General features: G+C 71.4%; 56 protein-coding genes and 4 tRNA genes (2 of these 60 cut by a window edge). 28 read left to right on the plus strand and 32 right to left on the minus strand.

All coding sequences use genetic code 11. From position 1 onward, the window contains the following. Positions 1-311: the 5' portion of a hypothetical protein gene (locus ACFYS8_RS14095; RefSeq protein ID WP_387640334.1), read on the minus strand. It extends 514 nt beyond the left edge of the window; only the first 311 of its 825 coding nucleotides appear in the window; the start codon lies at positions 309-311; its stop codon lies off the left edge, out of view. A gap of 230 nt (positions 312-541) precedes the next feature. On the opposite strand from ACFYS8_RS14095, the gene ACFYS8_RS14100 reads away from it, so the two are divergent. The 3 genes from ACFYS8_RS14100 (at position 542) to ACFYS8_RS14110 (ending at position 2,019) form a co-directional block, all read left to right on the plus strand. Then, positions 542-1,186, plus strand: a complete 645-nt coding sequence (locus ACFYS8_RS14100) for an ATP-binding protein (RefSeq protein ID WP_387640336.1) — start codon at positions 542-544, stop codon at positions 1,184-1,186. 160 nt (positions 1,187-1,346) lie between these two features. Beyond that, the gene (locus ACFYS8_RS14105) at positions 1,347-1,736 is read left to right on the plus strand and encodes a YciI family protein (protein WP_387640727.1); all 390 of its coding nucleotides are present in this window, start codon (positions 1,347-1,349) and stop codon (positions 1,734-1,736) included. Positions 1,737-1,785: 49 nt separating this feature from the next. Continuing rightward, on the plus strand, positions 1,786-2,019 hold the full coding sequence (locus ACFYS8_RS14110; protein ID WP_387640339.1) for a hypothetical protein: 234 nt from the start codon (positions 1,786-1,788) through the stop codon (positions 2,017-2,019). 73 nt (positions 2,020-2,092) lie between these two features. On the opposite strand, the gene ACFYS8_RS14115 is transcribed toward ACFYS8_RS14110, so the two are convergent. Both ACFYS8_RS14115 and ACFYS8_RS14120 read right to left on the minus strand, forming a co-directional pair. After that, a complete protein-coding gene (locus ACFYS8_RS14115; protein WP_387640342.1) occupies positions 2,093-2,335 on the minus strand; it encodes a DUF5302 domain-containing protein in 243 nt (80 codons plus the stop codon). 87 nt (positions 2,336-2,422) lie between these two features. Further along, positions 2,423-2,557: a hypothetical protein gene (locus tag ACFYS8_RS14120; RefSeq protein WP_387640344.1), complete on the minus strand. Its 135-nt coding sequence runs from the start codon at positions 2,555-2,557 to the stop codon at positions 2,423-2,425. A 136-nt stretch (positions 2,558-2,693) separates the two neighbouring features. Here ACFYS8_RS14120 and ACFYS8_RS14125 point away from each other — a divergent pair, with 136 nt between their 5' ends. After that, entirely contained in the window at positions 2,694-3,515 is an 822-nt protein-coding gene (locus ACFYS8_RS14125; protein ID WP_387640347.1) for an integrase, read from the plus strand. A gap of 61 nt (positions 3,516-3,576) precedes the next feature. Here ACFYS8_RS14125 and ACFYS8_RS14130 read toward each other — a convergent pair whose 3' ends face one another. Further along, a complete protein-coding gene (locus ACFYS8_RS14130; protein WP_387640350.1) occupies positions 3,577-4,122 on the minus strand; it encodes a 1,4-alpha-glucan branching protein in 546 nt (181 codons plus the stop codon). Between the two features lie 238 nt (positions 4,123-4,360). On the opposite strand from ACFYS8_RS14130, the gene ACFYS8_RS14135 reads away from it, so the two are divergent. Beyond that, positions 4,361-4,840 (plus strand): ricin-type beta-trefoil lectin domain protein, encoded by a 480-nt coding sequence (locus ACFYS8_RS14135; RefSeq protein WP_387640353.1) that lies wholly within the window; start codon positions 4,361-4,363, stop codon positions 4,838-4,840. A 148-nt stretch (positions 4,841-4,988) separates the two neighbouring features. Here the strand turns inward: ACFYS8_RS14135 and ACFYS8_RS14140 are convergent, their stop codons facing one another. After that, entirely contained in the window at positions 4,989-5,948 is a 960-nt protein-coding gene (locus ACFYS8_RS14140) for a pirin family protein (RefSeq protein WP_387640356.1), read from the minus strand. A 124-nt stretch (positions 5,949-6,072) separates the two neighbouring features. Further along, positions 6,073-6,561, minus strand: coding sequence for an SseB family protein (locus ACFYS8_RS14145; RefSeq protein ID WP_387640359.1), 489 nt, complete (start codon positions 6,559-6,561; stop codon positions 6,073-6,075). A gap of 211 nt (positions 6,562-6,772) precedes the next feature. On the opposite strand from ACFYS8_RS14145, the gene ACFYS8_RS14150 reads away from it, so the two are divergent. Both ACFYS8_RS14150 and ACFYS8_RS14155 read left to right on the plus strand, forming a co-directional pair. Further along, positions 6,773-8,602, plus strand: a complete 1,830-nt coding sequence (locus ACFYS8_RS14150) for an acyl-CoA dehydrogenase (RefSeq protein ID WP_387640362.1) — start codon at positions 6,773-6,775, stop codon at positions 8,600-8,602. 215 nt (positions 8,603-8,817) lie between these two features. After that, complete coding sequence (locus tag ACFYS8_RS14155; protein ID WP_387640365.1) at positions 8,818-10,119, plus strand: M18 family aminopeptidase; 1,302 nt, start codon at positions 8,818-8,820, stop codon at positions 10,117-10,119. 154 nt (positions 10,120-10,273) lie between these two features. Here ACFYS8_RS14155 and ACFYS8_RS14160 read toward each other — a convergent pair whose 3' ends face one another. Both ACFYS8_RS14160 and ACFYS8_RS14165 read right to left on the minus strand, forming a co-directional pair. Further along, complete coding sequence (locus tag ACFYS8_RS14160) at positions 10,274-12,094, minus strand: NHL domain-containing thioredoxin family protein (protein WP_387640366.1); 1,821 nt, start codon at positions 12,092-12,094, stop codon at positions 10,274-10,276. 47 nt (positions 12,095-12,141) lie between these two features. Then, on the minus strand, positions 12,142-13,143 hold the full coding sequence (locus ACFYS8_RS14165; RefSeq protein WP_387640368.1) for a Fic family protein: 1,002 nt from the start codon (positions 13,141-13,143) through the stop codon (positions 12,142-12,144). 167 nt (positions 13,144-13,310) lie between these two features. Here ACFYS8_RS14165 and ACFYS8_RS14170 point away from each other — a divergent pair, with 167 nt between their 5' ends. Then, positions 13,311-13,700, plus strand: a complete 390-nt coding sequence (locus ACFYS8_RS14170) for a twitching motility protein PilT (protein ID WP_387640369.1) — start codon at positions 13,311-13,313, stop codon at positions 13,698-13,700. A gap of 62 nt (positions 13,701-13,762) precedes the next feature. Here the strand turns inward: ACFYS8_RS14170 and ACFYS8_RS14175 are convergent, their stop codons facing one another. The 3 genes from ACFYS8_RS14175 to ACFYS8_RS14185 form a co-directional block, all read right to left on the minus strand. Next, positions 13,763-14,602 (minus strand): hypothetical protein, encoded by an 840-nt coding sequence (locus ACFYS8_RS14175; RefSeq protein WP_387640372.1) that lies wholly within the window; start codon positions 14,600-14,602, stop codon positions 13,763-13,765. 204 nt (positions 14,603-14,806) lie between these two features. Continuing rightward, on the minus strand, positions 14,807-15,643 hold the full coding sequence (locus ACFYS8_RS14180; protein WP_387640375.1) for a hypothetical protein: 837 nt from the start codon (positions 15,641-15,643) through the stop codon (positions 14,807-14,809). Positions 15,644-15,747: 104 nt separating this feature from the next. After that, complete coding sequence (locus tag ACFYS8_RS14185; protein ID WP_387640377.1) at positions 15,748-16,404, minus strand: phosphotransferase; 657 nt, start codon at positions 16,402-16,404, stop codon at positions 15,748-15,750. A 134-nt stretch (positions 16,405-16,538) separates the two neighbouring features. Between ACFYS8_RS14185 and ACFYS8_RS14190 the strand changes: the two genes are divergently transcribed. From ACFYS8_RS14190 to ACFYS8_RS14200, 3 genes are all read left to right on the plus strand, one after another. After that, the gene (locus ACFYS8_RS14190) at positions 16,539-17,327 is read left to right on the plus strand and encodes an aminoglycoside 3'-phosphotransferase (RefSeq protein WP_387640379.1); all 789 of its coding nucleotides are present in this window, start codon (positions 16,539-16,541) and stop codon (positions 17,325-17,327) included. Positions 17,328-17,393: 66 nt separating this feature from the next. Further along, the gene (locus tag ACFYS8_RS14195; protein WP_387640381.1) at positions 17,394-17,885 is read left to right on the plus strand and encodes an LURP-one-related/scramblase family protein; all 492 of its coding nucleotides are present in this window, start codon (positions 17,394-17,396) and stop codon (positions 17,883-17,885) included. A gap of 92 nt (positions 17,886-17,977) precedes the next feature. Beyond that, complete coding sequence (locus ACFYS8_RS14200; RefSeq protein ID WP_387640383.1) at positions 17,978-18,400, plus strand: DUF350 domain-containing protein; 423 nt, start codon at positions 17,978-17,980, stop codon at positions 18,398-18,400. A gap of 7 nt (positions 18,401-18,407) precedes the next feature. On the opposite strand, the gene ACFYS8_RS14205 is transcribed toward ACFYS8_RS14200, so the two are convergent. Then, positions 18,408-19,001 (minus strand): GNAT family N-acetyltransferase, encoded by a 594-nt coding sequence (locus tag ACFYS8_RS14205; RefSeq protein WP_387640386.1) that lies wholly within the window; start codon positions 18,999-19,001, stop codon positions 18,408-18,410. 120 nt (positions 19,002-19,121) lie between these two features. After that, entirely contained in the window at positions 19,122-20,405 is a 1,284-nt protein-coding gene (locus tag ACFYS8_RS14210) for an adenylosuccinate synthase (RefSeq protein WP_387640389.1), read from the minus strand. A gap of 126 nt (positions 20,406-20,531) precedes the next feature. Here ACFYS8_RS14210 and ACFYS8_RS14215 point away from each other — a divergent pair, with 126 nt between their 5' ends. The 3 genes from ACFYS8_RS14215 (at position 20,532) to purM (ending at position 24,262) form a co-directional block, all read left to right on the plus strand. After that, the gene (locus ACFYS8_RS14215) at positions 20,532-21,344 is read left to right on the plus strand and encodes a diacylglycerol kinase (protein ID WP_387640392.1); all 813 of its coding nucleotides are present in this window, start codon (positions 20,532-20,534) and stop codon (positions 21,342-21,344) included. Positions 21,345-21,504: 160 nt separating this feature from the next. After that, the gene (purF, locus tag ACFYS8_RS14220; RefSeq protein WP_387640395.1) at positions 21,505-23,091 is read left to right on the plus strand and encodes an amidophosphoribosyltransferase; all 1,587 of its coding nucleotides are present in this window, start codon (positions 21,505-21,507) and stop codon (positions 23,089-23,091) included. Between the two features lie 94 nt (positions 23,092-23,185). Then, positions 23,186-24,262, plus strand: a complete 1,077-nt coding sequence (gene purM, locus ACFYS8_RS14225; RefSeq protein ID WP_387640397.1) for a phosphoribosylformylglycinamidine cyclo-ligase — start codon at positions 23,186-23,188, stop codon at positions 24,260-24,262. 153 nt (positions 24,263-24,415) lie between these two features. Here the strand turns inward: purM and ACFYS8_RS14230 are convergent, their stop codons facing one another. Together ACFYS8_RS14230 and ACFYS8_RS14235 are read right to left on the minus strand one after the other, a co-directional pair. Further along, the gene (locus ACFYS8_RS14230; RefSeq protein ID WP_387640400.1) at positions 24,416-24,655 is read right to left on the minus strand and encodes a DUF3073 domain-containing protein; all 240 of its coding nucleotides are present in this window, start codon (positions 24,653-24,655) and stop codon (positions 24,416-24,418) included. A 373-nt stretch (positions 24,656-25,028) separates the two neighbouring features. Further along, on the minus strand, positions 25,029-26,171 hold the full coding sequence (locus tag ACFYS8_RS14235; RefSeq protein ID WP_387640401.1) for a Glu/Leu/Phe/Val dehydrogenase dimerization domain-containing protein: 1,143 nt from the start codon (positions 26,169-26,171) through the stop codon (positions 25,029-25,031). A 161-nt stretch (positions 26,172-26,332) separates the two neighbouring features. Here ACFYS8_RS14235 and ACFYS8_RS14240 point away from each other — a divergent pair, with 161 nt between their 5' ends. Then, complete coding sequence (locus ACFYS8_RS14240) at positions 26,333-27,271, plus strand: hypothetical protein (protein ID WP_387640403.1); 939 nt, start codon at positions 26,333-26,335, stop codon at positions 27,269-27,271. 496 nt (positions 27,272-27,767) lie between these two features. Then, positions 27,768-27,974: a developmental transcriptional regulator BldC gene (gene bldC, locus ACFYS8_RS14245; protein ID WP_030459248.1), complete on the plus strand. Its 207-nt coding sequence runs from the start codon at positions 27,768-27,770 to the stop codon at positions 27,972-27,974. 361 nt (positions 27,975-28,335) lie between these two features. Here the strand turns inward: bldC and ACFYS8_RS14250 are convergent. Together ACFYS8_RS14250 and hrpA are read right to left on the minus strand one after the other, a co-directional pair. Next, a tRNA-Asp gene (locus ACFYS8_RS14250) sits at positions 28,336-28,409 on the minus strand. 94 nt (positions 28,410-28,503) lie between these two features. Continuing rightward, a complete protein-coding gene (hrpA, locus tag ACFYS8_RS14255) occupies positions 28,504-32,466 on the minus strand; it encodes an ATP-dependent RNA helicase HrpA (RefSeq protein ID WP_387640407.1) in 3,963 nt (1,320 codons plus the stop codon). 202 nt (positions 32,467-32,668) lie between these two features. Here hrpA and ACFYS8_RS14260 point away from each other — a divergent pair, with 202 nt between their 5' ends. From ACFYS8_RS14260 to ACFYS8_RS14280, 5 genes are all read left to right on the plus strand, one after another. Further along, the gene (locus tag ACFYS8_RS14260; protein ID WP_387640409.1) at positions 32,669-33,034 is read left to right on the plus strand and encodes a hypothetical protein; all 366 of its coding nucleotides are present in this window, start codon (positions 32,669-32,671) and stop codon (positions 33,032-33,034) included. A gap of 67 nt (positions 33,035-33,101) precedes the next feature. After that, positions 33,102-34,283, plus strand: a complete 1,182-nt coding sequence (locus tag ACFYS8_RS14265; protein ID WP_387640411.1) for a hypothetical protein — start codon at positions 33,102-33,104, stop codon at positions 34,281-34,283. A gap of 137 nt (positions 34,284-34,420) precedes the next feature. Continuing rightward, the gene (locus ACFYS8_RS14270; RefSeq protein WP_387640414.1) at positions 34,421-35,632 is read left to right on the plus strand and encodes a hypothetical protein; all 1,212 of its coding nucleotides are present in this window, start codon (positions 34,421-34,423) and stop codon (positions 35,630-35,632) included. A 133-nt stretch (positions 35,633-35,765) separates the two neighbouring features. Next, entirely contained in the window at positions 35,766-36,134 is a 369-nt protein-coding gene (locus ACFYS8_RS14275; RefSeq protein WP_387640417.1) for a VOC family protein, read from the plus strand. Between the two features lie 43 nt (positions 36,135-36,177). Beyond that, entirely contained in the window at positions 36,178-36,612 is a 435-nt protein-coding gene (locus ACFYS8_RS14280) for a PGPGW domain-containing protein (RefSeq protein WP_387640419.1), read from the plus strand. 1 nt (position 36,613) lies between these two features. On the opposite strand, the gene ACFYS8_RS14285 is transcribed toward ACFYS8_RS14280, so the two are convergent. From ACFYS8_RS14285 to ACFYS8_RS14300, 4 genes are all read right to left on the minus strand, one after another. Next, positions 36,614-37,300 (minus strand): oxygenase MpaB family protein, encoded by a 687-nt coding sequence (locus ACFYS8_RS14285; RefSeq protein ID WP_387640421.1) that lies wholly within the window; start codon positions 37,298-37,300, stop codon positions 36,614-36,616. Continuing rightward, on the minus strand, positions 37,297-38,529 hold the full coding sequence (locus ACFYS8_RS14290) for an MAB_1171c family putative transporter (RefSeq protein ID WP_387640424.1): 1,233 nt from the start codon (positions 38,527-38,529) through the stop codon (positions 37,297-37,299). The genes ACFYS8_RS14285 and ACFYS8_RS14290 overlap by 4 nt, the downstream gene beginning before the upstream one ends. Continuing rightward, the gene (locus tag ACFYS8_RS14295) at positions 38,522-38,998 is read right to left on the minus strand and encodes a hypothetical protein (protein WP_387640426.1); all 477 of its coding nucleotides are present in this window, start codon (positions 38,996-38,998) and stop codon (positions 38,522-38,524) included. The genes ACFYS8_RS14290 and ACFYS8_RS14295 overlap by 8 nt, the downstream gene beginning before the upstream one ends. A gap of 95 nt (positions 38,999-39,093) precedes the next feature. Next, complete coding sequence (locus ACFYS8_RS14300; protein ID WP_387640429.1) at positions 39,094-39,531, minus strand: helix-turn-helix domain-containing protein; 438 nt, start codon at positions 39,529-39,531, stop codon at positions 39,094-39,096. Positions 39,532-39,940: 409 nt separating this feature from the next. On the opposite strand from ACFYS8_RS14300, the gene ACFYS8_RS14305 reads away from it, so the two are divergent. Beyond that, positions 39,941-40,969, plus strand: coding sequence for a glycosyltransferase family 2 protein (locus tag ACFYS8_RS14305; RefSeq protein ID WP_387640432.1), 1,029 nt, complete (start codon positions 39,941-39,943; stop codon positions 40,967-40,969). On the opposite strand, the gene ACFYS8_RS14310 is transcribed toward ACFYS8_RS14305, so the two are convergent. After that, the gene (locus tag ACFYS8_RS14310) at positions 40,970-41,236 is read right to left on the minus strand and encodes a hypothetical protein (protein ID WP_387640435.1); all 267 of its coding nucleotides are present in this window, start codon (positions 41,234-41,236) and stop codon (positions 40,970-40,972) included. It abuts the gene before it with no gap. Positions 41,237-41,347: 111 nt separating this feature from the next. Here ACFYS8_RS14310 and ACFYS8_RS14315 point away from each other — a divergent pair, with 111 nt between their 5' ends. After that, positions 41,348-41,932, plus strand: coding sequence for a TetR family transcriptional regulator (locus ACFYS8_RS14315; RefSeq protein WP_387640438.1), 585 nt, complete (start codon positions 41,348-41,350; stop codon positions 41,930-41,932). A 222-nt stretch (positions 41,933-42,154) separates the two neighbouring features. Here the strand turns inward: ACFYS8_RS14315 and ACFYS8_RS14320 are convergent, their stop codons facing one another. Further along, positions 42,155-43,399 (minus strand): plasmid pRiA4b ORF-3 family protein, encoded by a 1,245-nt coding sequence (locus tag ACFYS8_RS14320; protein ID WP_387640440.1) that lies wholly within the window; start codon positions 43,397-43,399, stop codon positions 42,155-42,157. 70 nt (positions 43,400-43,469) lie between these two features. Here ACFYS8_RS14320 and ACFYS8_RS14325 point away from each other — a divergent pair, with 70 nt between their 5' ends. Further along, positions 43,470-44,600 (plus strand): hypothetical protein, encoded by a 1,131-nt coding sequence (locus ACFYS8_RS14325; RefSeq protein WP_387640441.1) that lies wholly within the window; start codon positions 43,470-43,472, stop codon positions 44,598-44,600. Between the two features lie 73 nt (positions 44,601-44,673). Here ACFYS8_RS14325 and ACFYS8_RS14330 read toward each other — a convergent pair whose 3' ends face one another. The 6 genes from ACFYS8_RS14330 to ACFYS8_RS14355 all read right to left on the minus strand — a co-directional run bounded on the left by ACFYS8_RS14330 (position 44,674) and on the right by ACFYS8_RS14355 (position 46,443). Beyond that, positions 44,674-45,099 (minus strand): cytotoxic translational repressor of toxin-antitoxin stability system, encoded by a 426-nt coding sequence (locus tag ACFYS8_RS14330; RefSeq protein ID WP_387640444.1) that lies wholly within the window; start codon positions 45,097-45,099, stop codon positions 44,674-44,676. Then, the gene (locus ACFYS8_RS14335; RefSeq protein ID WP_387640446.1) at positions 45,096-45,512 is read right to left on the minus strand and encodes a prevent-host-death protein; all 417 of its coding nucleotides are present in this window, start codon (positions 45,510-45,512) and stop codon (positions 45,096-45,098) included. Before ACFYS8_RS14335 ends, ACFYS8_RS14330 begins: the two co-directional genes overlap by 4 nt. 186 nt (positions 45,513-45,698) lie before the next feature. Continuing rightward, a tRNA-Phe gene (locus ACFYS8_RS14340) sits at positions 45,699-45,772 on the minus strand. A 32-nt stretch (positions 45,773-45,804) separates the two neighbouring features. After that, positions 45,805-45,878, minus strand: a tRNA-Asp gene (locus ACFYS8_RS14345). 42 nt (positions 45,879-45,920) lie between these two features. Further along, positions 45,921-45,993 (minus strand) — tRNA-Glu (locus ACFYS8_RS14350). Positions 45,994-46,101: 108 nt separating this feature from the next. Further along, positions 46,102-46,443, minus strand: coding sequence for a metallopeptidase family protein (locus ACFYS8_RS14355; RefSeq protein WP_387640729.1), 342 nt, complete (start codon positions 46,441-46,443; stop codon positions 46,102-46,104). A 182-nt stretch (positions 46,444-46,625) separates the two neighbouring features. Between ACFYS8_RS14355 and ACFYS8_RS14360 the strand changes: the two genes are divergently transcribed. The 3 genes from ACFYS8_RS14360 to ACFYS8_RS14370 all read left to right on the plus strand — a co-directional run bounded on the left by ACFYS8_RS14360 (position 46,626) and on the right by ACFYS8_RS14370 (position 50,659). Continuing rightward, the gene (locus ACFYS8_RS14360; protein WP_387640449.1) at positions 46,626-47,150 is read left to right on the plus strand and encodes a hypothetical protein; all 525 of its coding nucleotides are present in this window, start codon (positions 46,626-46,628) and stop codon (positions 47,148-47,150) included. A 294-nt stretch (positions 47,151-47,444) separates the two neighbouring features. After that, on the plus strand, positions 47,445-49,727 hold the full coding sequence (locus tag ACFYS8_RS14365) for a DEAD/DEAH box helicase (protein ID WP_387640452.1): 2,283 nt from the start codon (positions 47,445-47,447) through the stop codon (positions 49,725-49,727). A gap of 119 nt (positions 49,728-49,846) precedes the next feature. Next, positions 49,847-50,659, plus strand: coding sequence for a TIGR02452 family protein (locus tag ACFYS8_RS14370; protein WP_387640455.1), 813 nt, complete (start codon positions 49,847-49,849; stop codon positions 50,657-50,659). 362 nt (positions 50,660-51,021) lie between these two features. On the opposite strand, the gene ACFYS8_RS14375 is transcribed toward ACFYS8_RS14370, so the two are convergent. The 3 genes from ACFYS8_RS14375 to ACFYS8_RS14385 all read right to left on the minus strand — a co-directional run bounded on the left by ACFYS8_RS14375 (position 51,022) and on the right by ACFYS8_RS14385 (position 53,057). Further along, positions 51,022-51,321, minus strand: coding sequence for a hypothetical protein (locus tag ACFYS8_RS14375; RefSeq protein WP_387640457.1), 300 nt, complete (start codon positions 51,319-51,321; stop codon positions 51,022-51,024). Positions 51,322-51,476: 155 nt separating this feature from the next. Continuing rightward, positions 51,477-52,178: a tyrosine-protein phosphatase gene (locus ACFYS8_RS14380; RefSeq protein ID WP_387640460.1), complete on the minus strand. Its 702-nt coding sequence runs from the start codon at positions 52,176-52,178 to the stop codon at positions 51,477-51,479. A 96-nt stretch (positions 52,179-52,274) separates the two neighbouring features. Beyond that, a complete protein-coding gene (locus ACFYS8_RS14385) occupies positions 52,275-53,057 on the minus strand; it encodes an SDR family oxidoreductase (protein WP_387640462.1) in 783 nt (260 codons plus the stop codon). Positions 53,058-53,127: 70 nt separating this feature from the next. Between ACFYS8_RS14385 and ACFYS8_RS14390 the strand changes: the two genes are divergently transcribed. Then, positions 53,128-53,565, plus strand: the 5' portion of a protein-coding gene (locus ACFYS8_RS14390) for a transglutaminase domain-containing protein (protein WP_387640464.1). 228 nt of this gene lie beyond the right edge of the window; only the first 438 of its 666 coding nucleotides appear in the window; its start codon is at positions 53,128-53,130; its stop codon lies off the right edge, out of view.

Raw genomic sequence — 53,565 nt, forward strand, 5'->3', positions numbered from 1 at the left:
AGGCCGTCGCCGAACCGGTGGAACAGCAGGTGCAGACCCAGTTGTCCGGCGCCCAGCGCCGCCGCGATCGCCCCCAGCGAGCGCTCCCGCCCGCCGAGCAGCGCCGCCGCCGCGCACACCGCGGCGAAGCCCGCCGCCAGCGTGTCCGGCGCCACCGCACCGCCCGCCCGGGCGTGCCCGAAGGCCGCCACCAGCGTGCACACCAGCGCGAACGGCACCGCGCGCAGCACCCGCAGATCCCAGGCAGCCGTTGAGACCCGTGCCGCGGGCAGGGCGGAGCCCCGGCGGGCGGCGGCGGTCGGGTCAGTCATGGCCGAGCCATCATCTCACCGCCTACAGCCGCTCCCGGGGCAGGCCCCGGAACCCGCCGGGAATGGCGCGAACCCGACCGGCGCACGCACCCGCCCACGCGCCGATCGGCACACCCGGCAGGGGCAGTCCATCCGCCGAACGGGCGGTACCGGCGAGTGCGGACGGTTCGCCGCGCGCCGTCGAGGAGATAGCTAGTTGTATGTGGAGCCGCAGCCAGGAGGGATCTCCCGTGGACATCTGGTGGACTCTGCACCTCAAGCGCGACCCGGCCAGCGTGCCGCTCGCCCGCCGCATCCTGCTCGGCGCCATGGACTCCGCCGGAGTCGACCCGCAGGACGCCTTCGACCTCGGCCTCGCCCTCACCGAGGCCTGCGCCAACGCGGTCGAACACGCCGGGCCCGGCCACTTCGGGGACACCTTCCAGGTCACCGCCGCGCTCAGCGGCGACCGCCTGCGGATCGAGGTCGCCAACACCGGCCAGTCCCCGGTCGCACCCACCGCCTCCCGCCCGGGCCCGCGCCGCCGTCCCGCCGCCGAACGCTCGTCCACCGAACGGCCCGCCGACCGCCCCGCGCCGCGCTGCCGCACCCGCCGGGGCCGCGCCTCCGTCCCCGCCCGGGTACTGGCCACCCGCAGCCCCGCCGCCGACCGGCCCGCCGCCCCCTACGACACCCACGTGCTGCCCGCGCTGCGCCCCGCCCTGCCGGCCACCGACCCCGGCGTGCTGCCCGACCTGACCGCCGAGTCCGGCCGCGGCCTGTTCCTCATCCACGCCCTCGCGGACCACGTCCAGCTCCGCACCCACCCGCAGCGCGGCGCCACCGTCAGCTTCGACAAGATCCTCAGCGCCCCGCTGCTGCGCACCGCTTCCTGACGGCCCACCGGCCGTTCTCCTCACCCTCTTCGCCCGAAACCCGCCGGTCAGTGGCTCGGGGCTCCCTGGGACGCGGTGTCGAGAACCGGGCCGCGGCTCCGTCTCCGGGACGATGGGACGAGACCGCCCGCACCGAGAGGAGCCGTCCGCCGTGACGCACATGCTGCAGATGCACTTCAGCCAGTCGGACACCGATGTTCCGCCGATCCCCTCCTGGGACCCGGCGGCGACCGCCGCCCACATCGCCTTCATGCGCCGCTCGGTCGCCGAGCTCACCGCCAGCGGCGAACTCGTCGAGGCCCAGGGCCTGGCGATGCCCGACACCGCGCGGATCGTCCGGGCCGGCGACGGCGGGCCGTCCGTCGCCGAGGGGCCGTTCCCGGCGGACAAGGAGTTCCTGTTCGGCTGGTGGATCGTCGACTGCGCGAGCGACGCCCGGGTGCTGGAGATCGCCGCCGCGCTGTCTGCCGCGCCGGGCCACGACGGCAAGCCGATGAACATGCCGATCGAGGTCCGCGAGGTGTTCTCGGAGCCCCCGGCGCAGCCCTGACCGGTCGCGCGAATTGCCGGGTATGTCCGGTCGGCGGACGATGGTGATCATGATGCATCAGATGCGCGCCGAGACCGGCACCGGCGGCGCCACGGACTCCGTGGTCAGCTGGCACATCGTCCGCAACGCGGACCTCACCGCCCTGTGCGGCAAGACGCTCGACGCCGCCGCCCCCGTCCAGGACGCCACCCGCTGGACCCTCGACCCCGACCACAACTGCCACACCTGCGGGGCGCTGTTCCTCCGCGAGACGCCGTACTTTCCGGACGAACACACCGACTGATCCGCCGGATGAGACGCCGAACGGCCGGCCCCGGGTGCGGGGCCGGCCGTTCCTACTGGGGTCCGACGGGCGCTCAGCCGCCGCTCTTGCGGCGGAAGGTGCGCTTGCCGCCGGCCGCGCCGGTGGTGCCGTGGATCTTCGAGTCGCCGCCGGGGCCGCCGCCGGCGCCCCGGCTGTTGCCGCCCTTGCGCTGCAGCGCGGCCAGGAACTTGGCCTTCTGGTCGTCCTGGACGGGTGCCTCGGCGGCGGTGTCGGCGGTGGCGTCGGTGGTGGCCTCCGGCGCGGGCTCGGCTGCCGGGGCGGTGTCGCTGCTCATTTCGGGACCTCCTGGACGGGAGTGGGGTGTGCTGCAGCACACCCTCCCATGCCGACCGGGGCCGCTGTCGGCCGACACCGGGGTCGGTCAGTCCCGGTGTGCCCTGCCGAGGTGGTGGGGCTGCCGCTCGTCGCGGTACTGCAGGCCGCCCATCATGAACAGCAGGGCGAGGGTCGGGAAGCCGAACGAGGCGATCACCAGTACGAAGAACTGCCAGACCATGGGACTCTCCTGTCACGAAGCCTCGGCGAGTTGCCATATTTCGCCCAATTATGTCCGAATCGCTGTGCGGGAGGCCGAACGGAAGGGTCGAACAGCCCCTGTTCGAACGACGGGTGGCCGACGCAGACTGAGAAGCATGCGGGTACAGCTGGCAGTCGACGCGCGCCGCCCGGACCGGGCCTGCGAGGACTTCGTGGTGGCCACCCCGGAGGTTCTGGTGCTGCTGGACGGCTCCAGCGCCCCGGACACCCTGGACTCCGGCTGCGGCCACGGCATCCCCTGGTACGTGCGCCGCCTCGGCGCGCACCTGGTCGCCCGGCTCACCGGCCACCCCGACCGGGACATCGCCGACTGCCTGTCCGACGCCATCGCCGACACCGCCGCCCTGCACGGCGACAGCTGCGACCTGGCCAACCCCAACACGCCCGCCGCGATGGTGGTCGCCGCCCGGCTGCGCGGCGACGCGCTGGAGTACCTGGCGCTCGGCGACTCCCTGCTGGTGCTGCACCCCAAGGCCGGCCCGCCCCGGGTGATCGGCGACAACCAGCGCTTCCACGGCGGCGAGGAACTGCGCCGCCAGGTCTGGTCGACCGTCCCCGGCACCGCCGAACGCGCCGAGCTCTACCTGCGGTACGCGATCGCCGTCCGCGCCGCGCGCAACAGCGGCCACGGGCCGTGGATCGCCGCCGCCACCCCGCAGGCCGCCCAGCACGCCGAGACCGGCGTGGTCGGCCGCGCCGACCTGCACGGGGTGGCCGCCCTGTCGGACGGCGCCGCCCGCTTCACCGAGCGCCTGGGGCTGGGCAGTTGGGCCGACGCCGTCCGACTGCTCGCCGAGGCCGGCCCCGCCGAACTGATCGCCCAGGTCCGTACCGCGGAGCGCACCGACGCCGACTGCGTCCGCTGGCCCCGCGGCAAGGCCCACGACGACGCGGCCGCGCTCTACGCCCGGCTCTGACGTCCGGGGCCCGTCCGGTCGGTCTCGCCGGGCGCGCCGAGACCGACCGGACAGACCCGGGTCAGCGACCGGCCGTCAGGTACACCGCGCGGGCCGCCGACCCGTCCGGCGCGGTGTATCCGGCGACCACCTCGCCCGGCGCGGGCTCTCCGGTGGGCCGCAGCTCCCGGCGCAGCGTCACCGCCACCTCGCCGTCGACGGCCGCGACCGTCACCGTGTCGTCCACCGCGTCGCTCTCGCTCTGCTTCTGCGGTACCGCCCGTCCGTGCAGCAGTTCGGTCAACTGGGCGCGGACCACCGGGTCCTGCTCGCCGTCGTAGAACCAGCGGGTGCCGAGTACGCCGTGTTCGGCGGTCCCGATCAGCGCGCCCTCGGGCGCCCCGTCCAGCGGCGCGCCCCGGTAGGCCATCGGCACCAGGTAGGAGGCCTGACCGTCCGTCACCACCATCAGCTCGATGCCGACCTCGCCCGCCGGGTCGTCCAGCCGGAATCCGCCGGCCCGCTCCAGCGCGCCGCCGCCGGGGCGGTACCAGTCCTGCTTCGGCAGCCAGTCGGCCAGCAGGTCCAACTTGCCCGGGTTCATGGTGGTCTGATGGATCGTCGCCATTGCCGTTCCTCCCTCTCGCGCGGTGTCCTTGCGGGGCCCAGCCTACGAATCGCGCCCCGCGGGCAGTGAATTCGCCGGACTGCTCCGGTGCTGCCCATTCGGATGAATGCGGCGCGCACTGCCGCTGGTTCGTGGTCGCCCGGTGCTAGAGATTGCCCTGCGCTCGGGACTGGGCCGAGAAAGCACCTCATGGCCGCAGGGGAATCGTGCGGCCTTGCGCACAGAACGGAAACGTCTCATGGCCCTCGCTTTCCGCAAGACGCTCGCCATTGCCACGATGGGGCTGGCCGCCTCCCTCCTGCCGACCGGCGGCGCCGGAGCGGCCGACACCAGCCACGCGACCACGCGCACCCCCGGCACCTACTGCCTCGCCAACGCCTGGAACACCCCGAACGTCGGCACCAAGCCGTGCGACGTCAACGACCAGGGTCAGCACTGGACCGTCACGGGCGAACAGATCTCCCTCACCAATGCGCGCGCCTACTGTCTCGCCGACAAGTGGGGCGCCCCGGACGTCTCCACCAAGCCGTGCGCCTCGGGCGACCCGGGCCAGTACTGGACCATCGCGGGCCAGCAGATCTCGCTCACCCTCGCCCCCGGCTACTGCCTCGCCAACGCCTGGGGAACCCCGAACATCTCCACCAAGCCGTGCGACGTCAACGACAAGGGCCAGCACTGGGTGGTCTTCGGCGACCAGATCAGCCTCGCTCTGGCCTGACCTGTCGGCACAGCTTTCCGGACAGACCCAACACGCCGTCCCGCCGGGGCAGTTGCCCATCGGCGGGACGCGGAAAACCCGCGTGCCCCGTCCGAGGACGGGGCACGCGGGTTTTCGGGCTTGTGGGTGCTTCAGGGGTGAGGAGTTGTCAGTTCTCGTCGGCGGGGATGGTGCCGAGGCGGCCGGCCTGGAAGTCCTCCATGGCCTGCTGGAGTTCGCGGTGGCTGTTCATCACGAACGGGCCGTAGTGGGCGACGGGCTCGCGGATCGGCAGGCCGCCGAGGAGGACGACCTCGAAGTTGTTGTCGCGGGAGTCCTGCTTCTCGTCGGCGCGCAGGGTGATCGAGTCGCCGTCGCCGAAGACGACGGCCTGGCCCCGGTGGAAGGGGCGGTGCTCGGTGCCGGCCGAGCCGTTGCCGGCGAGGCCGTAGGCGAGGGCGTTGAAGTCGGCGCGCCAGGGCAGGGTGATCTGGGCACCGGGGCTGATCGAGGCGTGGATCATGGTGATCGGGGTGAAGGTGGTGCCCGGGCCGGTGTGGCCGTCCAGCTCACCGGCGATGACGCGCAGGAGCGCGCCGCCGTCCTCGGTGCTGAGCAGCTTGACGCTGCCGCCGCGGATGTCCTGGTACTTCGGGGTGATCATCTTGTCCGAGGCGGGCAGGTTCACCCAGAGCTGGAGGCCGTGGAAGAGGCCGCCGGACTTCACCAGGGACTCCGGCGGGGTCTCGATGTGCAGGAGACCGGAGCCGGCGGTCATCCACTGGGTGTCGCCGTCGGTGATGGTGCCGCCGCCGCCGTGCGAGTCCCGGTGGATGAACGTTCCGTCGATGATGTAGGTGACCGTCTCGAAGCCGCGGTGCGGGTGCCAGGGGGTTCCCTTCGGCTCACCGGCCGCGTAGTCCACCTCGCCCATCTGGTCCATCATGATGAACGGGTCGAGGAACTTGGTGTTGATCTTGGCGAAGGCGCGGCGGACGGGGAAGCCCTCGCCCTCGTAGCCCTCGGGGGCGGTGGCCACGGTGAGGACCGGCCGGGCGGTGCTGTGCACCGGGTCGGGCGTGGTCACGCGCGGCAGGGTCAGCGGGTTCTCGACGGTCACGGCGGGCATGTCGGCCTCCTTCGGCGGGTCTGTGGCCTACGTCCACCACAGTAGTTCAACTCTCAACCACTCGCAAGGTTGAACGTTGAACTATGTGGCCCTATTCCGGGCCGGAGAGGGTCGGGAGGAGGGGTCAGCCGTACATCCGGCGCATGGTGAAGTCGACCATCTGCTCGACCGCGCGGGCGTCGAACACCATCCGGTGCTCGCCCTCCATGTCCAGGGCGAAGCCGTAGCCGGTGGGCAGCAGGTCGAGCACCTCGGCGCCGGTCACCGAGAAGTACTTGGAGTCCTTGCCGGCGTACCGCTTCAGCTCCTTGAGCGAGCTGAACATCGGGATCACCGGCGTCGGGGTGTTGTGCAGCGCCAGGAAGCCGGGGCGGTCGCCGCGCGGGCAGTACACCTTCGAGGTGATGAAGATGGCCTGGAAGTCCTCCACCGGCATCGCCCCCGTGGTGAAGGCGCGCACCGCGTCCGCCAGCGAGGGCGGCGAGGGCTCGGGGTAGAGCGACTGCTGGGCGGCCTGCGGGTCGCCGTATCCGGCGCCCGGCATGCCGGACATCCCCTGCTGCATCTGCTGCTGGTAGGGGTCCTGGTAGGCGTTCTGCTCGTAGCCGTACACGGGGCAAGGCTATCGGGCCGGGCCCCGCTTGGGGGCGGGTGATCCGCACAATCCGGCGGTGGGCCGCATTGTGGGACGTGACCACGTTCATAGGTGCTTCACGGTGGAGGGGTTGAACAAGTTACCGCTGGGTAGCATCATGGGGCGTACTGGTGGGTAAGCGGTGCGCCGTAAGCGGCTCGCCCGTGGAAGACGAACCGGAGATACGGTCATGGGTCACTACAAGTCCAACCTGCGGGACGTGGAGTTCAACCTCTTCGAGGTGTTCGGCCGCGACCAGGTGTACGGCACCGGTCCGTTCGCCGACATGGACGTCGACACCGCGAAGAACATCCTCAGCGAGATCTCCCGGCTGGCCGAGAACGACCTCGCCGCTTCCTTCACCGACACCGACCGCACCCCGCCGGTGTTCGACCCGGCGACCAACACCGCTCCGATCCCGGAGACCTTCAAGAAGAGCTACCAGGCCTTCATGGACTCCGAGTGGTGGCGCCTGGGCATCCCGGAGGGCATCGGCGGCCAGGTCACCCCGTCGTCCCTGGTGTGGGCCTACGCGGAGCAGATCCTCGGCTCCAACCCGGCGATCTGGATGTACTCCTCCGGCCCGGCCTTCGCCGGCGTCGTCTACGACGAGGGCACCGAGGAGCAGCAGAAGGTCGCCCAGCGCATGATCGACGGCCTGTGGGGCGCCACCATGGTGCTGACCGAGCCCGACGCGGGCTCCGACGTGGGCGCCGGCCGCACCAAGGCGATCAAGCAGGAGGACGGCTCCTGGCACATCGAGGGCGTCAAGCGCTTCATCACCTCGGGCGAGCACGACATGTCCGAGAACATCATCCACCTGGTGCTGGCCCGCCCCGAGGGCGGCAAGCCGGGCACCAAGGGCCTCGGCCTGTACATCGTGCCGAAGTACGACTTCGACTGGGAGACCGGCGAGCTCGGCGAGCGCAACGGTGCCTACGCGACCAACGTCGAGCACAAGATGGGTCTCAAGGCGTCCAACACCTGCGAGATGACCTTCGGCGCCAAGCACCCGGCCAAGGGCTGGCTGCTCGGCGAGACCGTCGACGGCATCCGCCAGATGTTCAAGATCATCGAGTTCGCCCGGATGATGGTCGGCACGAAGGCCATCGCCACCCTGTCCACCGGCTACCTGAACGCGCTGGAGTACGCCAAGGAGCGCGTGCAGGGCGCCGACATCTCGCAGTTCATGGACAAGACCGCGCCGCGCGTCACCATCACCAACCACCCGGACGTGCGCCGCTCGCTGCTCACCCAGAAGGCGTACGCCGAGGGCATGCGCGCCCTGGTCCTCTACACCGCCTCGGTGCAGGACGACATGCTGGCCGCCCGCCTGCGCGGCGAGCACGACGCCGCCGCCGAGCGCCTGAACGACCTGCTGCTGCCGATCGTCAAGGGCTACGGCTCGGAGAAGTCCTACGAGCAGCTCGCCCAGTCCCTGCAGACCTTCGGTGGCTCCGGCTACCTGCAGGAGTACCCGATCGAGCAGTACATCCGGGACGCCAAGATCGACACCCTGTACGAGGGCACCACCGCCATCCAGGGCCAGGACTTCTTCTTCCGGAAGATCGTCAAGGACGGCGGCCAGGCGCTGACCGCGGTCAACGAGCAGATCCAGAAGTTCCTCGCCTCGAACGAGGGCGGCGCCGACCTGGCCGCCGAGCGCGACCTGCTCGCCAAGTCCGCCGGCGACCTGGAGGCCATCGTCGGCAAGCTGATCGCCGACCTGACGGCCGTCGAGCAGGACGTCAAGAACATGTACAAGGTGGGCCAGAACACCACCCGCCTGCTGATGGTCTCCGGCGACGTCGTGGTCGGCTGGCTGCTGCTGCGTCAGGCCGCCGTCGCGCTCTCCAAGCTGGAGGCCGGCGCCTCCGAGAAGGACGTCCCCTTCTACCAGGGCAAGATCGCCGCGGCGAAGCACTTCGCCCGCACCGTGCTGCCGACCACCGCCGCGCAGCGCCAGATCGCCGAGGCCATCGACAACGAGCTGATGGACCTCGCCGAAGAGGCGTTCTGATCGAGCGTCGGCCGGCCGCTCACCCGACCGCCTGACCCACCCTCACGCCGCGGGGCCCGGTTCACCACCGGGCCCCGCGGTGTTGTGTCGCGCCATGCTCACTGTTGTGTCACCGTTGCGGACTTCACACGGTCCTGTCCGTGTACGGGCATATGCTCAGGGGGCGGGCCTGTTAACCCCCATCAGGCCCGGCCCGCCCTCAACCCAGGAGCAACATGTCGACCGCCGCCCGCACGGCCCACTTCGACCGGAAGCACACGGACGACCTGATCGCCTTCCTCGCCGCCTCCCCCTCCCCGTACCACGCGGTGCAGAGCGCGGTCGAGCGGCTGGAGCGGGTCGGCTTCCGCGAGGTCCGTGAGACGGACGCGTGGGACGGCGACAGCGGCGGCCGCTACCTGGTGCGCGGCGGCGCCCTCATCGCCTGGTACGTGCCCGAAGGGGCCGGCCCCGCCACCCCCTACCGGGTGGTCGGCACCCACACCGACTCGCCGAACCTGCGGGTCAAGCCCATCCCCGACACCGGCTCGGCCGGCTGGCGGCAGATCGCCGTCGAGATCTACGGCGGAGTCCCCCTCAACACCTGGCTCGACCGCGACCTCGGCCTCTCCGGCCGGCTCGTCCTGCGCGACGGCACCACCCGCCTGGTCCACCTCGACGAGCCGCTGCTGCGCGTCCCGCAGCTCGCCATCCACCTCGACCGCGGCGTCAACGACGGCCTCAAGCTCGACCGCCAGCGCCACCTGACGCCGATCTGGGGACTCGGCGACACCACCGAGGGCGCGCTGCTCGAGTACGTCGCCGAGAAGGCCGGCCTCGACGCCGCCGACATCACCGGCTGGGACCTGATGGCCCACGACGTCCAGCCGCCGTCCTACCTCGGCCGCGACCGCGAACTGCTGGCCGGCCCGCGCCTCGACAACCAGCTCTCCGTGCACGCCGCCACCGCCGCGCTCGCCGCCGTTGCCGCGTCCGGCGCCGACCTGCCCTGCATCCCGGTGCTCGCCGCGTTCGACCACGAGGAGACCGGCAGCGAGTCCGACACCGGCGCGCAGAGCCCGCTGCTCGGCAACGTGCTGGAGCGCTCCTGCTACGCCCGTGGCGGCACCGCCGAGGACCGCGCCCGCGCGCTGGCCGGCACCATCTGCCTGTCCTCCGACATGGGGCACGCCGTCCACCCCAACTACAGCGAGCGCCACGAGCCCGGCCACCACCCGCTGCCCAACGGCGGCCCCATCCTCAAGGTCAACGTCAACAACCGGTACGCCACCGACGGCGTCGGCCGGGCCGTGTTCGCCGCCGCCTGCGAGAAGGCCGGCGTCCCGTGGCAGACCTTCGTCTCCAACAACGCGATGCCCTGCGGCACCACCATCGGCCCGATCACCGCCGCCCGCCTCGGCATCACGACGGTCGACTGCGGCATCGCGGCGCTGTCCATGCACTCCGCGCGCGAGCTGTGCGGCGCGGAGGACCCGCACTACCTGGCGGGGGCCATCAAGGCGTTCCTCGAGGGCTGAGCCGGCGCGCGAGGGACGCACAACAGGGACGCGTGGGGGCACCTCCAGCCCCCCTTGGGGCTGGGGGAGAACTGCGCGAGGCGGAAGACGACCAGCTGATCGTCTCTCAATCTCGCGCAGCCCCACCTGCGGTGGCCGTACCGGACGGGTGCGCTCAGTCCATGCCCGCCAGAACGAGCGGCAGCCGCGTCGCGCCGCCCGGCACCACCTTCACCGGCACGCCCCAGTCCTGCTGGTGGACGTGGCAGGCCGGGTACTCGATCGACGGGTCGTCATCGCAGGACGCGGCCATCGCGGAGACGTGCAGCACGCCCTCCGTCACGCCCTCCGCGAGCACCAGCTCGCGGGAGAGCGCGCTGTCCGCGCCCGCGCCGGCGGCGAGCAGCCCGGGCGGGGTGGAGCTGACCAGCAGCCGGGTGGACGGGCCGTAGCGCTCGTCCAGCTTCTGGCCGGTGGGCGCGGAGAACACCACGTCCAGCCGGAGCGTGCCCGGCGCGACCTCGGTGGCGGCGCGCTGCGTGCGGTGCGCGACGGCCTCCACCCGGACGGCCTCCTCGGGCAGCCGCAGCCTGGTCAGCCGGTGCCGGGCGGACTCCACCACCACGATGTCGCCGTCCACCACCACCGCGCCGGACGGCTCCCGCAGATCGGTGGCCAGCGTGGAGACCTCACCGCTCGCCGGGTCGTAGCGGCGCAGCGCGTGGTTGTACGTGTCGCTGACCGCGACCGAGCCGTCCGGGAGCACCGTGACGCCCAACGGGTGCTGGAACAGGGCCTGTTCGGCCGCCCCGTCACGGTGACCGAAGTCGAACAGGCCCGTGCCGACGGCGGTGTGCACCTCGTGCGTGCCGCGGGCGACCCAGCGCAGCGCGGAGGTCTCCGAGTCGGCGACCCACAGCCGCTCGCCGTCCGCGGAGACCGCCAGGCCGGACGGCTGGGCGAACCAGGACTGCTCGGCGGGGCCGTCGACCAGGCCCTCGTTGGTGGTGCCGGCCGCGACCGCGACCGTCCCCGCCACCGGGTCGAACGACCACAGCTGGTGCACGCCGGCCATCGCGATCCACACCCGGCCGTCGAAGAACGCGACGTCCCACGGCGAGGACAGGTCGACGGCGGTGGCCTCGCCGGAGGTCGGCGAGCCCTGCCACCACTGCTTGCCGGTGCCGGCCAGGGTGGTCACCGAGCCGTCGGCGAGCCGCACGCCGCGCAGTGCGTGGTTGACGGTGTCCGCCACCACCACGTCGTAGCCGAGACCGAGACCCTCCGGGACCAGCGCCAGGCCCTGCGGCTCGCTGAACCGCGGCGCGGCGCCGTCCACCAGTCCGCGCACCCCGTCACCGATCCGCCGCACCACCCGCTCGCCGTCCTCGGCGAGCTCCACCAGCGCGTGGTGGCCGGAGTCCGCGACCAGGTAGTGCCCGTTCGGCAGCCGCACCGCCTTCCCAGGAAACCGCAGGTCACCCGCTTGCGGCTCGGGCGCCACGTACGGCCCGTCGCCGCGCCGCAGCGTGCCCTTCGCGGCGTGCTCCGCCTCCAACTCCTCGACCAGCCGGGCGATCGCGTGCGCATGCCCCTCACCCGCGTGCTGCGCGACGACGTACCCCTCCGGGTCGATCACCACCAGCGTCGGCCAGGCCCGCACCGCGTACTGCTTCCACGTCACCAGCTCCGGATCGTCCAGCACCGGATGGTGCACCTCGTACCGCGCCACCGCGTCCACCACCGCCCGGTGGTCCGCCTCATGCACGAACTTCGGCGAATGCACCCCGACGATCACCACCGTGTCGCGGTGCTTCTCCTCCAACTCCCGGAGTTCGTCGAGGACATGGAGACAGTTGATGCAGCAGAAGGTCCAGAAGTCCGCGATCACGATCTTGCCGCGGAAGTCCGCCAGCGACAGATCCTTGCCACCTGTGTTGAGCCATCCACCGGCGCCGACCAGCTCGGGGGCGCGTACACGTGCACGAGAAGCCATGGCCACATCCAACCCCATCGGGCTGGAGGAGCAGTCCGCTCCTGCGCTCAGACGCCGTCGGACTTGGGCCTGCGTTGGTGCTTGCCGGCCTTGTAGGCGGCTACGGATTTCCGGGACGAGCGCCACACCCCGTCCGGCCCCTGTACGGCGTTGAGCCGACCTCGCTGGGCCGCCTGCCGCAGTGCGGCCAGGGAGTGCTCGGCATCGACGAGCGCCGCAAGCGGAACCAACCGTGCGGGGCCAGCCACGTTCGGCACGATGAAACGGTTGAGGTTGTCCTCTATGGCCCGGGCGATCAGCTCGCCGAGGGCTCCGTAGTCACTCGCGTCCGCGCGACGCAAGGCGGCCAGGTATGCCTCCCGCTGCCTCTTGAGGATGATGATCGGCGGATAACCCAGGCGGACGAGAACGAGGTTCATCACCAGACGTCCTGTTCGCCCGTTGCCATCGAGGAACGGATGAATGCGTTCGAACCGGTTGTGGATCCCTGCCAAGACCTCCGGGAGTGGTCGGCCCAGTTCCTCATCGCTCTCGATCTGCTTGCCGAAGGCGCAGACCTCGCCGACCCACTGCTCGACATGAGCGGGAACGAGTGGCCACTTCGGAGGCGTCATGCCCTCCGCGAACGGGTGGATGTCGTGCTCCCGGAAGTTACCGGGGCCCTCCTTGTCGGTGGCTTCCGGATGAGGTGCGACATTCCAGACCGGCGACATGGCGACATAGTGGATGTGGCGGACCTCGCCAAGCGTGATCAGCCGTCCGTCATGCCATGCGTCCGGCTCAAGGGCTTGCCCGTAGACCCAACGGGCAGCATCCGCGTAGCCCTGAACCTCGTTGTACTCCCTCAGCGGCTTGGCGCCGACAGCTCGACCCTGGTCGAGTAGCGCCTCGACTTCGCGAAGGACGAGGGTGTTGCCTTCGAGCGCAGTCGAGTGGTGTGCTTCCTGGTGCCAGATGTCGTCCCAGATCTCCTGGGCCTCCCGGGGGCTGGGCAGCCCGCCGAAGCGCTCGTTCAGCTCGGCCAGAGCCCCGCCCAGCCGCTGATACACCGTGCTACGGCTGGGCCTGCCCCTGCCTGAAGAGTTGATACATGCCTGCGATGGCTAATTGAACTTATCAACTCAGGGTGGGGCCGGTGCCCGGTCGCCTCGGTGTCACTCTGAGGGGCGATCCTTCCGCCTGCGCACTCCGGCCGGCAGCGGCAGTTGCCATGGGCGTGAGCGCTGTTGTCTACGACTCCGGGGCGTTGATCGCCGCGGAGAAGAACGACCGGGCTTTCGTGGCCCAGCACGAGGCGTTTCTCTCCGCGCGGGTCCGGCCGCTGGTGCCGGCCGGGGTGCTGGCGCAGGTGTGGAACGTGCGGCCGTCCTCGGCGGTCCTGCACCGGGTGTTGCGTGGCTGTGAAGTCCTGGCGCTGACGGAGGAACGGGCCAAGGCGGCGGCCGAGCTCTGTCGGCGGGCGGGCAGCTGGGGCGTCGTCGATGCGAGCGTTGTGCTGGCCGCTGTCGAGCATCTCGATGCGCCAATCCTGACCGACGACCCGGGAGACATCGGGCAGTTGGTCGAGGCCTCGGGGCATCCGCGCATCAAGGTGGCTCGCCCGTAGGCCGACGCCGGGAGGTTTGGACGACGGGGTCTCACCGGTTTCCCGCCGCCGTCAGCGGGCGGTTAGCCCTTGCCCCAGGTGCCGGTGGACCACAGGGCCGAACCGTTGCTGTACAGCACGAAGTTGGCGTCGTCCTGGACGGTTCCGTAGACGTCGGACGTGCCCTTGGGCGTGGCGGACCAGATGGTCTGGCCGCTGCTGTCCCGCATCCGCAGCGCGGGGTCGTTCTGCGAGTTGCTGACGACCAGGCTCGACTGCGAGCGGTTGGCGGTGTTGCTGGCCCAGATCGCGGCGCCGTCCCGCTTGCGGTAGAGCACCAGGTTGCCGTCGGCCTGGTTGACCAGCCAGACCGAGTTCGACTGGATCCACTGGCCGGCTTCGACGTTCCGGCCACTGGTGATGGAGGCCTCCGGGGTGGCGCCCCCGAAGCCGACGGCGGGCGCGAGCCCGGTACGGCTGTCCCACGGCGCGTTGCCGCCGCGCGCCGGCCACACCGTGATGTCACCCCAGTTGAGCGTCATGTGACCGCCTGGGTTGCTCCACGTCCTGCTGCTCCACAGGGCGTCGGAGCCGGCGGTGCTGCCCTGGCGGTAGACGACCAGGTTGCCGTCCTCCTGCATGTACGCGTACGCGCCCGGGTTGCCGTAGGTCCCGGTGCTCCATATCGCCGTCGACACGCGGGTACCGGTGGAGCTCTCCAAGTAGAGCACCAGGTTGCCGTCGGTCTGCATGACCAGGACGGACTCGCCGCTCTTCATGCTCTGACCCGACAGCAGCTTGTCGCCGCTGCGCAGGTCGGCGACGTCGGTCGCCGCCGAGGCGCCGGTGGCGGGCGCCATCAGGGCGATGGCGGCGGCGCCGACCAGGGCCGCGGTGGTACGTCTGAACACGTTCTTCCGCATCGGGTGGAACTCCCCCTCATTCGTGGGCCCACGGTGTGTGGGCCCACTACTTGTACACCGCGGTCGTGACGGCCGTGGCGCGAGGGTCAGTTGTTGCTCAAGTGCCGGTGCTCCACGGCGAGGTGACGTTGCCGTGGATCACGAAGTGGCCGTCGTCCCGGACGGCTCCGTGGCTGCCGGGCCGGTGGTTCGCAGGGGCGCTCGTCAGGCCCTGCCCCAGGTGCCGGTGGACCACACGGCGGTGCCGCCGTCGGCGTAGAGCACGAAGTTGCCGTCGTTCTGGACGATCCCGTAGTCGCCGTTCGTGCCCTTGACCGGGACGGACCAGGTCCGGGTGCCGTTGTCGACGCGGTAGAGGCCCAGCGCGGACCACACCGGCGATTGCGAGAGGAGCAGGCTCGACTTCGGACGGCCCCAGGTCCCGCTGGACCAGATCGGGATGCCGTCCTGCCGGCGGTAGAGGACCAGGTTGCCGTCGGGCTGGTTGACCAGCCGGACGGTGTCCGACTGGATCCAGTGGCCGGGGTCGAGGCCCTGGGCCGAGGTGATGGCGGCCTTCGGATCGCCGTGCGGGAAGTTGAAGACGGCCGGGCCCGGCCCGGTGTCGGTCCGCCAGAACGGGCCGCTCGCGGTAGGGATCGACAGGCTGCCCTCCCGCAGCATCACGATCGCGCCCGGGTTGCCCCAGGTCCCGCTGCTCCACAGGGCGTCGGACGGTTGGCTGCCGCCCTGGCGGTAGACGACGAAGTTGCCGTCCGGCTGCATGTACGCGTACGCGCCCGGGTGCCCCCAGGTGCCGCTGCTCCAGATCGCCGCGCCGTGCCCGCCGACGGACTTCTCCAGGTAGAGGACGAGGTTGCCGTCGGTCTGCATCTCCAGGATGGAGCCGATGGCCGGCTCGTAGCCCCCCGTCAGGTACTGCCCCGGCAGGAGCTTGGCGCCGCTCGGCAGATGGGGCGGTGGTATGGCGGCGGTGGTGGCGGGAGCCATCAGGGCGATGGCGGCGGCGCCGAGCAGGGCGGCGGTGGCGCGTCTGAACACGTTTCTCGGCATGCGGCGGGACCCCCCGTTGTGTGCCTGCGGTGTGCAGTCCATACGACTTATACACCGGGCTCGAACCATCGGGAAGCCGTTCGACGAAGTGCTCAACTCCCCTTTGCGCAAGCGGAGATGAGGGCGACAGCGGCATCGAGCACGGCGATCTCCGCGGCGCTCAGGGTCGGGTTGGCGGCGCGGAGGGCGCGGGCCTCGGCGAGGTGGCGCTCGGCGATCGGGGGCAGGCCGCGGAGCAGCGGGACCAGGAGGGTGCGGGCCGTGTCGGGCCGGTCGTGGAGGGCCTGGGCGAGGATGACGGCGCTCATCGCGTCGTCCAGGCCGGGTTCGCCCTCGGCGGCGGTGGACCAGTCGATGACCACCGGGCCGTGCGGGGTGAGCAGGACGTTGTCGGGGTGCAGGTCGAGGTGGAGCACCCGGTCGCCGGGCCGGGCGGCGGCGCGCGGCGGGATCTGGTGCAGCCGGCGCAGCAGTTCGGCGAGCAGTTCGCCGGCCGCGCCCGGGCTGATCGTCCCGGCGAGGAGCGAGTCCAGCATGGTGGGGCCGCCGAGGCGTTCCATGATCAGGTCCTCGGGCCGTTCGGCGGCCCACACCGCGGGCACGGGGTAGCCGTGTTCGGCGAGGTGCGCCATCATCTCGGCCTCGCCGTCGGCGGTCAGTCCGTCCCGGTAGCGGCGCAGGACCCGCCCGTCGTTCAGTGCCCAGACGTCCGCGGTGCGGCCACTCGCGATCAGTTCGCCGATTTCCATGCGAGCAGAAGCTAGCGTCCCGGGCCCGGCACGGGGAGGGGGAGCGGTGGATCGTTGCGCGTCCGCGTCCTTGATCGGACCGGGCGGCGGAAAACCGGGGGACCGGCGGTCGGCCGGTGCGCGACACTGGCCGGATGAGCGCCCGCGCACCCGAGGAAGACGTCGCCGTCCCGCCCGCCGTCGCCGAACTGGCCGGTGGCGTACCGCCGGTGGCGGTGTGGCGCAACGAGCTCGGCGGGCTGACGTTCCGGCTGGGCGACGGCCCGGGGCGGCGGTTCGCGAAGTGGGCGCCGGCCGGCAGCGGCGCGGACCTCGGCGCGGAGGCCGAACGGCTGCGCTGGGCCCGCGCGTTCACCACCGTCCCCGAGGTGCTGGACGTCGGCGGCGACGACACCGGCCGCTGGCTGCTGACGGCCGGCCTGCCCGGCCGCTCCGCCGTCGACCCGGAGCTGAAGAAGCAGCCGGCGATCGCCGTCCGCGCGATCGGCGAGGGCCTGCGCGCCTTCCACGAGGCGCTGCCGGTGGCCGACTGCCCCTACCAGTGGTCCCTCCGTGACCGGATCGACCAGGCCGTCGCCCTGCGCCGCGACCCGGCCGGCCGGCACCCGGACCTGCGCCACTACGGCACCGTGGAGCGGGCGTTGGCGGTCCTCACCGACCCGCCGCCGCCGGACGCCGAGGTGGTCTGCCACGGCGACGCCTGCGCCCCCAACACCCTCGTCGGCGACGACGGCCGCCCCACCGGCCACGTCGACCTGGGCACCCTCGGCGTGGCCGACCGCTGGGCCGACCTCGCGGTGGCGTCCTGGAGCACGGTCTGGAACTACGGCCCCGGCTGGGAACGTCCCCTGCTGGAGGCCTACGGCGTCGAACCCGACGAACAACGCCTCGCGTACTACCGCCTGCTGTGGGACCTCACGTAGCCACTGACTGGCAGCATGTCGAGGGCCGCCCGACGGCGGGCCGGCAAGCAGACGAGGAGTCGGGTCATGGGTCGGAAGTTCGTGGTCAAGGAGCGCCTGTTCGCGTTCGGCGACGACTACTGGGTCGAGGACGAGCACGGCGAGAAGTGCTTCCTGGTGGACGGCAAGGTGATGCGCATCCGCGACACCTTCGAGCTGCAGGACGCCGAGGGCAACACGGTCGCCACCATCCGGGAGAAGGTGCTGACCGTCCGCGACGCGATGAAGATCGAGAACGCCGACGGGGACGTGGTCGCCACCGTCCGCAAGAAGCTGTTCACCCCGTTCCACGACAAGTACCACGTGGAGCTGGAGAACGGCGGCGAGTGGGAGATCCACGGCGACCTGATCGACAAGGAGTACACCGTCAAGAACGACGGGCACCGGATCGGCGAGGTCTCCCGCAAGTGGTTCAGCGTCCGTGACGCGTACGGCGTGGAGGTCGAGGGCGGCGCCGACATCCCGCTGATGATCGCCGTCGCGGTCTGCCTGGACCGCCTGGTCGAGCACAACGACTGAGCCACGCCCCGGCGGCGCCGCCGGCCCCGTGCGCTATGTTGTGCCGGTCCTCGGCACGGGGTCGGCAGGCGGACAGCAGGGGGCGGAACCGGATGAGCGACATCCTTCATCAGCTGGGGTACGCGGCGGCGTACGGCGGCGTCGGCCTGGCCCTGCTGCTGCTCGGCGTCTTCCTGGTGGACGTGCTGACGCCCGGTGAGCTGCGCCGGCAGATCTGGATCGAGCGCAACCGCAACGCCGCCGTGGTGCTCAGCTCCGCGCTGCTGTCGGTCGGCGCGATCGTCTTTACCGCCGTGATCTCCACCTATCAGGAGTTCGGCAAGGGCCTGGCCGCCGCCGCCGTCTTCGGCCTGTTCGGCCTGCTGCTGATGGCGGTCTCGTTCTGGGTGCTCGACCTGGTCACGCCCGGCAGGCTCGGCGAGCTGCTGGTCGACGAGGAGCCGCACCCGGCGGTCTGGGTGACCGCCTCCACCAACCTGGCGGTCGCCGCGATCGTCTCCGCCGCCATCTACTGACGCGGCACTACCCGGCGGCCAGCCGCTCGGTCAGCCGGGCCTTCGCGGCCGGCCACTCGTCGGCCAGCATCGAGAAGAACACGGTGTCCCGCCAACTGCCGTCCACACGCTGCTTGTTGCGCCGGAACGTGCCCTCGTAGGAGGCGCCGAGCCGCCGGATCGCGTTCTGCGAGCGTTCGTTGCGGATGTCGGTGCGCCAGCTGACCCGGCCCATGCCGAGGTCCTCGAAGGCGTGCGTGAGCAGCAGCAGCTTCGCCTCGGTGTTCACCGCCGTCCGCCACGCGGAGCGCGCGTACCAGGTGCCGCCGATCTCCACCTGCTCCTCGGCCGCGCTCGCGTCGTAGTAGCAGCTCACCCCGATCGCCCGCCCGTCGGTGAGCGAGATGACCGCGTACGGCTCGCAGTGCACGTCGGCCAGCCGGGTGTCGATCACCTGGGCCATCTCCTCCAGCGTGCGCGGCAGCGGTGTCGGCACCCAGCGCCACACCTCCTCGTCCCCGCCGCCGGCGGCGAACAGGTCGGGCACGTGGGCGCGGGTCAGCGGCTCCAGCCGGATGTGGCGGCCGGTCAGGAGGACGGGTGCGGGCAGCTTCGCGGTCATGCGGCACACCGTAGAGGCAGCTTTGCACTAGGCGCAAGCGATATCTGTACTAGTGCAAATGCAGCGCCACGCAAAAGGCCCGGCACCCCCGCGACAGGGGTGCCGGGCCTTCAGGCCGTCCTACAGGAAGGAGTTGATCTGGATGGTCTCGGTCCGGCCGGGGCCGACACCGATCGCCGAGATCGGCGCGCCCGACATCTCCTCCAGCGCCTTCACGTACGCCTGCGCGTTCTTCGGCAGGTCGGAGAAGGTCTGCGCCTTCGAGATGTCCTCGCTCCAGCCGGGCAGGTTCTCGTAGATCGGCTTCGCGTGGTGGAAGTCGGTCTGGTTGTACGGGAGTTCCTCGACCCGGCGGCCGTCGATCTCGTACGCGACGCAGACCGGGATCTGCTCCCAGCCGGTCAGCACGTCCAGCTTGGTCAGGAAGAAGTCGGTCAGGCCGTTGACCCGGGTCGCGTAGCGGGCGACCACCGCGTCGAACCAGCCGCAGCGCCGGTCGCGGCCGGTGGTGACACCGCGCTCGCCGCCGATCCGCCGCAGCGCCTCGCCGTCCGCGTCCAGCAGCTCGGTCGGGAACGGGCCCGAGCCGACGCGGGTGGTGTAGGCCTTCAGGATGCCGATCACCCGGTCGATCTTGGTGGGACCGATGCCGGAGCCGGTGCAGGCGCCGCCCGAGGTCGGGTTCGACGAGGTGACGAACGGGTACGTGCCGTGGTCCACGTCGAGCAGGGTGCCCTGGCCGCCTTCGAGCAGCACGACCTTGTTGGCCTTCAGCGCCTCGTCCAGGACGTAGGTGGTGTCCGCCAGGTACGGCTTGATCTTGTCGGCGTAGCCCAGGTACTCCTCGAGCACCAGGTCGGCCGGGATCGCGCGGCGGTTGTAGAGCTTGACCAGGAGCTGGTTCTTGTCGTGCAGCGCCGCTTCGATCTTCTGGCGCAGGATCGACTCGTCGAACAGGTCCTGGACCCGGATGCCCACGCGGTTGATCTTGTCCGCGTAGGACGGGCCGATGCCGCGGCCGGTGGTGCCGATCCGGCGCTTGCCGAGGAAGCGCTCGGTGACCTTGTCCAGCGTCCGGTGGTACGGGGTGATCAGGTGGGCGTTGCCCGAGATCAGCAGCTTGGAGGTGTCGATGCCGCGGTCGTTCAGGCCCTGCAGCTCGGAGAGCAGCACGCCCGGGTCGATGACCACGCCGTTGCCGATCACCGGCACCACGTTCGGGCTGAGGATGCCGGAAGGCAGCAGGTGGAGGGCGTACTTCTGGTCGCCGATGACCACCGTGTGACCGGCGTTGTTGCCGCCCTGGTAGCGGACGACGTAGTCGACGGAGCCTCCGAGCAGGTCGGTGGCCTTCCCCTTGCCCTCGTCTCCCCACTGGGCACCAACGAGCACGAGTGCCGGCACAGGCGTACACCCCTTCCGGTTGGGGCATCCTGCGAAGACCGCAGTCTGCCCCGAGATGGACGAAGCCCCTGGCGCAATGGCGCAAGGGGCTCTTGCACCGAGAGATTACCTGAGGAAGGACCGGTCGTGTCGTCGCTGTCCACGCCCGTATCCCGCCCCCCGGACGCCGAGGGGGCCGGGCCGCTCCTGGTGGTGCTGGACCCTTCGGCCAGGCAGGCGGACGGCGAATCGGTGCGGATCGCCAAGGATGTGCTGTGCGGCGGGGCCGACGTGAAAGTCACCCTGCCGGAGAGCCCGTCCGAGCTGGACCGGGTGCTTCAGCACCGGGGCAGGAGGCGGGCCGTGGTGATCGGCTCGGACCAGGCGCTGCAGCGGGTGTTGCAGGCGCTGCACCGGCAACGCGAGCTGGACGCCGACCCGGTCGGACTGGTGCCGGTCGGGGGTCCGGTGGCCACCGCGACGGCCCGTCTGCTGGGGGTGCCGGCCGAGCCGGTCGCGGCCGCCCGGACGGTGCTGGCGGGCAGTGCGCGGCGGCTCGGACTGCTGCTCGACGACGGTGGCGGAGTGGTGCTCTCGGAGGTCCGTTTCACCGGCCCCAGGCAGGGCCGAACGGGTGGCTGGCGTTCGCTATGGGCGAAACTTGCTGCGGCCGAGCAGGCGAGCCCCTCCGGATCCGAGGAATTGCGCATCGAGGCCGACGGCCGGCTGCTGGCCGACGTCCACCAGCGGGTGCGCCACCTCCGGGTCGCCATGGTCGACGGCGCCATGGAACTCGCCCTCGAGCTGGACGGCAGCCCGCAGCGCCACCGGGCCGGCCGGCTCACGGTGGCCGGGCGCGGCTTCGGCTACGAGGCCGACGGCTGCCCGGTCGGCCCGGTCCGCCACCGCACCTGGACGGTCCGTCCGGACTCCTGGCGGCTGCTGCTGCCCGCCGGGTGAGCAGGCTCACAACGCCGGTCGTCCGGGCCTGCGAAGGCTTGATGACAAGGGCGTGAAGCCGGTCACCGTCCGTGTCGAAAACTGGTAAGGGGCGGGGTCTACGCGCGTACCGCGAGGCTGCCATCAGGGCGTTCCCGCCGACTGCCCTAGACTCGGAGACGTGCCACGTGGTGACGGACGACTCAACCACGATCTTCTTCCCGGTGAGAAAGGCCCCCAGGACGCTTGTGGCGTCTTCGGTGTCTGGGCTCCCGGCGAGGAGGTCGCCAAGCTCACGTACTTCGGCCTCTATGCCCTGCAGCACCGCGGACAGGAATCCGCGGGCATTGCAGTGAGCAACGGCTCCCAGATTCTCGTCTTCAAGGACATGGGACTTGTCTCCCAGGTCTTCGACGAGACCTCCCTGGGGTCGCTGCACGGGCATATCGCCGTCGGACATGCCCGCTACTCGACCACCGGGTCCTCGGTCTGGGAGAACGCCCAGCCGACCTTCCGGGCGACCGCCAACGGTTCGCTGGCCCTCGGCCACAACGGAAACCTGGTCAACACCGCCGAACTCGCGGCGAAGGTCGCCGAACTGCCCGGCGAGGAGCACGTCTCCCGCTCCGGGCGGACCGCGGCGACCAACGACACCGACCTGCTGACCGCTCTGCTGGCAGGCCACGCCGAGCTGACCATCGAGGAAGCCGCGCAGCAGGTGCTGCCGGGCGTCAAGGGCGCGTTCTCGCTGGTCTTCATGGACGAGCACACGCTCTACGCCGCCCGTGACCCGCAGGGCATCCGCCCGCTGGTGCTCGGCCGGATCGAGCGCGGCTGGGTGGTCGCCTCCGAGACCTCGGCCCTCGACATCGTCGGCGCCAGCTTCATCCGCGAGGTGGAGCCCGGCGAGCTGATCGCCATCGACGAGAACGGCATGCGCTCCTCGCGCTTCGCCGAGGCCAAGCCCAAGGGCTGCGTCTTCGAGTACGTGTACCTGGCCCGCCCGGACACCTCGATCGCCGGCCGCAACGTGCACCTCTCCCGGGTGGAGATGGGCCGCAAGCTGGCCGCCGAGGCCCCCGCCGACGCCGACCTGGTGATAGCGACTCCCGAATCCGGCACCCCCGCCGCGATCGGCTACGCCGAGGCCAGCGGGATCCCGTTCGGCTCCGGCCTGGTGAAGAACGCCTACGTGGGCCGCACCTTCATCCAGCCCAACCAGACCATCCGCCAGCTGGGCATCCGGCTGAAGCTCAACCCGCTCAAGGAAGTCATCCGGGGCAAGCGCCTGGTGGTCGTGGACGACTCGATCGTCCGCGGCAACACCCAGCGCGCGCTGGTGCGGATGCTCCGCGAGGCCGGTGCGGCCGAGGTCCACATCCGGATCTCCTCGCCGCCGGTGAAGTGGCCGTGCTTCTTCGGCATCGACTTCGCCACCCGCGCCGAGCTGATCGCCAACGGCCTGTCGGTCGACGAGATCGGCCGCTCGCTGGGCGCCGACTCGCTGGCCTACATCTCCATCGAGGGGATGATCGAGGCCACCAAGCAGCCCAAGGACAACCTCTGCCGGGCCTGCTTCGACGGCGAGTACCCGATGGAGCTGCCGGACCCGGCGCTGCTCGGCAAGCTGCTGCTGGAGGCGGAGATCGCCGGCGGCCAGTCCAAGCAGCAGCAGCCCGTCCGCGGCGGCAAGCAGACCAGCGACCTCGACGGCGTGCAGTCGCTGCTGGGCGGCGCCGGCGCGGCGGACGCGCTGCGACGCCCGTAACCAGGCGCACCGCCCCCGGCCTCCGGGCCGGGGGCACCCCGTCCCGGCTCCGGCCGGGGGAGGCAGCACCACCACTTCGAAAGGGCCACACCAGGTGACCAGCAACGAGACCGGGGCGACCTACGCCGCCGCGGGTGTCGACATCGAGGCCGGCGACCGTGCCGTCGAGCTGATGAAGCAGTGGGTGAAGAAGACCAACCGTCCCGAGGTCCTGGGCGGCCTGGGCGGCTTCGCCGGACTGTTCGACGCCTCCGCCTTCAAGCGCTACGAGCGCCCGCTGCTGGCCTCCGCCACCGACGGCGTGGGCACCAAGGTGGCCATCGCCCAGGCCATGGACAAGCACGACACCATCGGCCACGACCTGGTCGGCATGGTCGTCGACGACCTCGTGGTGTGCGGCGCCGAGCCGCTGTTCATGACCGACTACATCTGCGTCGGCAAGGTCGTCCCGGAGCGGGTCGCCGCCATCGTCAAGGGCATCGCCGAGGGCTGCACGCTGGCCGGCTGCTCGCTGATCGGCGGCGAGACCGCCGAGCACCCGGGCCTGCTCGGCCCCGACGAGTACGACGTGGCCGGCGCCGGCACCGGCGTGGTCGAGGCCGACGCGCTGCTCGGCGCGGACCGGGTCCGGGCCGGTGACGTGGTCATCGCGATGGCCGCCTCCGGCCTGCACTCCAACGGCTACTCGCTGGTCCGGCACGTGCTGCTGAACCAGGCCGGCTGGAAGCTCGACCGCCAGGTCGAGGAGTTCGGCCGCACCCTCGGCGAGGAGCTGCTGGAGCCGACCCGGATCTACACCCTGGACTGCCTGGCGCTCACCCGCGCCACCGAGATCCACGCCTTCTCGCACGTCACCGGCGGCGGCCTGGCCGCCAACCTGGCCCGGGTCATCCCGGACCACCTGCACGCCCGCCTGGACCGCGGCACCTGGAGCCCGCTGCCGGTGTTCCAGACCGTCGCCAAGGTCGGCCAGATGCAGACCCTGGAGATCGAGAAGACCCTCAACATGGGCGTCGGCATGGTCGCCGTCGTCCCGCCGGAGTCGGTCGACGTGGTCATGTCGGTGCTGGAGGACCGCGGCGTCGAGGCGTGGCTGCTCGGCGACGTGGTCGAGCGCGACGCGGAGCACGACGGCGGCGCGGCGCTGTACAACGCCTACGAGGCGTTCTGATCCGGGCACGCTGAAGGGCCCCGCCACGGCGGGGCCCTTCTCATGAGCGTGAACCACCGGCTCATGCCACGAACACCGGCTGTCGCGAACAGGTACGCCGAAAACCGGCCCGGCACCCGCAGGGAGTGCCCGGACCGGTCCGGTCGAAGAACGTTACGCGCGGCGACGAGTCGGAGGGGTGTCCTCGTCGTCGTCGTCCTCGTCGTCGTACATGTCCGCGTACGCCGCGTAGGGGTCGTCCTCGTCGTCGTCCTCGATCGGCTCAGGCTCGATCGCGGTGGACGGAGATACACCCAGCTCGTGAGACAGACGGTTAGCGTCGAACCCGCCGCTGTTGTACTTCAGCTCGCGGGCGACCTTCGTCTGCTTGGCCTTGGCCCGGCCGCGCCCCATGGGTCGACCCCCTCAACGGTGGGGCTCACGGCCCCGAGTCTGACACGTGTTGATGATCAGGTCCGGCCTGCCCGAAGTGGGAAACCGTCCCTTGGAGCATTAACGGTACCTGCTTCCGCCGCCGGACGGTACGTCGCCGGTGTGACGTGGCGCGCACCCAAGCTCCCTCGAACCAGGTCCGCCCAGGTCAGAGGGGAATTTCGGGGCTTTGGCAGGCTGTCCGGCGCGATGCCGGTCCCGTCGTTCCTGCAGAGATTATCCCCCGAAGGAGGCGCGGTATCGCCCGTTCGGGGGACTAACTGAGAATCCGGTTCCACATCGTGATGCGCGGGGCGGGGCGGCGCCGGCCCCGCGCATCACGAAGCGTGGCGGGTCAGCTCCGGCGGGCGGCCGGCAGCAGGACCGAGCGCAGCGCGCTGATCTCCCGCATCCGCTTCTCGGCGAGCCGGTCGGCGGCCACCGCCGGCGGGATGCCGTCGGCGGCGGCCCGGGTGAAGATCTCCAGCGTGGTGTCGAAGATCTTCGTCGCCTTGTTCTTCGCCCGGTCGAAGTTGAAACCCTCGATCTCGTCGGCGACCTGGATCACGCCACCGGAGTTCACCAGGTAGTCGGGCGCGTACAGGATGCCGCGGTCGGCGAGGTCCTTCTCCACACCCGCGTGGGCGAGCTGGTTGTTGGCCGCGCCGCAGACGATCGAGGTGCCGGCCGCGCCGAGCGCCCCCACCGTCTCGTCGGTGAGCGCGCCGCCGAGCGCGCACGGGGCGTACACGTCCAGGTCCGAGGCGAGCAGGGCGGCGGTGTCGGCCACCACCTCGACCTCGGGGTGGGCGGCCCGGACCCGGTTCACGGCGGCCTCGGAGACATCGGTGACGACCACGGTGGCGCCGTCCGCGACCAGGTGGCCGACCAGGTAGTGGCCGACCTTGCCGACACCCGCCACGCCGACCCGCTTGCCGCGCAGGGTCGGCTGGCCCCAGCGGGCCTGGGCGGAGGCCCGCATGCCCTGGAAGACGCCGAAGGAGGTGAGGACGGAGGAGTCGCCGGCGCCGCCGTGCTCGGGCGAGCGGCCGGTGACGAACTCGGTCTCCCGGGCGATCACGTCCATGTCCTGGACGTACGTGCCCACGTCGCAGGCGGTGACGTAGCGGCCGCGCAGGGTCTGCACGAAGCGCCCGTAGGCGCGCAGCATCGCCTCGTTCTTGTCCTGGTTCGGGTCGCCGATGATCACGGCCTTGCCGCCGCCGAGGTCGAGCCCGGCGAGGGCGTTCTTGTAGCTCATTCCGCGGGAGAGGTTCAGGGCGTCGGTCAACGCCTCCTCCTCGCTCGCGTACGGGAAGAACCGGGTGCCGCCGAGCGCCGGGCCGAGGGCGGTCGAGTGGATGGCGATGATCGCCTTGAGACCGGTGGAACGGTCGTGGCAGAGCACGACCTGCTCGTGCCCGTCGCCCTCCTGGCCGGTGCCGAAGACTCGGCCCAACACGCCTGGTGCGGGGTGCGTGGTGTGTACGTCGGTCACGGTGGTGACTCCAGCAATGATGGCCCGCGACGGTGGTGCGGGCGTCTGGTCGAAGCCTACGTCCGGGGCCGCCTTCGAATCTGCCCCCGGACGGGCCCCGAGCAATAACGATCGAAGCCTTCTCGGCGACACCCTGACGCGTCCGTGAGGCGCATGCGACCATGCGGAGCGTGACCGCCCCGCGCACCTCCGTGCTCCCGCCGTACACCGCCCAGTTGCGGGTCTACGAGCCGTTGGCCGCCTACCCCGAGCCGGACCGCGGCCGCTGGCAGGCCTACGCGGCCGCACACGGCCCCGACGCGGACGGGCCGGGCCGGCCGGTGACCGGCGCCGCGCTCGCCGAACAGCGCGCCGCCCTGGCCGCGCTGGCCGCCCTGACGCCCCGTCCGCTGCCCGACCAGGAGGACGGGCAGGCCTACGTCCGGCTCGCGGACGGCGTCACCTACATCTGCCCGTGGACGACCCGGCTGCGCGGCTGGCTGGCCCTGCAGGAGCTGCGCCGCACGCTGCCCGCGCACCTGGTGGACACCGTGCTGCCGTCGCCGCTGCGGGCCGCCGCGGAGGCCGAGCGGGCGCAGTGGCAGCAGGACCACCCCGACGCCCGGCCGTGGATCCGCGCCAGCCGCTGGGAGGTGCCACTGCACTGGTTCCTGGCGTTCGGCGAGGAGGACCGCCACCACCTGCCGGCCGGCGAGTACGGCTCCGCCGGGGACGGCGAACGGCCGGAGCCCGCCGCGCTGTTCTACCTGACGCCGATGGTGCAGGCCCGCCGCCGGGTGGCCCGGGCCTACCGGGCGCTGCGTACCGCCGTCCCCACGGCCGAGGTGCCGGGCAGCGCGGCCGGTGCGGCGCTCGCGGAGGGGGCGGAGGAGATCGGCCGCTGGCTGGAGGAGTTCCACCCGCGCTCGCTGGTGGAGCTCGACTACGGCGGCCTGGTGCAGCTGCTCGGCCCGCGGGCGCTGGCCGAGGAGCGCTCGGTGGGCGAACTCGCGGACGGCCTGGCCGCCCTGCGGACCGGCGACACCGTGTCGGCACAGCGCTGCTACGAGGCCCTGTCGGCGCGCTGGCGGCGGGTGCTGGCACTGCGGCAGGCCTCCTGAGCTTGATCGGCCCGGTGACGGGGGAAGCTCAGAGGGGCTGAGGGGGCGTCAGAAAATGCCCCCTGGTCGAATGGAGGTGCGAGGGGAGAGGATGGTCCATACCATTGGGCGGGTTTTTGGGACGATGGTCCCAGATCGGGTCAATAGCCGAGAAACGTGACACTACTCACCGTTGACGCCAACTCAGACCTATGTGCCAAAATGGGACAACCAACCCAAGCCCTCTCGGGCGTGCGCACCGTGACCGGACGTCACCGGTGCGTAACTGTCCGCTATGGGGTGGTCCATGGCCATCCGTCGCCCTTGAACCCGTGAGGGGTCAATTTTGACGGTTTGGCCGATAGGGCTGGACGGATGGTGTAGTTGTAGACACCAGGACAAGCCGTTCGTCCTATAACCGACTCGGCCCGTCCGTGCCATTTCGGGCATCACGGGTCAAGGTGCAGAATTTGAAGGATAGAACCGCCCTGGTTCGGTTCTCCCGAGGAGGCCGCTCATGACCGCTCGTACCCCTGACGCCGAGCCCCTGCTGACGCCGGCAGAGGTCGCCACCATGTTCCGCGTGGACCCCAAGACGGTGACCCGCTGGGCCAAGGCCGGCAAGCTCACGTCGATTCGGACCCTCGGCGGCCACCGCCGTTACCGCGAGGCGGAGGTGCGTGCCCTGCTGGCCGGTATTCCGGCCCAGCGCACCGAGGTCTGATCCCCGGCATTTCCCCCGGGCGCCCACTCCCGACTCCGCCGGGTCGGGAACGCGCTCGGCAGGTCTCAAGGGCCGCCTCTCCGACTCCGCCGGGTCGGGGGAGCGGCCCTTCGGCATGTTCCGGCAGTTCTCGGTGGGTCGGGGCCGGAATGCGGGATTCCTGTGGGGCTGGTGGGGGTGGGGGGAATTCCCGGCAATGACAGTGCAATTTTACATATTAAATCTGGGGCCTTTGCGGGGATGCCCTGGAAGTCGCTTCCTGAAAGGGCGTCAGTGACGGTGATCACAGCACCGTTATCTTGTGCGCGCCGGGGAAAAGCGATAGGGCCCGGAACTCGAAGTTCCGGGCCCTACACTCTTGCGATCCCGACGGGACTTGAACCCGCGACCTCCACCTTGACAGGGTGGCGAGCTAACCAACTGCTCCACGGGACCAGTGATCTGATCCTTGCCCGCTTGCTCTCGCTTGCGAACAAGACAGATCGTAACGCATCTCTGCCCCCCAGGTCGAACCGGCTCCGGGCCGGCCTCAGAGGGTCGCCGCGGCGGCCTCCATCGCCTTCAGGATGCGCTTCTCCGACACCGGCGTCGGCGTGCCCAGCCCCTGCGCGAAGAAGCTCACCCGCAGCTCCTCGATCATCCAGCGGACCGACCGGATCTCCGCCGACGGCTCCCGGCCGGCCGGGACCTTCGCCAGCAGCTCGCCGTACGCCTGCTGCACCGCCTGCACCTTCAGCAGGTTCTGCAGGTCGCGCTGCGGATGGTCGGGCAGCGCCTCCAGGCGGCGGTCCACGGCGATCAGATAGCGCTTCAGGTCGCCCAGGCGCTGCCAGCCGGTGTCGGTGACGAAGCCCGGGTGCACCAGCGAGGCCAGGTGCAGGCGGACGTCGTTCACCGCGGACAGCAGCACCGGGCTGGAGACCGACTTCAGCCGGTTCGACGCCTTGTGGAAGCCGATCAGCGCCGCCGCGGTCTTCAGCGTGGTGTCCGCCGACAGCTCGTACAGGTCCGCCCGGACCTTGTCGTACAGCGTCGTGAACGCCTCCAAGTCCCAGGCCACGCCGCCCGACAGGGTCATCAGGCGGTCGGTGGCGGCCGCCACGACGTCCTCGAACAGCGCCGGGATCGAGCCGTGCGGGTTGTACGACAGCGCCAGCTTCGCCTGATTGCCCAGGCGGCCCTGGATCGACTTGGCGGGCGAGTTGATCTGCAGCATCAGCAGCCGGCGGGTGCCCTCCCACATGGCGCGCTGCTGGGCCTCGGGGGTGTCGAACAGCTTGATGCCGACGCTCGAACCCTCGTCCACCAGCGCCGGGTATGCGCGCAGCGCGTGGCCGCGCGAGCGCTGCTCGAAGGTGCGCTGCAGGACCGGCAGGTCGGTGGGCCAGGCGGTCAGGCCGGTGCGCTCGATGCCGCGGCCGGACGCCGCGCTGGACAGCGTCGCCGACAGCTTCGGGCGCAGGCCCTGGCGCAGCTCCTCCAGGTCCTTGGACTCGGCGAGCTTCCGCTTGCCGTCCACCACCCGGAAGGTGACCTTCAGGTGGTCGGGGATCCGCTCCTCGTCCCAGGCCTCCGGCGGGATCGGCAGGCCCGACATCCGGTGCAGCACCCGCTCCAGGGTCGGCAGCAATGGCTCCTGGCGGTCGGTCAGCTCGCGCATGGCGGCCCGGGCGTAGTCCGGGGCGGGCACGAAGTTGCGGCGGATCGCCTTCGGCAGCGAGCGGATCCAGGCGGTGACGAGCTCCTCGCGCAGGCCCGGGATCTGCCAGTCGAAGCCGTCCGCGACCACCTGGTTGAGCACCGCGAGCGGGATGTGCACCGTCACGCCGTCCGCGTCGCTGCCCGGCTCGAACTGGTAGGTCAGCGGGAAGCGCAGCTTGCCCTGCTGCCAGACGTCCGGGTAGTCGGCCTCGGTGACGCCGTCCGCGGAGTCGTTGATCAGCATCGACTTCTCGAAGCCCAGCAGGTCGGGCTGGTCGCGGCGGGTCTTCTTCCACCAGGCGTCGAAGTGCCGGGCGGAGACGATGTCCTCGGGCAGGCGGGCGTCGTAGAAGTCGAACAGGGTCTGGTCGTCGACCATGATGTCCCGGCGGCGGGCCCGGTTCTCCAGCTCCTCGACCTCGTCGAGCAGCCGGCGGTTCTCCGCGAAGAACTTGTGGTGGGTCTCCCAGTCACCCTCCACCAGGGCGGAGCGGATGAACAGTTCGCGGCACAGCTCGGGCTCGACCCGGCCGTAGTTGATCTTGCGCTGGGCGACGATCGGCAGGCCGTACAGGGTGACCTTCTCGTAGGCCAGCACCGCGCCGGCCTTCTTCTCCCAGTGCGGCTCGCTGTAGCTGCGCTTGATCAGGTGCGGGGCGAGCGGCTCCACCCACTCCGGCTCGATCTTCGCGTTGATCCGGGCCCACAGCCGGGAGGTCTCCACCAGCTCGGCGGACATCACCCAGCGCGGCGGCTTCTTGAACAGTCCCGAACCGGGGAACACCGCGAACCGGGCGCCCCGGGCGCCCGCGTACTCGCGCTTCTCCACGTCGAACAGGCCGAGGTGGGACAGCAGGCCGGAGAGCAGCGCCTGGTGGATCCGGTCCGCGTCCGGCTCGGCGTCCTCATGAGGCTCCTCGATGGTGACGCCGAGCTGCTTGGCGATGGTGCGCAGCTGGACGTAGACGTCCTGCCACTCCCGTATCCGCAGGTAGTTGAGGAACTCGGACTTGCACATCCGGCGGAACGCGGAGGAGGACAGTTCCTTCTGCTGCTCCCTGACGTAGCGCCACATCGCCAGGTAGGAGAGGAAGTCGGAGGTCTCCGAGTGGAAGCGGCGGTGCCGTTCGTCGGCGGCCTGGCGCTTCTCGGCGGGGCGCTCGCGCGGGTCCTGGATGGACAGTGCGGAGGCGATCACCATCACGTCGCGGACGCAGCCGAGACGGTCGGCCTCCAGCACCATGCGGGCCATCCGCGGGTCGACCGGGAGCTGCGCGAGCTTGCGGCCGAGCGGGGTGAGGCGCTTGCGGTGGTCCTTCTCGGCCGGGTCCAGGGCACCCAGCTCGTGCAGCAGGTTGACGCCGTCCTTGATGTTGCGGGAGTCCGGCGGGTCGAGGAACGGGAAAGCGGCGATGTCGCCGAGGTTCGCCGCGGTCATCTGCAGGATGACGGAGGCCAGGTTGGTGCGGAGGATCTCCGCGTCGGTGAACTCGGGGCGGGAGAGGAAGTCCTCCTCCGAGTACAGGCGGATGCAGATGCCGTCCGAGGTACGGCCGCAGCGGCCCTTGCGCTGGTTGGCGCTGGCCTGGCTGATCGCCTCGATCGGCAGGCGCTGGACCTTGGTGCGGTGGCTGTAGCGGGAGATCCGGGCGGTGCCCGGGTCGATCACGTACTTGATGCCGGGGACGGTCAGCGAGGTCTCGGCGACGTTGGTGGCGAGCACCACCCGGCGCTGCGTGGACCGTTGGAAGACCCGGTGCTGTTCGGCGGAGGAGAGCCGGGCGTACAGCGGGAGGATCTCGGTGAACTTCAGTTTCAGCTTGGTCAGCGCGTCGGCGGTGTCGCGGATCTCGCGCTCGCCGGAGAGGAACACCAGGATGTCGCCCGGGCCTTCGGCCTGGAGCTCCTCGACCGCGTCGCAGATCCCCTGGATCTGGTCGCGGTCGCGGTCGAGCTCCTCTTCCTCGACGTCGTCATCCAGGAGCGGCCGATATCGGACCTCGACCGGGTAGGTGCGGCCGGAGACCTCGATGATCGGGGCGTCGTCGAAGTGTTCGGCGAAGCGTTCCGGGTCGATGGTGGCCGAGGTGATGATCACCTTGAGGTCGGGGCGACGGGGGAGCAGCTGCTTGAGGTAGCCGAGCAGGAAGTCGATGTTCAGGCTGCGCTCGTGCGCCTCGTCGATGATCAGGGTGTCGTACTGGCGCAGGTCCCGGTCGGTCTGGATCTCGGCCAGCAGGATGCCGTCCGTCATCAGCTTCACCAGGGTGTCCTGGCCGGCCTGGTCGGTGAACCGGACCTTCCAGCCGACGGCCTCGCCGAGCGGGGTGTTCAGCTCCTCGGCGACGCGCTCGGCGACCGTGCGGGCGGCGATCCGGCGGGGCTGGGTGTGGCCGATCAGGCCCTGGATGCCGCGGCCGAGCTCCAGGCAGATCTTCGGGATCTGGGTGGTCTTTCCGGAGCCGGTCTCGCCCGCCACGATCACCACCTGGTGGTCGCGGACGGCGGCCAGGATCTCGTCCTTCTTCTGCGCGACCGGCAGTTCCTGCGGGTAGCGGATTTCCGGGACCGCCGCCCGGCGGTCGGACACCCGCAGTTCGGAGCGGTCGAAGTCGATGGCCAGCTCGGCCAGGATCTTGTCGCGGGCCTCGCTCGACCGGACCTTGCGGGTGCCCTCCAGGCGGCGGCCGAGGCGCTGCATGTCGCGCAGCATCAGGCCGGGCAACCGGGCGGCCAGCTCCGCGAGCGTGGGGGCGGGCTGCGGGGCTACGGGAGAACTCACTGCGGGCATCCCTCTAGGTTGCATAAAGGCGGGGCCGGGGCGCACCTCGGTTTTTGTTGCGAGCTTCCAGTGTCACAGGCGCGGCGCTCGGACCGCGAACACCCGCCCGGAGGTCAACCGCAGGTATTGACGGGCACCCGCCCGTTTCGCTCGAAGGCAGTACTGACTAGCCTGGGGGCAACGGTTTGACGGGGAACAGGGGGAGTTTCTGATGGGCTTTTTTGGCGACGTAGGTGAGGTGTTCAGCGACGTCGGCCACCTGGTCGGCGACGTGGCCAAGGTCGGCAAGGACATCGTCATGGCGCCGGCCGAGATCGCGCACTGGGCGCTCGGCAAGATGTTCGGGGACGCCGACGCCGAGCTGAACAAGATCGCGCAGGAGCTGGCCGAGATGGCCAAGCAGGTCGAGCAGCTGGGTGGGGACGTCAACTCGCTGCTGTCGCACATGTCCTGGCACGGTGCCGCGGCGGACGCGTTCACCGCGCACGCCCAGGGCCGGGTACGGGAGCTGAACGGGGTCGCGGACGAGCTCAACCAGCTCGGCGACTCGGTGAAGCGCCTCGCCAGCGTGCTGTGATCCGGATCCGGACGGTGGAGATCGTCCGGGGCCCGGCCGCGGACGGAGAACGAGGGGACGTCCTTCGATGACGGGGAACATGTTCGGCTTCCGGCCGGAGGAGCTGCTGCGGATCCAGCGCGACTTCGAGCAGCTCAACCAGCGCATGGCGGAGATGACCCAGCAGGTCGGGCACATCCGGGCGACGGTCGCGAAGGCGGCGGCCACCGATGTGTTCTCCGGCGCCATCCTGGGGATCGTCGGCGCGGGCGCGGTGCTCGCCGAGGTGAAGCGGGACGTCGACGACATCAGCCACAAGGCCGACGCGCTGATGGAGACCAAGAAGAAGCTCACCCAGGAGCTGGGCCAGGACGCGGCAAAGATCAAGAAGCTCATCGCCCGGTACGCGGCGGTCGAGAAGAAGATCGCCGAGGAGATGAACAAGCCCAAGGGCGAGATCCAGCCGCCGAAGTCGCCGCACACCGGCATCGCCGGTGTGGGCCCCGGCGGGGGTGGCGGCAGCAGCGGTGGCGGTGATGGTGGCGGCGGTCATGCCGAGCAGCCGAAGTCCCCGCACACCGGCACCGACGGCGTCGGCCACGGCGGCGGCGGTGGCGGTGGTGGTGGCGGCGGGAGCCGCGCGCCGCAGCCGAAGTCGCCGAGGACCGGCAACGACAGCGGCGGTGGCGGCGGCACCGGCACGCCGTCCGGCGGGCCCGGTGGGAAGCACGACGGGCCGAAGCTCAAGGACCGCTCGACCGGTGACTGGAACACCAAGATCATCAACGGCAGCGGCTGGGACTCCTGGTCCAGCAAGAAGCACCGGAAGAACGGCGAAGGCCTCGGCGTGAAGGCCAGGCCCAATCTGGACGGGCTGTCGGCGGAACGCCGGGCCATGGTGGAGCGCGCGCTGGAACGCGCCGAGCACAAGCTCGGCTACAGCCAGGGCGCCGTCACCAACGGCTACCGGGTGGACTGCTCGGGCCTGGTGTCCTGCGCCTGGGGCCTGCCCGGCCCGGGTCTGAACACCATCGGTCTGATGCAGGGCAACGTGTCGCACCACATCGGGAAGGCCGATCTGCAGCCCGGCGACGCGATGATCTCCAACGATCACACGGTGCTGTTCGGCGGCTGGGTGGACGCTGCCCACACCCGCTACATCGGCATCGAGGACAGTGGCGACGCGGGCATGGTCTCCCGGGAGATCCCCTACCCGTACTTCCACGGCGGCTCGGCCTACCAGCCGTACCGCCGCAACGGCGTCGACTGACGCGGGCTCACCGCATCGGGCCCGGCCTGGGGTTGACCACCCCCGGCCGGGCCCCTTGCGGTCCGTTGCGAGAGACTTGGACCAGTTTTGGGGCGCGCGGCCAGGGGGGCCGTCGCCGTGGCAGGGGGGCGTGTGCGATGACGGGGAATCAGTTCGGCTTCCGGCCGGACGAAATGCTGAAGATCATGCAGGACTTCCAGCAGCTGAACCAGCGCATGGCCGAGATGACCCAGCAGATCGGGCACATCAAGGCCACGGTCGCCAAGGCGGCGGCCACCGACGTGTTCTCCGGTTTCATGGCGGGAGTCGTCGGGGCGGGCGCGGTGCTCTCCGAGGTGAAGCGGGACGTCGACGACATCAGTCAGAAGGCCGACGCGCTGATGCAGACCAAGGAGAAGCTCACCAAGGAGCTCGGCGAGGACGCGGCGAAGCTCAAGAAGACGATCGACCGGTACCACCAGGTCGAGCAGGGCATCGCCGACATCCTCAACAAGCCGCACGGCGAGGGCACGCCGCAGCCGAAGTCGCCGAGCACCGGCATCGCCGGCGTCGGCAACGGCGGTGGCGGCAGCGGTGGCGGCGGGAGCCACCCGGACCAGCCGAAGTCGCCGAACACCGGTGGCGACGGCGCGGGCGGCCACGGCGGTGGCGGCGGTGGCGGCACGGGCGGTGGCGGTGGTGGCGGGAGCCACGCGCCGCAGCCGAAGTCGCCGAACACCGGCGGCGGGGACTCCAGCGGCAACGACGGCTCCGGGATCTCCACCCGTCCGGGCGGCCTGCACGACGGCCCGAAGATCAAGGACCGGTCCAGCGGCGACTGGAAGACCTCGATGATCAACGGCAGGGGCTGGGACGACTGGTCGCCCACCCACAAGTGGCACCCGCGCAACGGCCAGGGCGGCGGCGTGGTGGACCAGCCGCACCTGGACGGGGTCTCCGACGAGCGCAAGGCGATGGTCGAGCGGGCGATGGAGCGGGTCGAGCGCAAGCTCGGCTACAGCCAGGGCGCCGTCACCAACGGCTACCGGGTCGACTGCTCCGGCTTCGTCTCGGCGGCCTGGGGCCTGTCCACCGCGGGTGGTGGCACCTCGACCGGCCCGCTGATCAGCGAGAGCGCGGGCATCGCGCACCACATCAACAAGAGCGACCTGATGCCCGGCGACGCGCTGGTGATCCACCACGAGAGCGGCGACAAGAACCAGCACGTGGTGCTGTTCGGCGGCTGGGCGGACGCCGCGCACACCAAGGCGATCATCCTGGAGGACTCCGGCAGCAACGGCTGCATCTCGCACGAGGTGGCGATGTCGAAGCTGTCCGGCTACACCGCGATCCGCAAGAACGGCATGTGACCGGGCCGGCGTCCCCCCGGCCCGGGCGCCGGGGGGACGCCGCTGGTCAACCGCTATTGACCTGAAGCACGCTTGAAGTCCTACCGTCGAGGTGCGTGAGATCACCCCGCTCCGGAACGAGAGGCCGTGCACCATGCCCATAGAGCTCAACCACACCATCGTGGCCGCCCGCGACCGGCGGGCCACCGCCGACTTCCTGACCGGCCTGCTCGGGCTGCCCGAGGCCGAGGTCCACGAGCCGTTCCTGGCCGTGCAGCTGGGCAACCGGGTGACGCTCGACGTGATGACCGCCGCGGGCCCGATCACCCCGCAGCACTACGCGTTCCTGGTCTCCGAGGACGAGTTCGACGCGATCTTCGGCCGGATCGAGGCCCAGGGCCTGACCTACTGGGCCGACCCGTTCTCCCAGCAGCCCGGCCGGGTCAACCACTGGAACGGCGGCCGCGGCGTGTACGTGAAGGACCCGGACGGGCACAGCATCGAGGCACTGACCAGGCCCTGAGCGCTCCCGCCGGTTCACTCGCCGGTCCGGTTACCGTGGAGTGATGAGCGAACAGCAGCGGCCGGCATTCGAAGCGGACCCGGGCACCGTCCACCCGGTGGCCAGGGTGGCCCTCGGGACGGCCGGGGTCACCCTGATCTCGGTCGGCCTGGTGCTGCTGGTGCTGCCCGGCCCGGGCACGCTGCTCCTGCTGGCCGGGCTGATCCTGCTGGCCCGGGCGGTCCCGGCGCTGTCCCGGTACGTCGAGCCGGTCCGGGTGCGGGCGATGGCGGGCGTCGAGGCCAGCGTCGCCTCGCGCTGGCGGATCGCCGGCACGGTGCTGGTCGGGCTCGGCATGATCGGCGCCGGCACGGTCGCGGTGCTGGTGCCGAGCCTGCCGCTGGCGGGCTGGGCGACCGGGCTGAGCCTGATGCTGTCGGGCCTGATCCTGCTCGGCCTGATGGTCTGGAGCCACCGCCGGGTGCACGGCTCGCGGTAGTTCAGCGCGCCAGCCGGAAGGCGGTGGCGGCGGCCGCGCGCAGGGGCCAGGCGGGGCGGGGGACGTCGAAGGCGGCCCGCAGCGGGGCGTCCAGCAGGGCGGTGGCGAAGGCCGGGGCGTGCCGGGCCAGTGGGCCGGGCAGGCGGGCCGCGAACAGGCCGGAGACGGCCTGCCAGAGGGCCCGGCCGGCCGGGCTGGGCGCGAACCGGGCGGCCTCGAACTCGCGCATCCAGGCGGCGATCCCGTCCAGGCCGGGGCCGGGCAGCGCGGGCAGCTCCAGGGCGGCGGCCAGCTCGGCCTGGAAGGCGAACGCGGCCTCCCGCTCGGCGGGCGTCACGCCGCCGTTCCGGGCGGTGAACTCCACCGGGCAGACGGTGAAACAGGCCAGCACGTAGCGCATCAACTCGGCGTCCACGCCCGGCAGCCGGTGCATCGCGGCGAGCTCGGCGACGATCTTCCGGCCAGGGCCGCTGTTCACCCCGTGGCCGATCAGCGCGAACATCATGGCGCCGGTGGCCTTCGCCCGGGCCTTCGGCGCGGACGTCAACTTGCCGGTGGCGGACAGCACTTCGGCGATCTCGGGGACGGCGAAGGTGCGCACGAAGCCGAGCGTCAGGCCGACCCGGGCACGCTGCGGGGCCCGCCGCAGCACCAGCGCGGCGAACGCGTCCCGGGGCGGTTCCGTCATCGTGCCTGCTCGGCCAACGCCCGTTCCAGCAGCGGGGATTGGAGGAACGAGGCGACCAGCACCAGGTGCGCGCGCTCCTCGGCGGGGTCGGCGTCCAGGCCGGGCAGCACCGGCTGCTCCTCGCGCGGGCGCGGCACCGCCCCGGCGGCCAGCGCGCCGACCGCGGAGCGCAGCGCGGCGGCGACCACCAGCGCGTCCCGCTCGTCGGTGCCGAGCGCGGCCTCGGCGGCGAACCGCTCGGCGCCGCGGACCGCCGCCGGGTCGATCCACGGGCGGAGCGTCAGCTGCCCGTCGCGGATCTCCAGGCCACGCCGGGTGGTGCGCCACTCCAGGTCGCGCAGTGCGGCGCGTTCGCGCCAGGCGGGCGACGGGCCCTCCAGCGCGAGTCGGCGGTCGGCCCGGTAGACCAGGTCCCAGAGCGGGCGCAGCGCCCGGAAGTCGCGGCGGCGCTGGGTCCAGGCGGCGCCGGCCGGGCCGGCGAAGCCGAGGGTGATGCCGACCGCGCCGAGCGCGGCGAAGAGCGGGCCGAGCGCGGTGCTCAGCCACTCGACGTCGTTGACGCCGGCGTACGCGAGGGCGATCGCGGCGAGCTTGCACACCACGTAGCCGCAGGCGGTGAGCGCGCCGGCGGCGATGAACCGGATGCCGCGGCGCAGCCAGCCGGCGGGGAGCCGGGCGGCGTGGCCGAGGCAGACCCGGCCGATGTCGATCAGCGAGAAGGCGTACAGGCCCTGGTAGAGCGTCAGGAACAGGGCGGTGGCGGCGCGCGGGGCGAAGGTGGTGTCGAAGGTGAGCGGCGTCTCGGGCCGGTACGGGCCGCCGATCAGGAACAGCGCCACCAGCACCGGTACCAGCGCGGCGAACACGGCGGTGCGGCGGCGCACCCGCCGCCGCAGCCGGTCGTCCAGCGGCGCCCACACCTCGGTGCCGGAGCGCTCCTCGGGCGGCGACCAGACCAGCGCGAGGACCACGGCGGCGGCGGAGAAGCCGATGATGCCCAGGTAGACCAGCAGGGTGGCCAGGTTGCCGACGCCGGTGACGTGGTCGATCGCCCGGTACAGCAGCGGGGAGGCCAGCAGGAAGGAGGTGGACGGCGAGGCGACCGCCAGGGCGACCACCAGCAGGCCGAAGGACGGCTCGCGCCGCCAGGCCCGCAGCTTCAGCCCGGCCACCACCCAGGCGGCACAGCCGATGCTCAAGTAGGCCAGGTTGTAGGGCAGTTCAGACATGCTGTCCCTTGCGGTGCTCCAGCGCGGGGGCGAGCTGCGAGGTGGTGCCGGCCCCCGGGGCGAGCACCAGGACGCGCATCAGTTCGGCGCCGAGCACCTCCGCCTCTTCTTCGGCGGCGTCGTCGTAGTGCGAGCGGCCGAGCACCAGCCGGAGCATCTCCGGGTCGATGGTGGGCAGTTCGACCAGCGTCGGGTCCTCGTCCGGCGACGGCGGCTCGCTCAGGTGCCCGCACAGCAGGTGTGCCAGTTCGTGGCAGACGATGTGCGCGCGGTGCAGCCCGGAGGTCTCCTGCTCGACGTGGATCACGTCCTCGGTGGACAGCCGTTCCACGAAACCGGACGGCTCGCCGACCCGCATCCGGCGCGGCGCGATCCGGATCGGCCGGTCCAGGTGCGCGGAGACCACTCCGCACAGTTCCTCGACGGTGCTCAGCGGCGGCAGACGCAGTTCGCGCGCCACCGCCCGCATCCGGCGGCGGGTCCTCCCGAGTCCGCTCCCCACACCACGCACGTCGACCCCCTCCGGGCGCCGCCAGTGTCCCAGCGGCACCTGCTGACGCTCCGTCACGTCGTCGGTCCGGCCTCGTCCGACTGGCCGGTGGGCAGGCCGACGGCCCGCCGCAACTGCTCCACAATAGTGAGTGCGGCGTCCTGCATCTCCGGCGGCAGGCCGGCCGCGCGCATGGCGATCCGCTCCACCCGGGCGTCGCGCAGCGCCTCGATCTTGCGCAGGTCGCGCTCGACCGCGCTGGCGGTCTCCGAGTCGGAGAAGTAGTCCAGCGGGACACCGAAGAACTTGGCGATCCGGACGGCGTTCTCCAGGCTCGGCTTCTGGGTGCCCTTGCGCAGGTTGCCGATGTACGTGCCGCTCAGCCCGGTGCCTTCGGCGATCTCGGAGTCCCGCCAGGGCCGGCCGAGGTCCTTGGGGTAGATCACCGCTATCAGACGCCGGAAACGGCTGGCGAAGTCCAGTGCTTCGGCGCGGGAGGAGTCCGTGGGCATGTGCCGGATCATAGAGGGTTCGTACCCCCGGGCGTATCCCCCCGATAACCCTGTTCTGAACGATCGTTGGGGAATTGGTGCGGAAAGCGTGCGGGCAGGTCGCCGCGGGCGCCCGTTCGTCACTCTTGAATCCACGATAGTTGACACAGCGTGGGCGGGATCGGCAGGATCGGCATCCTGATGCTCGGGCGCCGTTGCCCCACGGGGGTGGGCAGCGGCGCTCGTTCGGCGGGTTGCCGTGCGCCGTCGCGCGCACGCCCCGCGAACCGGAGCTTCCAGGCCCGCCGTCTCGGCGTCATCTTCCGTTAGCTACAAGGCAGTTCCGCGCCGATACGCTCCCCGCGTCCTCGCCCGGCGCCCGTCCGCCAGCACCACTCGGGCGCGCCCCGCCCGAAAGGCCGCGCTGCCGATGGCTCCCCGACTCTCCGTCGTCGTCCCCGTGTACAACGTCGAGCGGTACCTCGTCGACTGCCTGGACTCGATCGCCGACCAGAGCTTCGCCGACTTCGAATGCGTCCTGGTGGACGACGGCTCCACCGACACCAGCGCCGACCTCGCCGAGCAGTACACCGCCCGCGACCCGCGCTTCCGGCTGGTCCGCCAGCCCAACCGGGGCCTCGGCGCGGCCCGCAACACCGGCGTGCGCCACCTCACCGCCGGCACCGAGTACCTGGCCTTCGTCGACAGCGACGACACCCTGCCCACCCACGCCTACCGGCTGATGATCAGCACCCTGGACGAGACCGGCTCCGACTTCGCCACCGGCAACGCGCTGCGGCTGCGCAGCACCGGACTCGAACCCTCGCACGCGCACCGCCGCCCGTTCGCCGAGACCCGGCTGCGCACCCACGTCCGCGAACTGCCCGCCCTGGTCACCGACCGCACCGCCTGGAACAAGGTCTACCGCCGCACCTTCTACGCCGCGGCCGGCCTCGAGTACCCCGAGGGCATGCTGTACGAGGACGCCCCCGTCAGCGTCCCGCACCACTTCCTGGCGACCAGCGTCGACGTGCTGTCCGAGCCGGTCTACCACTGGCGGATCCGCGAGGACGGCGACCGCTCCATCACCCAGCGCCGCACCGACCCGCGCGGCCTGGCCGACCGGGTGCGCTCCATCGAACTCGTCCGCGGCTGGCTGCTGGACCGCCCCGAACCCGCCTTCCGCGACGACCTGCGGGCCTACGACCACAACACCCTGGTCGAGGAGATCCCGATGTTCTTCTGGACCGTCCCCGACGGCGACCGCGACTACCGGCACGCCTACCACCGGCACATCACCCGGCTGCTCAGCGCCATCGGCCCCGAACACCTTGCCGCGCTCCCACCCGTGCTGCGCCTCAAGTACCGCCTCACCGTGGCGGGCCGGCTGCACACCCTGTCCGGCGTCCAGCGCGCGCACCGCCGGGTCCGCAACACCCGCAAGGCGCTCCGCCGTTGATCAGCGGGCCCGCCGCCGCAGCAGCGCCACCCGGGCCTTCAGCAGCCCCGGGACGAACAGGTAGACCACGGCGGGAACCACCAGGGCGGTGATCGCCAGCACCCGCAGCGGCACCGCCAGGTCGCTCAGCGACGGGCCGAGCAGCAGCTGGACGACCGTGATCGACGGGAAGACGGCCATCCAGGTGATCAGCGCGCGGACGTGCACCGACGGGGCGGGGTGGGTGGTGGCGGTGGCGGTGGCGGCGGTGGCGGCGGTGGCGGCCATGGGGGTCTCCTCGGGGTGTGGGCGCGAACTGAGACGGTAGCCAACCAACTGGTTGGACGTCAACCATCCAGTTGGTTGGCAAGGTGCACCCTGCCGCCCTACGCTGAGCGCATGACTCAGGACCCGATGTCCACCAAGCAACGGCTGCTCGTCGCCGCCAGGGAAGAGTTCGCCGCGCACGGCATCGCGGGCGGCCGCGTGGACCGCATCGCGGAACTGGCCGGCGTCAACAAGGAGCGCATCTACGGCTGCTTCGGCAGCAAGCAGAAGCTCTTCGACGAGGTCGTCGCCGCCGCCCTCGACGAACTCACCGAAGCCGTCCCCCTCCAGGCCGGCGACGACCCCGCCGAATACGTCGGCCGGGTCTACGACTTCCACCGGGCCAACCCCGTCCTGGTCCGGCTCTTCCTCTGGGAAGGCCTGCACTACCGCGACGCCGCCCTCCCCAACGAGGCCCAGCGCGCCACCCACTACGAACAGAAGGTCGCCGCCCTCGCCGCCACCTTCGGCGCCGAAGCCTCCCCCCAGGTCGCCGCCTGCCTACTGAGCCTGATCGGCCTCGCCGCCTGGCCCACCGCCGTCCCCCAGATGACCCGCCTCATCCTCGGCACCACCCACCCCGACCTGCGCCCCCACGTCGTCGAGTTCGCCCGCCAGGCCCTGTCCGGCTCCCTCCCGATCCCCGCGGACGCCTGAGGCATGAAAAAGCCCCCGGGCGCGATGCGCTCGGGGGCTTTTCTGGCGGTGGCCAGGGCCGGGGTCGAACCGGCGACCTTCCGCTTTTCAGGCCAAGCCGGAGCGCCGGGATGCCCCAGTTCGGGCGCTTCTGCCGTCCGTGGACGGCTGCCCTCGGACGCCGTCATCCGCGCCGGTTGGCGTCAGCGCTGGCCTCAACCGGCCCGGGCGAGCCGGTTGGGCTCACCGGTCGAGAGCGCGGAGCCGCTGGTTCGTCCGGTGCAGGTCGAAGCGGGTCGGGTCGAAGCCGGCCGCTGTTTCGAGGCCGAGCCAGGACAGCAGATCCTCGCGCTCGGGATGGGAGGGGTCGCTGAGGGCCTGCTTGAGGTCGTCGTAGCCGCCCGCGCCGCTGCAGTCCTCGGGCGGGCAGGCTCCTGCCCCGTCGACGCACAGCGGGTAGTGGTGGCCCGCCTCGGCAACCACTTGGCGCTCGACGAGGATGCGGTGTTCCCACGAGTCACCGAAGTCGTAGGTGTAGTTGAGGAAGTCTCCCTCCTTGACCAAGGCGTCCAGGGCGGCGGCGGTCTCGTCGACGAAGTCGAGTTCGGAGGACGGAGGGCCGTAGTTGACGCCTTTCACGTCGAACGCGTGAAGATGGCAGTCCTGCCAGCCCATGGCGGTCTGGACGACCAGGTGCAGTCGGTCGAGGCGGAATCTGGCCGGGACCTGAACGCGGCGCCAGACGGCGGGCTGTTCCACATCGGCGAGTTCGATGCGGAGCTGGTAGACGGGATCGCCGGGGCGTGCTTCCCCGCGCAGCCGGGCCATGGCTTGACGGCCACGCGACGTGAGGGCGGCGGCGTCGCCGATGCGCTGGACCGAGCCGAGGCCGAGGAGTGTCGCCAGCACGCGGTCCACGTCGCGGTCGTTGCTCCGGCGCAGCAGTCGGAGACGCTCCTCGGGAAGCCCGTCGAGGACGTAGAACCCGGAGACCTTGTCCCACACTGCGGCCTGAAGCTTCTGCTCGGGAACCAGGTCGTCAGCGGCATACAGGGTCCTCAGCAGCACCCGAAGCCCGGCCGGGTACTCCTCGGCGAAGATCGAGTCGAACCACCCGGAGGGGAGCACCGTCTCGCCGATGCGTGGCAGGGCCTCGAACAGCGCGTCGAGGATGCGCTCGGGATCCTCCAGCACACGCGCGTTCTTCTTGACCGGCATCAGACGGCCGCCGGCGACCCGCAGCAGCCGGGCCGCCTTGGCCCATTCCACGAGCAGGTTCAGGTGGTACAGCTCCTGGCTGGACTTGGTCCTGAAGGTCCTGTCACCGATGACCGGGTCGACGGTGTCGCCGGTCTCCAGGAGCGCGACCAGGGCCCGCGCGTCGGCGAGGGTGACCTTGCCCGTCTGGGTGAGCTTGCGCCCTGCGCCGATCCAGCTGACGAGACCTCGGATCTGCTCGACGGTGCGTGGCTGCTCGGATTCCATCATCGGTTCCTGTCTGCCTCGGGCTTGACGGATTCCATCATCGAGGACCGGCAGACCCGCTAGGGTCGCGGCGATGAGTGAGTACCAGTACTACGAGTTCCTGGCGATCGACCGCCCGCTGACCCGCGAGGAGCAGGAAGAACTGCGATCGCTGTCGACCCGGGCTCGGATTACGGCGACCAGCTTCACCAACGAATACCAGTGGGGCAACTTCCGAGGCGACCCCAGGCGAATGGTGGAGCAGTACTACGACGCTCATCTCTACCTGACCGACTGGGGCACCCACCAGGTGATCCTGCGTGTGCCCAAGGGGCAGCTCACACAGCGAGCGGTGGAACCGTACTGCTTCGACGAGTGCTTCGAGGCATGGACGACCAGGACCCATCTCATCCTCGACCTGCGCAGTGAGGACGAGAGCGGAGACTGGGACGAGGGTGCCGAGGACTCGCTCGGTGCTATCGCCGGGGTTCGGGCCGAGCTGGCCTCCGGGGATCACCGCGCCCTGTACCTCGCGTGGCTGTCCGGCATCGGCGCCTGGGCACTCCAGGAAGACGACGAGGAGGCTTACCAGGCAGCGGTCGAGCCCCCGGTCCCGGCTGGGCTCGACCGGCTCACCGCACCACAGCGGGCGCTCGCGGACTTCCTGCGTGTCGACGCCGACCTGCTGGCGGTCGCCGCCCAGGCCAGCCCGCCCGCCTCCGCGCCTTGGAAGAGGCCCGGGAAGAAGGAGTTGGCGCCGCTGGTCGCCGCGCTTTCCGAGACGGAGAAGGACGATCTCCTGTTGCGCCTCGCGCTGGGTGATGAGCCTCAGTTGGGAGCCGACCTCGTGCGCCGGCTGCGCGGCGAGCCGCCCGTCGCGACGGTGCCGGGGCAGCGCTCTGCCGCCGAACTGCTGGACGCCGCGCATGCGCTGGCCACCGAGCGTCGGCAGCGCGCCGAGCTGGTTGGAGTGGACGCGCGGGCGGCGAAGCTGTCCGCCCTGGCTGCCGATGAGGAAGTGATCTGGCACGAGGTCGAGAACCACGTCGCGCGTAAGCAGGCGGCCCGCTACGACACCGCCGTGGCACTCCTGGTCCAGCTCCGTGACGCCTGCGACCACGTCGGACGCGGCCTCCAGTTTCGGCAGCGGCTGGCCGCGCTCCGCGAGGAGCATCAGCGCCTGCCTGGCCTGCTGCGCCGCCTCGACGACCGGGCGCTGGGCTGACGCCCGTCCTTCCCGTGCGTGGGGCTCGCCAAGGGAGATCGGATGGTCCTGGGCCGCGATCCAGCGGCCGTAATCAGTGCCCCTCGGTCCAGAACTGCTGGAGTCGCGCGATCGCCTGGGCCTTGTCCAGCTCGGCGACCTGGTCCTCGGTGAGTCCGACGCGGTTGATCAGCATGTGGACCAGATCTACGGGAAGCGCCTCGCGTGGTGGCTCAGGCGCGCCTCGATCGGGAAGCGTGCCGTCCAGGACACAGGGCCAGAAAACATCCTCCGTCACGTCCAGCTGATCGCGGAGGATGTGCGCCCAGATGCTCGCGCCGTACACGGTGCGGTCGACCGGATGCGACACCCGGGTGCGCAGGATGCGCCCGTCGGCAAGCCCGAGTTCGTACGTCATGTGGTGGGTGCCGCTGCGGCCGCGTGCGTCGCGTACGCGTTCCCAGCCTTCAACCTTGCAGAACTGCTCGTGTCGTTCGCGTGTCGGCTGAGGCCAGGTCACTTCGCGACTCCGAGCAGCCAATCACGGAGCTGCGCGTCGTCGCTGAGGCCGATCAGCTGGACCAGGCCCCAGTTGTCGCGATGGTTCGGAGCGCTCAGGAGCCGGTCCTGCCAGTCCTCCGAGTACTCGCGGAGCGCGCCGACCATCTCGTCGATGGCCTCATCAAACGTGCCGCCGTCCGCGGCGACCGGGAGGCCGGGGAAGAACACCGACCAGCCGCCGCCCTCCGCAACCACCTCGGCCTTGGACGGGCACAGCAGCGTGAGGGCGTGGCGCAGCCGCCCCGCGTCGACGACGGCCGCACGGCCGGTGTCTCGGCGAACGGTCGCGACCCGGCCCTGCCCGGCTGCGTCCAGCAGGTCCTTCAGGTGCGCTCGGGCTTCGGTGTAGCTCTCGTAGTGGACTGCTGTCATTGGGAGCCTCCTCGTCCGAAAACCAGGGTCGCGCCCGCCGTGAAGTACGTCAAGTACGTCAAGTACGTTACGTACTTACTGTCGGGCAGGAGAGTGGTGGCCGTCAGTCGTCCCGTTGGCGTCAAACGGCACAAAAATGCCCCCGCAGCGCGATGCGCTCGGGGGCTTTCTGCTGGTCAAACTGTGTGGCCAGGGCCGGGGTCGAACCGGCGACCTTCCGCTTTTCAGGCGGACGCTCGTACCAACTGAGCTACCTGGCCGTACTGCAACTGCACGCCTCTTGCGAGACGAGCGATCCCGACGGGACTTGAACCCGCGACCTCCACCTTGACAGGGTGGCGAGCTAACCAACTGCTCCACGGGACCTCATGCGGATTGCTCCGCACAGGACCTTACTACGGTACTGCGTACCCCCAACGGGATTCGAACCCGTGCTACCGCCTTGAAAGGGCGGCGTCCTGGGCCACTAGACGATGAGGGCTTGCGGCCCTTCCGGCCGGTTTATCCGGCGTTCGGGGACGTCGAGAAGCATATGGGATGCCGGGCTGGAACGCCAAAACGGTTTCCGGGGGTGGGCGCGGCGGGGGTTTCAGGACCAGCCGAGGTCGTGGAGTTCGTCGTCGTCAAAGCCGAAGTGGTGGGCGACTTCGTGGATGACGGTGATGCGGACCTCCTCGACGGCCTGGTCGCGGGAGTCGCAGTGACGGAGGGTCGGTCCCATGTAGATCAGGATCCGGTCGGGGAGGACGCCGGCGTACCACTCGCCGCGTTCGGTGAGCGGGATGCCCTCGTAGAGGCCGAGCAGTTCGGGGGTGGCGGGGTCGGGTTCGTCCTCGACGAAGACCGCCACGTTGTCCATCATCGCGGCCAGCTGCGGCGGAATCTGGTCCAGCGCGTCGGACACCAGCGCTTCGAACTCGTCCCTGGTCATCTCCACCCGTCCATTGTCGGAGGTCCGTTGACGGGACGCCAGATGATCCGCGCCGGTGCGCCCGCGAGAGGTGGCGCGGGGCGGATGGTCGGCGGTTGCCCGTGTCCCGGTGGGGCGGACGCGCGTTGGGCACCCGAGAACGATTGGCGGCCCGGGCGGGTCGTGCGGGAGGTGGCTCGGTGATGGCGGTTCGGTCGGCGCGGCGACGGGTGGTGGCGGGGGCGGCGATGGCGGCGGTCGCCGTGTTCGGACTGAGCGGCTGCATGTCGGTGGGCGGGCAGCCGCCCGCCGGGCCGGACCGGGTGAAGCCGACCGGCCCGGGGACGGCCACCACGCTCAAGGCCGGCGTGGGGGCCGGTGGGCACCAGGGCGGGCAGCGCGGGGAGCGTGGCGGTGCGCCGAGTGCTGACGGCGCGTCACCCGGCGCGGCACCGTCCCCGGGGGCGCACGTTCCGGGGCCGACGCCGCCGGCGGTCGGGTTGCAGGGCGCTCCGGTGCCGGTGCCCGGGACGAACGTCGGCACTCCCGGCCCGACCGGCACGCCCGCGACGCCGGGAACGCCCGCGCCGACCCCGACCGGTGGCGGAAGCGCGTCCACGCCGACCCCGCCGCAGCCCAGCACGCCGGAGCCCTCGCATTCGGCCAAGCCCTCGCCGACGCCCAGCGGGACGCCGGCGGAGCCCAGTGAGTCGCCGTCCGGCCACTGAGCGCTACGGTCGGGCGCTGAGCGCGACGGGCGGGCACTGAGCGCGACGGGCGGGCCGCCGCCGGGCCCGGAAGCGGCGGCTAAGCCTTGCTTCCGGGGCGCTGGCCAGGGGATTTGCCTCTGATCCGTAGGCTCCCCTATGGTGGTAGATCGTTCGTTTGATCCTATTTGGCTGGCGCTCCTCACACCTTTGAGCGCCCTTGGCGCGTTCCGGCGATCCGTGGCTGACCGCATTGAGGCGGTATTTCCAACAGACCCCCGGACTTTGGCGCGTGCCACTTCCGGAAGGTTTTGCATGTCTCTCGTTGACGACGCCCGCTTCGCCATGCCCGCGAACGGCTCCGACGCCGCCGACACCGACTCTCTCGACACCGACACGCTCGACGCGGAGCTCGCCGAGCTGACCGACGCCGCCGAGGCCGCGGAGGCCGACACCGACGCGGCCGAGGCCGACGCCACCGACGCCGAGCCGACCATCACCTTCGGTGACCTCGGTCTGCACGACGAGGTCGTCCGGGCGCTCGCCAAGCGCGGCGTCACCACCCCGTTCCCGATCCAGGCCGCGACCATCCCGGACGCGCTGGCCGGCAAGGACGTCCTCGGCCGCGGCCGCACCGGCTCCGGCAAGACCCTGAGCTTCGGCCTGCCGCTGCTGACCCGCCTGGCGGGCGGCGAGCGCACCAAGGCCAAGCACCCGCGCGGTCTGATCCTGGTCCCGACCCGCGAGCTGGCCATGCAGGTCGCCGACGCCCTGGAGCCGTTCGGCTCGGTGCTCGGCCTGCGCCTGAAGGTGGTCTGCGGCGGTACCTCGATGTCCAACCAGATCTACGCGCTGGAGCGCGGCGTGGACGTGCTGGTCGCCACCCCCGGCCGCCTGCGCGACCTGATCAACCGCGGCTCCGCGAAGATGGACGAGGTCGAGATCGCCGTCCTCGACGAGGCCGACCAGATGGCCGACATGGGCTTCCTGCCCGAGGTCACCGAGATCCTCGACCTGGTGCCGGCCGGCGGCCAGCGCCTGCTGTTCTCCGCCACCCTGGAGAACGAGATCGACACCCTGGTCAAGCGCTACCTGAAGAACCCGGTCACCCACGAGGTCGACCCGTCGGCCGGCGCGGTCACCACCATGACCCACCACATCCTGGTCGTGAAGCCCAAGGACAAGGCGCCGATCACCAGCGCGATCGCCGCCCGCAAGGGCCGCACCATCATCTTCGTCCGCACCCAGATGGGCGCGGACCGGGTCGCCCAGCAGCTGGTGGAGTCCGGCGTGAAGGCCGACGCGCTGCACGGCGGCATGACCCAGGGCGCCCGTACCCGCGTCCTCGGCGACTTCAAGGACGGTTACCTCAACGTGGTCGTCGCCACCGACGTCGCCGCCCGTGGCATCCACGTCGACGGCATCGACCTGGTGCTGAACGTCGACCCGGCGGGTGACCACAAGGACTACCTGCACCGCTCCGGCCGCACCGCCCGGGCCGGCCGCTCCGGCACCGTCGTCACCCTGGTGCTGCCGCACCAGCGCCGCGGCGTGTTCCGCCTGATGGAGGACGCGGGCGTGGACGCCTCGCGTCACATCCTCGACCACGCCTTCGACGCCGAGGTCGCCAAGATCACCGGCGCCCGTTCGCTGGTCGAGGTCCAGGCCGAGAGCGCGTCCGGCATCGCCGGCGCCGCCGAGCGTGAGGTCGCCGAGCTCACCCGTGAGCTGGAGCGCCTCCAGCGCCGCGCCAACGAGCTGCGCGAGGAGGCCGACCGCCTGGCCGCCCGTGCCGCCCGCGAGCGTGCCGAGCTGGGCATCGAGGACGAGGTCGAGACGGACGAGGCGACTGCCGAGGCCGGCACCGAGACCGCCGAGCAGCCGGCCGCCGCGGCCGAGCCGGTGGCCGAGGAGCGCACCACGTCCTACCGCGAGGCCCGCAGCGAGCGCCCCGCCTACAACCGCGACCGCGACGACCGTGGTGGCCGTGAGCGTGGCGGCTTCAACCGCGACGACCGTGGCGGCCGTTCGTTCGGTGGCGACCGTGAGCGTGGCGGCTTCAACCGCGACGACCGTGGCGGCCGTTCGTTCGGTGGCGACCGTGAGCGTGGCGGCTTCAACCGCGATGACCGCGGTGGCCGTTCGTTCGGTGGCGACCGTGAGCGTGGCGGCTTCAACCGTGACGACCGTGGTGGCCGTTCGTTCGGCGGCGACCGTGGCGGCCGTCCGCAGGGTGGCTTCAACCGCGATGACCGCGGTGGCCGTTCCTTCGGTGGCGACCGTGAGCGCGGTGGCTTCAACCGTGACGACCGTGGTGGCCGTTCGTTCGGTGGCGACCGTGAGCGTGGCGGCTTCAACCGCGATGACCGTGGTGGCCGTTCGTTCGGTGGCGACCGTGGCGGCCGTCCGCAGGGTGGCTTCAACCGTGACGACCGCGGTGGCCGTTCCTTCGGCGGCGACCGTCCGCAGGGTGGCGGCTTCAACCGCGACGACCGTGGCGGCCGTTCCTTCGGTGGCGACCGCGAGCGCGGTGGCTTCAACCGTGACGACCGCGGTGGCTTCAACGGCGGCGACCGCAAGCCGCGTTGGAAGAACTGACGCTCTGCATTGAGCACTGGCCGGGCCCGCTCCACTTCGGTGGGGCGGGCCCGTCCGCGTTCCCGGGCGGGCGGAAATCCGTTGGTGGGGGCGGGAGTCGGCGAGCTAGCGTGCCCGGCATGAGTAGTAGGCAGCGGGCACTCGCCACGCAGAACGAGGAGATCGCCGACCGGGGCGAGTACCGGTGCGCGGACGGCACAGCCGTGCGGATCGCCGAGGAGCTGGCCGAGGCCCGGGCGGGGACGGTGTCCTATCCGCCGGAGGCCGAGTTCGGGGCCGGGCCGGGGCCGCTGCGCGGGGCCGCCGAGGTGACGGGCGAGGGCAGCATGCAGGCCGCCGAGCGGCTGGTCGCGGACGGCGGGCGGAGCGTCGCGGTGCTGAACTTCGCGTCCGCGCGCAACCCCGGCGGCGGGTACCTGCGGGGCGCCAAGGCCCAGGAGGAGGACGTCTGCCGGACGGCACTGCTGTACCGCTGCCTGCTGGAGGCCCCCGACTACTACGAGGCGCACCGCGCCTCCAGCGACCTGCACTACAGCCACCGGGTGATCTGGTCGCCGGGCGTGCCGGTGATCCGGGACGGGCGCGGGGAGCTGCTGGCCCGGCCGCACCGGCTCGGCTTCCTGACCTCGCCGGCACCCAACGCGGGCCAGCTGGCGCTGCGTTCGCCCGGCAAGGCGCTCGACCTCGGGCCGGTGCTGGCCGAGCGGGCCACCCGGGTGCTGGCGGCGGCCGCCCGGCACGGGGCGCGCGAACTGGTGCTCGGCGCCTGGGGCTGCGGGGTGTTCCGCAACGACCCGGCCGAGGTCGCGGACGCGTTCGGGCAGGCCCTGGATGCGTGGGGCGCGGCCTTCGACCGGGTGGTGTTCGCGGTCTGGGACCGCAGCGTCCCCTCCGCGAACCGGGCGGCCTTCGAGGCGCGGTTCGGCGCCTGACCTGCGGTTGTTCGCCGGTGGCCGACGTCGAGGGGCGGACCGGTTTTCGCGGCGCGGTTCGGCGTCCGGCCTGTGCTCACTCGCCGGTGGCCAGCGCCGAGGTGGCGGCGGACCGGCCTGCGTGGCGTGGTTCGGCGCCTGACCTGCGGTTGTTCGCCGGTGGCCGACGTCGAGGGGCGGACCGGTTTTCGCGGCGTGGTTCGGCGTCCGGCCTGTGCTCACTCGCCGGTGGCCAGCGCCGAGGTGGCGGCGGACCGGCCTGCGTGGCGTGGTTCGCCGTCCGGCCTGTGCCTACTCGGCGGTGGCCAGCTCTGGGGCGGCGGCGGACCGGCCTGCGTGGCGCGGTTCGGCGCCTGCGGGGGTCAGTCGCGGGTGGCGATCGCCGAGGCGGCCGCGACCACGCCGGTGACGGCGAGGACGGACGGCCAGGCGCCGATCTTCTTCGCCAGCGGGTGCGAGCCGCCGAACGCCGCCACGTACAGCGTGGTCAGGCCGACCGCGACGGGCGTGCCCGCGCGGCGCTGCCAGCGCACGGCGGCCGCCGTCCCGGCGACGGCCAGGACGGCGCCGCCCAGCTCGCGCCGGCCGCTGAACCGGGCGGTGGCGTAGCCGCCGATCAGACCGGCGGCGGCGACGGCGGCGGTGGCGGGGAAGCGGGCCATGGGACGGACTCCTTCGGACGGCTGGTGGACGTACCTGCTGGACGTACCTGGTGGGCGCGCGCTGCAGCTCGTGACCGACGCGCGCACCGCCCACCGTAACGCGACCAACGAGTCGGGCCGCCGGGAGGGAACGGGACGGCGGACCGCGGGTCAGCTCACTCCGGGCGCAGGGCGCGCAGCGCGGCGAGGTCGGCGTCGGACGCCCCGTGGTTGAGGACGTAGTTCTCGAGGTTGCCGTGGAGCTCCTGGGCGCGGGCCAGTGCGGCGGTCAGGTGGGCGGCCTCGATGGGTCGGGAGAGGCGTTCCGCGCCGGCGGTGTCCAGGTAGGGGACGGGGCCGTTGTCGAGGCCGAGGCCGACGTTGGAGCGGAGGAAGTCGGCGATGACGGCGCCCTCATGCAGGCCGGCCAGGGTCTGCAGGACGGCGATGGTCAGGCCGGTGCGGTCCTTGCCGACGGCGCAGTGGACCAGCATCGGGCCGCCGGTGGCCAGTGCGCGGACGGCGGCGGCGACCGCGACGCCGCCGGTCTCGGCCATGAACGGGTAGAGCGCGGCCTGGTCCTCGGGCCAGGCCAGGTCGGTGGTGGCCGGGTCCGGGAGCAGCGGCAGGTGCAGGTACTGGACGTCCTCGCCGATCGGGCGGTCCGGCCAGATCTCGAGCTCGGCGGCGCTGCGCAGATCGACGACCGTCCGGATGCCGAGTTCCGCGAGGCGGGCGGCGCCCTCGTCGGTGAGCCGGTTGAGGCTCGCCGAACGGTAGAGCAGCCCGGGGCGGTACACCCCCGCACCGGCGTCGCGGAGGTTGAGCACGTCGGGGATGTCGAGGAACGGCGCGGCGGCGATTTCGGTCTCGGTCATGCCGCCCACCGTAGGGGCGGTGGGCGGTGACACGCCGGGGCGTTGACCGAACCGGTATCGCCGCAATGCGTGATGTTCATACGGGCCGATGGCGGGTCAGCGACCGCCGGCCACGTCCAGGAAGGAGCCGGTGATGTAGGAGGCGCCGGGGGAGAGCAGGTACAGGATCGCCTCGGCGACCTCCTCGGGCCGACCGCCGCGTCCCATCGGCAGGTTGGGGCCGACCCGGTCGACCCGGCCGGGCTCGCCGCCCAGCGCGTGGATGTCGGTGTAGATCAGGCCCGGGCGGACGGTGTTCACCCGGATGCCCTCGGCCGCGACCTCCAGCGACAGGCCCGTGGTCATCGAGTCCAGCGCGCCCTTGGACGCCGCGTAGTCCACGTACTCGCCGGGCGACCCCAGCCGGGACGCCGCAGAGCCGACGTTGACGATCGCCCCGCCCCGGCCGCCGTACCGGGTGGACATCCGGCGTACCGCCGCCGCCGCGCACAGGAACGGGCCGGTGATGTTGGCCGCCCAGATCCGGTTCAGCCGGTCCTCGTCGAGCTCGTCCAGCCGGCACTGCTTCTCCAGCGTGCCCGCGTTGTTCACCAGCGCGGTGAGCGGCCCGAGTTCGCGCTCCGCGGTGTCGAACAGCCGCTCCACCTCGGCGGTGGTGCTGACGTCCGCCCGCACCGCGACGGCCGTGCCGCCGGCGGCGCGGATCCGCTCCACCACGCCCTCAGCCGAGGCCTGGTCGGCACGGTAGTTGACGCACACCCGGTAGCCGCGTTCGCCCGCCAGCAGGGCGGTGGCCGCTCCGATGCCGCGCCCGCCGCCGGTGACCACCAGTACCTCGTGCTGTGCCATGCCGCCCGTCCCTTCGTTCACGGAGACCATGCCGCAGACGGTAGTCCATGGGGTGAAATCCCTTTGCCCGGCGGCGAGTCGGCGACGCAGCATCACCGCCATGGACCCTTCCGTCTCCCCGCACGGCCCGCTCCGGGCCGAACACCCCGCCCTCGACGCGTACCTGGCCGCCGACGAGGTGGTCGACCACCGGCACCCCGCCCTCGACGCGTATCTGGCCGCCGACGAGGTGGTCGACCACCGGCACCCCGCCGTGCTGGAGCGTGCCGCCGCGCTGCGGCAGGACGACCCGGTGGCGACCGCCGAGGCGGTGTTCGGCTTCGTCCGCGACCGGATCGACCACTCGGCGGACGTCGGCCACTGGTCGGCCGCCTACCGGGCCTCGGACGTGCTGGCCGCCGGCAACGCGATCTGCCACGGCAAGGCCCACCTGCTGGCCGCGCTGCTGCGCGCCAACGGCATCCCCGCCGGGCTCGCCTACCAGCGGCTGGAGGTGCTGCACGGCCTCAACGGCGTTCTGCTGCCCGGCAGTTCGTGG

Source organism: Kitasatospora sp. NPDC004615 (assembly GCF_042873545.1).
Taxonomy (GTDB): domain Bacteria; phylum Actinomycetota; class Actinomycetes; order Streptomycetales; family Streptomycetaceae; genus Kitasatospora.

What these genes read in the sequence shown, in the direction of transcription:
- ACFYS8_RS14140 (WP_387640356.1), bottom strand. Translation starts at nt 5,948, where the DNA reads ATGCCCGCCGTGACCGTCGAGAACCCGCTGACCCTGCCGCGCGTGACC.
- ACFYS8_RS14200 (WP_387640383.1), top strand. Translation starts at nt 17,978, where the DNA reads ATGAGCGACATCCTTCATCAGCTGGGGTACGCGGCGGCGTACGGCGGC.
- ACFYS8_RS14150 (WP_387640362.1), top strand. Translation starts at nt 6,773, where the DNA reads ATGGGTCACTACAAGTCCAACCTGCGGGACGTGGAGTTCAACCTCTTC.
- ACFYS8_RS14260 (WP_387640409.1), top strand. Translation starts at nt 32,669, where the DNA reads ATGGGCTTTTTTGGCGACGTAGGTGAGGTGTTCAGCGACGTCGGCCAC.
- ACFYS8_RS14120 (WP_387640344.1), bottom strand. Translation starts at nt 2,557, where the DNA reads ATGGTCTGGCAGTTCTTCGTACTGGTGATCGCCTCGTTCGGCTTCCCG.
- ACFYS8_RS14315 (WP_387640438.1), top strand. Translation starts at nt 41,348, where the DNA reads ATGACTCAGGACCCGATGTCCACCAAGCAACGGCTGCTCGTCGCCGCC.
- ACFYS8_RS14240 (WP_387640403.1), top strand. Translation starts at nt 26,333, where the DNA reads ATGCGGAGCGTGACCGCCCCGCGCACCTCCGTGCTCCCGCCGTACACC.
- ACFYS8_RS14325 (WP_387640441.1), top strand. Translation starts at nt 43,470, where the DNA reads ATGAGTGAGTACCAGTACTACGAGTTCCTGGCGATCGACCGCCCGCTG.
- ACFYS8_RS14375 (WP_387640457.1), bottom strand. Translation starts at nt 51,321, where the DNA reads ATGGCCCGCTTCCCCGCCACCGCCGCCGTCGCCGCCGCCGGTCTGATC.
- ACFYS8_RS14290 (WP_387640424.1), bottom strand. Translation starts at nt 38,529, where the DNA reads ATGTCTGAACTGCCCTACAACCTGGCCTACTTGAGCATCGGCTGTGCC.
- ACFYS8_RS14160 (WP_387640366.1), bottom strand. Translation starts at nt 12,094, where the DNA reads ATGGCTTCTCGTGCACGTGTACGCGCCCCCGAGCTGGTCGGCGCCGGT.
- ACFYS8_RS14285 (WP_387640421.1), bottom strand. Translation starts at nt 37,300, where the DNA reads ATGACGGAACCGCCCCGGGACGCGTTCGCCGCGCTGGTGCTGCGGCGG.
- ACFYS8_RS14300 (WP_387640429.1), bottom strand. Translation starts at nt 39,531, where the DNA reads ATGCCCACGGACTCCTCCCGCGCCGAAGCACTGGACTTCGCCAGCCGT.
- ACFYS8_RS14135 (WP_387640353.1), top strand. Translation starts at nt 4,361, where the DNA reads ATGGCCCTCGCTTTCCGCAAGACGCTCGCCATTGCCACGATGGGGCTG.
- ACFYS8_RS14155 (WP_387640365.1), top strand. Translation starts at nt 8,818, where the DNA reads ATGTCGACCGCCGCCCGCACGGCCCACTTCGACCGGAAGCACACGGAC.
- ACFYS8_RS14190 (WP_387640379.1), top strand. Translation starts at nt 16,539, where the DNA reads ATGAGCGCCCGCGCACCCGAGGAAGACGTCGCCGTCCCGCCCGCCGTC.
- ACFYS8_RS14310 (WP_387640435.1), bottom strand. Translation starts at nt 41,236, where the DNA reads ATGGCCGCCACCGCCGCCACCGCCGCCACCGCCACCGCCACCACCCAC.
- ACFYS8_RS14105 (WP_387640727.1), top strand. Translation starts at nt 1,347, where the DNA reads ATGCTGCAGATGCACTTCAGCCAGTCGGACACCGATGTTCCGCCGATC.
- ACFYS8_RS14360 (WP_387640449.1), top strand. Translation starts at nt 46,626, where the DNA reads ATGGCGGTTCGGTCGGCGCGGCGACGGGTGGTGGCGGGGGCGGCGATG.
- bldC (WP_030459248.1), top strand. Translation starts at nt 27,768, where the DNA reads ATGACCGCTCGTACCCCTGACGCCGAGCCCCTGCTGACGCCGGCAGAG.
- ACFYS8_RS14275 (WP_387640417.1), top strand. Translation starts at nt 35,766, where the DNA reads ATGCCCATAGAGCTCAACCACACCATCGTGGCCGCCCGCGACCGGCGG.
- ACFYS8_RS14380 (WP_387640460.1), bottom strand. Translation starts at nt 52,178, where the DNA reads ATGACCGAGACCGAAATCGCCGCCGCGCCGTTCCTCGACATCCCCGAC.
- ACFYS8_RS14305 (WP_387640432.1), top strand. Translation starts at nt 39,941, where the DNA reads ATGGCTCCCCGACTCTCCGTCGTCGTCCCCGTGTACAACGTCGAGCGG.
- hrpA (WP_387640407.1), bottom strand. Translation starts at nt 32,466, where the DNA reads ATGCCCGCAGTGAGTTCTCCCGTAGCCCCGCAGCCCGCCCCCACGCTC.
- ACFYS8_RS14125 (WP_387640347.1), top strand. Translation starts at nt 2,694, where the DNA reads ATGCGGGTACAGCTGGCAGTCGACGCGCGCCGCCCGGACCGGGCCTGC.
- ACFYS8_RS14370 (WP_387640455.1), top strand. Translation starts at nt 49,847, where the DNA reads ATGAGTAGTAGGCAGCGGGCACTCGCCACGCAGAACGAGGAGATCGCC.
- ACFYS8_RS14110 (WP_387640339.1), top strand. Translation starts at nt 1,786, where the DNA reads ATGATGCATCAGATGCGCGCCGAGACCGGCACCGGCGGCGCCACGGAC.
- ACFYS8_RS14230 (WP_387640400.1), bottom strand. Translation starts at nt 24,655, where the DNA reads ATGGGGCGCGGCCGGGCCAAGGCCAAGCAGACGAAGGTCGCCCGCGAG.
- ACFYS8_RS14130 (WP_387640350.1), bottom strand. Translation starts at nt 4,122, where the DNA reads ATGGCGACGATCCATCAGACCACCATGAACCCGGGCAAGTTGGACCTG.
- ACFYS8_RS14195 (WP_387640381.1), top strand. Translation starts at nt 17,394, where the DNA reads ATGGGTCGGAAGTTCGTGGTCAAGGAGCGCCTGTTCGCGTTCGGCGAC.
- ACFYS8_RS14365 (WP_387640452.1), top strand. Translation starts at nt 47,445, where the DNA reads ATGTCTCTCGTTGACGACGCCCGCTTCGCCATGCCCGCGAACGGCTCC.
- ACFYS8_RS14115 (WP_387640342.1), bottom strand. Translation starts at nt 2,335, where the DNA reads ATGAGCAGCGACACCGCCCCGGCAGCCGAGCCCGCGCCGGAGGCCACC.
- ACFYS8_RS14265 (WP_387640411.1), top strand. Translation starts at nt 33,102, where the DNA reads ATGACGGGGAACATGTTCGGCTTCCGGCCGGAGGAGCTGCTGCGGATC.
- ACFYS8_RS14270 (WP_387640414.1), top strand. Translation starts at nt 34,421, where the DNA reads ATGACGGGGAATCAGTTCGGCTTCCGGCCGGACGAAATGCTGAAGATC.
- ACFYS8_RS14185 (WP_387640377.1), bottom strand. Translation starts at nt 16,404, where the DNA reads ATGGAAATCGGCGAACTGATCGCGAGTGGCCGCACCGCGGACGTCTGG.
- ACFYS8_RS14335 (WP_387640446.1), bottom strand. Translation starts at nt 45,512, where the DNA reads ATGACAGCAGTCCACTACGAGAGCTACACCGAAGCCCGAGCGCACCTG.
- ACFYS8_RS14280 (WP_387640419.1), top strand. Translation starts at nt 36,178, where the DNA reads ATGAGCGAACAGCAGCGGCCGGCATTCGAAGCGGACCCGGGCACCGTC.
- ACFYS8_RS14355 (WP_387640729.1), bottom strand. Translation starts at nt 46,443, where the DNA reads ATGACCAGGGACGAGTTCGAAGCGCTGGTGTCCGACGCGCTGGACCAG.
- ACFYS8_RS14175 (WP_387640372.1), bottom strand. Translation starts at nt 14,602, where the DNA reads ATGCGGAAGAACGTGTTCAGACGTACCACCGCGGCCCTGGTCGGCGCC.
- ACFYS8_RS14385 (WP_387640462.1), bottom strand. Translation starts at nt 53,057, where the DNA reads ATGGTCTCCGTGAACGAAGGGACGGGCGGCATGGCACAGCACGAGGTA.
- ACFYS8_RS14205 (WP_387640386.1), bottom strand. Translation starts at nt 19,001, where the DNA reads ATGACCGCGAAGCTGCCCGCACCCGTCCTCCTGACCGGCCGCCACATC.
- ACFYS8_RS14295 (WP_387640426.1), bottom strand. Translation starts at nt 38,998, where the DNA reads ATGCGGGCGGTGGCGCGCGAACTGCGTCTGCCGCCGCTGAGCACCGTC.
- ACFYS8_RS14320 (WP_387640440.1), bottom strand. Translation starts at nt 43,399, where the DNA reads ATGATGGAATCCGAGCAGCCACGCACCGTCGAGCAGATCCGAGGTCTC.